Below are 57,671 nucleotides of genomic sequence, written 5' to 3'. Positions count from 1 at the left end.
CTTTTGTGAATTTGTCAGTGATTAAACATTTTTATGTCGACCGCAAAGCCCCTCTTGATAGCACCAAATTGCTGACCTGCTTAGTTATGCCATCCATTGGTGTCATACTCACTTTATGGTTATGGACAAGTCTAGATGCAGAAGCCTTCACTGTTGGCTTATGCTGGCTAGCCGCAGGGGCAGGTTACCTCACGCTTCTGACTCATGGTTTTACTCGTCGTCCTCCGGCTATTTCTGACGCCGAAACCGAGATGATTATTAATTAATTTTTACTATTCGACTTAATGATTACGGGGAAGCTAAGCCTTCCCCGTTATTTTTTTAATTCTGGCTCCTAACGAGCCCTTGATACAGACGGTTTACGATGAATAATAAAATTGCTGATGTTATTTATTTCAACGGTTATATCTATACCGCAGACGGTCAAGATAGCGTTGTTGACGCTATTGCCTTAAAAGAAGGTTATATTCTTGGGACGGGGACATCAGATGAATTACATCAATATGTAGGACCGGAAACGGAAAGTATCGATCTTGAAGGTAAGATGATGATGCCGGGGATCATTGATGGACATATGCACCCATTTTGGGGTGGGATTCAGCTGTTCGGTTGTCACCTAAATTATGAATCCCTGACTATCGACCAAATTTTACAGCGCGTGCAAGATCACCTCGATAAAGATCCTCGTACCGGCGAAAATGACTGGCTAAAAGTCACTGCATGGTTACGCCAAGGCATGTTACCAGCAGGTATTGATATGTACCGTGAAGATATGGACAAGCTCAATACAAAGCGCCCAGTGGTACTATTTTCCAATGACTGCCATACCTTATTAGCCAATAGCCGTGCCTTAGAATTATTTGGCATCACTAAAGAAACCCCCGATCCAGCAGATGGCAAAATCGGTAAATATGAAAATGGTGAACTTAACGGTATTTTGGAAGATGCTCCTGCAATGCGTGCTGCCGATAGCATCCCTTCAATTCGTGCAGATCAGGCTGTCGAAGTCGCCGAATTAGTCCAAAAAGTTCTCAATCAACAAGGCGTTACCATGGTGATGGATGCGCGAGTTTCTGAACAGCAACTTGAAGCTTTCGCACAGTTACAGCAACGTGGCGATCTCACTTTACGCTTTCAAGCTGCCCGTGAAATTACTCCAGATAATACGCCAAATGTCGCTGCTGTTGCAGCAGCAGTCGATGAAGCCGTCGCATTTGCGAAGAAATGGCACCAAGCACAATGGACTCCTGAACCGGGAATTGGTCTGCGTAATATCAAAATGTTCGTGGACGGCGTGCTGCAATATCCAACCATGACCGCATCATTATTACAGCCATACCGTGTGAATAAAGGGACAGATAGCGCACCTAATTGGGTAGAAACTGATAACTACGGTGACCTGTATTTTACGGCTGAAATTCTTGATGAACTTCTCGAAAAAATTGCAGCTGCGGGCTACGATCCTCACTTACATACCGTAGGTGAAGGCGCGGTTTCCATCGTCTTAGATGCCATTGAAAAAATGCGTGCCGCCCATCCTGAAAAAGATATCCGCCCAGGATTAGCACATAATGAATTAGTTGATGCAAAAGATTATGAGCGCTTTGCGCGTTTAAAAACGATTGCTTGCCTCTCATTCCAATGGGCTGCACCAACACCAGAGTTAGCAATTTTTGAAAAAAATATGCTGGGTGAAACCCGCTTTGAACAACTTGAGCCTATCGCAAAATTCATTGATGCGGGTGCCGTTGTTGCTTTTGGTAGCGACTGGCCAATTGATGATTTCGATGAATGGTATGATTTGAAAGTCGCAGCAACCCGCCGTGGACGTGATATTAACGGGCAACCAGCCCCAAGACTGGATAACGACCGTGATATGACCGTGATCGAGGTTCTACGTTCAGCGACCATTGATTCAGCCTATGCGCAACATCGTGAAGATGTTTTAGGATCGCTTGAGGCGGGTAAATTCGCGGATATGATCGTGCTGGATCGCAATGTATTTACCATCCCTACAGATGATATTGAAAATGTGAAAGTGCTGCGCACTATTGTGGGCGGAAAAACCGTTCATATCGCTGCATAGTTTTTTTAATTAGTTAAAATAGTAAAAGTGCCCCAATTATATTGGGGCACTTTAGTTTGGGTGCTTGATATCCCAACCGGTAATAAGAAAGAAGAAAGAGTGGGAAATTAACTGTCATTAAACTGAATTAATTTAGGTTAAATCAACTTAATTTCCCTACTCGATGATTAATTGATTTCGTAATCCAATTTCACCTGAACAACTGTATTGTCATTATCAATATGCAAATAGCTTAATCTATCCTTTATTAAAAATGAGCAACCCAATATTGTTACGCAAATAGAAACTACCGCTATCATTGCGTACTTTGTCATTTCTCCTTGACCTCTTTTTTATTAAGAGGCACACTCCCGATTGTGTGGTTGGGAGTGCAGCCTCGTTGGTGAATATCACTAACGGGGCTTTTTCTTTCCCAGACCAAAAATAAATGCTTGAACTGAGTAAGATCAAGCACCCAGCAAAAGAGTAGCAAAGTTAAAATAGTGAAAATATACCTATTTACGCTTATCTTAATGAAATATTTTTATAATATTCAAATCTAGAATTAAATATAAATTTGAGTTTTTCATTATTATTTATCATGAAAATAATTAATTTCTCATTTATTAATTACTTTAGGATAAAGATTGATTTTACACTTTTTTTCCCTTCCCTCTTGCAAAAGAAAAATGTTCTCGTTACTATCCGCCGCGTTTTCATTCATTCAATTCACTGCAAGGAGGTTCATCATGACAACAATTAATCAAACTCTTTGCGGGCAGAACCAGAAATAGTCTTAGACGTTAAAAATCGTTTTAAACGTTAGTTCAGCTATCTTCTCAAAATTTGCCTGCTAATCACCTTATTTTTCACATTAAAAATGAGTTAATAGCTTATGGGCAATACCCTTCATTCTGTGGGCGAACATATCCGTTATATCGCGACAGAATCTACATGGATTGAAAGTAAAGCAATCCAGCAATTACAAATAACCGCTAATTTACCCAACATGGTTTCTGTGGTCGGCATGCCTGACTTACACCCTGGGCGTGGCTACCCAATTGGTGCTGCATTTTTCTCCGCTAAACGCTTCTATCCGGCGTTGGTGGGTAACGATATCGGCTGTGGCATGAGCCTGTTCCAAACCGATATTAAGCGTGCCAAAGTTAACTTGGATAAGCTGGAAAAACAGCTATCTGAAATGACGGATCATGCACCATTGGAGTGGCTAGATGAGCACGTTCCTGAGTTCATGAAGTCCCATGATTTTATGGCATCCCTCAGTTCCATTGGGGGCGGTAACCACTTCGCGGAATTCCAATCCGTCGATAAAATCGTAAACCAAGCGCTGTTTGAGCAAAGCGGTCTTGATAAACAAAAATTATTGTTGCTCGTACACAGTGGCTCGCGTGGTTTAGGGCAATCTATTCTACGTCAACATGTTGAAAAACATAGTCATAATGGGCTGGATGAGCAATCTGATGATGCTGAAATTTACCTCAACGCACACCAAGACGCACTACAGTTCGCACAAATCAACCGCCAATTAATTGGACTGCGGATGATGCAACAAGTTAAGACATCTGGAGAGCAGCGTTTCAGTCTCAATCATAATCTTGTAGAGCCATGTCGTATCGACGGTATTGACGGCTGGCTACACCGCAAAGGCGCCACGCCATCAGATAGAGGTTTCGTGGTTATCCCCGGTTCTCGCGGCGATCACAGCTATTTAGTCGCACCGATTGCCAGTGATTTAAGCTTAAATTCCCTTGCCCATGGCGCAGGGCGAAAATGGATGCGAACGGAATGCAAAGGTCGTTTATCTCATCGTTATACGCCGTTACAGCTATCTCGCACCGCCTTGGGCAGTCGCGTTATTTGTGCAAACAAACAATTGATTTATGAAGAAGCACCGCAATCCTATAAATCCATTGAGACCGTTATCGAAAGCATGGTAAACGTCGGCATCATTCAGGTTATTGCCCGCTTAGCGCCGGTGATCACCTATAAAACGAGCGGAGATTGCTAATGACATTATTACAATTTTCCTCAGCTCAAGGGCCGGATGAATGTTGCATCGCCGTGGAAAAAGCTTTTTCCTGCTTTTTAAAAGAGGCCGCTTTGTTAGATGTTCAAATTGATGTGTTGGAGTCTTTTCCCTCAAAACAGGGGTTAAAGTCCGTGTTAGTCTCCTTAGAGGGGAAACAGAGCGAGCAACTGGTCAACGTGTGGAGTGGAACCGTTCAATGGCAATGCCAAAGCCCCTTACGACCACGTCATAAACGCAAAAACTGGTTTATCAGCGTGATTGCGTTTTCGCCTATCCAGCCTTTAGAAGAGAGTGAAATCGAATATGAATTTACGAAATCTCAAGGTGCCGGTGGCCAGCATGTGAATAAAACTTGTTCTGCGGTACGTGCCAAGCATGTCTCAACAGGGATTAGTGTGAAAGTCCAATCAGAGCGTAGCCAACATGCAAATAAGAGGCTAGCGAAAGAGTTAATCCATTGGAAGCTCAGTGAATTTCAATCTCAACAGAGAACGGATCTCGATAAACAACGTCATCATTCTCACTATCAGATTGAGCGTGGAAATGCATCAATAACGTTTGTTGGGAATGAGTTTAAACGAGTTAACTAAGTTATGGGGAACCACAATATATCTGTGGTTCTCCAATTAATTACCTAGCAGCAGTACTGAGTACCAAGATAATAACTTTAAAATAACGGAATTAATTTAAAAAAAACAAACTCATAGTTCATATACAACTTTTAGTTTTATTATTGGGATTATTAATTACAGCCCGCCCCTTTGCAGAGGCGGCATAGACGAGAAAGGGTTACAGTATTTTTTCGGTTAGAAACCAACCGGCAATACTTTCACGCTTTTGTTGGGTAGGCAGAACTTCATGGGGTAAATCTTCTGATAAGAAAAACACCATACGACCCGCTAATGGTTCTAGCTTAAATAGCGCTTTATCTTGTAAATCATACATCACTAGCTCACCACCATCACCCAGTTGCCATGACTCATTCATATAGAGTACCGTGGTGATTTTACGACGCCCTTGCCCTTTAAAATTATCCACATGTTTCTTATAAAACCCGCCATTTGGATATCGACAAAAATGAGTCTCAAAATCACGCAATCCTAAAAATAACTGATAATTCAGCTCCTGACGCAGGCTTTCCATTTTATCCAGATAGCGAACAATTGGTGCCCCCATATTCGATTCGAGCCAAACAGTTTGGTCTCCACGTATCCCTTTATTGTCTTGTAATGTATTTTGATAGCCAATGCGTGCATCTTGCAACGTTTCAGGAATACATTTTTTAATAGCCTGTACGTCTGATAAATCAAGAAAATCATCCCACACATACCAACCTTGCGAGGCAAGTGAATCAATAAGTTTATCGATGGACATGATGAATCTAAGAGTGGTTATTAGGTAATATTTTATACTTTATTATCAGAAAAAATTAAAATTAAAAACGTGAATCTTGATGATTCAACAAATATATCGATAATTAATACTAAAAATAAGCTTTGATAAAATAATATTTATCACTTTGATATAAAAGTAAATATATACCATTATAGATATTAAAAGGGCTCACCATAGCAGGAGAGCCACCTAGTCCAATCTACAAAATTATAGGGTTAGTGTGTTACTCCACACATAGCTGTTCTACCGAAACACATTTGCATATGACTGTTTGGCTTTTGATCCTGTATCATAGTGTCTATACTTGCAGATGAACTACTTTCATCATTAGGTTTGAATCCTGCAATTTGTTCACTGATCAATAAATCTTCACTATGGGTAATATTCATTGATGCCAACTTTTCACTATTCAACACATTTTGCATTTTTTTAATATAATCATTGATTATCTCTTTTTTTAACTCTGTAATTTCAGATAATTTATTATTCATATGCTCAGACTCATTGTTTAGCTTAACAAGATTCCTTTTTATTGCGTTCGGCAATGTATATTTATACGACATTTTTTGTGACACTTTTGAGGCTAAAATTCGTTCCTTTCTTGCATCTAAAGCAATGTCATATTGACTTTCATTAATACTTAAGTCAAATGCATTATCTTGGCTATTAAAATCTTGATTATTTTTCCTATTATTAAATAATGCCTTATCTTTGAAGATGGCACTTTTCATTTCTGAAATAGAATTTAATGTAAGATCGTATTTTTCTTTAGACAAATAGAATTTCGTATCTACAATAAACATTTTCATTTGATAGGCATTTATTATCTCATCTGATGAGATAGAAGTATCAAATTGATATTTAGATATTTCCCTTCCCATCTGTTTATCTAAGGAAGACCTTAATTTATTAATCTTATCAATCCTATTTTCGACTGATTTTAATAGACCACTTAATCTTTCATATTTTGAATAATTCAAATCAAAATCAATTTTCATGTATAAAAATCCCTTTAAAATAAAAAGAGCATGAATTTTATTTTAATACTTTAAAAATAACCAATTTATATTTAATATATTAAATAATAAAAATATAAATTAAATGAACATTAGTTTTAGTCACAATAATTTAATTGAAATTTTTATTTATATGAAAGGATGAAGCAGAAATTAAACATTATTTCTGCTTCATTTTACTCACAATAGCTAGATATTTTCTAGCCGTGCATAAGATGCCACCAGCCATTTAATCCCTTGCCCTTGAAAAGCAATTTGTAGACGACAATGCTCTCCACTACCTTCAAGATTGATAATGGTGCCTTCCCCGAATTTAGGGTGCATCACTCGCTGCCCTAATGCATAGCCAGAATCATTTTGGCTAATTGGCGTACCTAAACGTTGATGGCTAACAGGACGAGAAATTGTGGCTCTTAAGCGAACTTCTTCCACGCACTCCGTCGGCAGCTCACCAATAAACCGTGAAGGACGATGGTAAACTTCTTTACCATATAAGCGGCGGCTTTCTGCGTAAGTGATGGTCAGTTTTTCCATCGCACGGGTAATTCCCACATAAGCAAGGCGACGCTCTTCTTCAAGGCGACCACTTTCATCCATCGACATTTGGCTTGGGAACATGCCTTCTTCCACGCCCACCATAAATACAACAGGGAATTCCAGCCCTTTTGCTGAGTGAAGCGTCATTAGCTGTACGGCATCTTGGCTCACATCCGCCTGACTTTCACCAGATTCCAACGCAGCGTGAGATAAAAATGCCTGTAGTGGCATTAAGTCTTGGTCTTCATCTTGATAACTAAAATCACGGGTGGCGTTAACCAGCTCTTCCAAGTTTTCGATACGCGCTTGGGCTTTTTCCCCTTTTTCTTGCTCATACATCGCTCGCAGGCCTGAGTCCTTAATCACGCGATCAGCCTGAACATGCAGCGGCATATCTTGGGTTTCTTTAGCGAGGGCGTCGATTAATTCAAGGAAACGTTCAATAGAACTTGCAGCTCTTCCGCCGAGGACTTGCTCACGAAGTAAATACTCACAAGCTTCCCAGAGGGTTAACTGCTGGTCCCGTGCCGTTTGGCGAACCGTATCTAGCGTACGCTCACCAATTCCACGAGTTGGAGTATTCACAACGCGCTCGAAAGAGGCATCATCGTTACGGTTAGCAATTAATCTTAAATAAGATAATGCATCCTTAATTTCTTGGCGTTCAAAGAACCGTTGGCCACCATAAATCCGGTATGCCATAGCACTTTGAATTAACGCCTCTTCCAGCACACGGGATTGGGCGTTACTGCGATAAAGAATGGCGCAATCTTGCAATGCACCACCGTTTTCATGCCACTGCTTGATGCGCCCAACCACATAGCGAGCTTCATCTAATTCATTAAATGCACAATAGAGCGAAATTGGCTCACCATCACCGTCTTCCGTCCATAAATTCTTACCTAGACGGTCGCTGTTATTGGCGATCAGTGTGTTTGCTGCTTTCAAAATATTATTGGTAGAACGGTAATTTTGCTCAAGACGGATCGTTTCTGCGCCGGGGAAATCATTCAAGAAACGCTGAATATTTTCCACTTGAGCGCCTCGCCAACCATAAATAGATTGGTCATCATCCCCAACAATCATCACTTTACCCGTATCACCTGCCAATATGCGGATCCAAGCATATTGGATGCTATTGGTATCTTGAAACTCATCCACTAAGATATTGGTAAAACGTTCACGATAATGTTGTAGAACATGAGGCTTATTCAACCAGAGTTCATGTGCTCTTAGCAGTAATTCAGCAAAATCTACAAGCCCTGCACGGTCGCAAGCTTCTTGATAAGCTTGATACACTTTCTGCCAAGTTGCCTCAACTGGATTACCGTAACTTTCAATATGTTGAGGTCGTAATCCTTCATCTTTCTTACCGTTGATGTACCACATCCCTTGGCGGGGTGGCCATTGTTTTTCATCCAGATTCATGGCTTTGAGCAAACGGCGGATCAAGCGATATTGGTCATCACTGTCCAAAATTTGGAAGTCTTGTGGAAGATTCGCATCTAAATAATGCTGACGTAGCAGACGGTGAGCTAAACCATGGAAAGTACCAATCCACATCCCACCTTCACTAGTTCCGATTAAATGGTTGATACGATGACGCATTTCTGCGGCAGCTTTATTGGTAAATGTGACGGCCATAATCGAAAATGGAGATGCATTTTCCACCGACATTAGCCAAGCAATACGGTGTACTAATACGCGCGTTTTACCACTACCCGCACCCGCAAGTACCAGTAAATTAGTGCGCGGAGCAGCAACCGCTTCACGCTGTTTGTCATTAAGACCTTCGAGCAGATATGAGACGTCCATAGTTACCATCAAAGCAAAACAGTGGCTTACACCACTGTGAGGTTGCTGACAAAGAGGGATAAAAGCGTGTTTTTTCCCTCTTTGTGTTATCAGTCGAAAATCAATAAATTGATTTTCCTCGTTTATTTTCACACCCAAAAAGATCTGTTTCCAAGCCCTATAGGTCTGGAAACGATCTGACAGTGGCTTACACCACTGTGTTTTTATACAGAAAAAGGATTATACCAATGACAAGAGAGAAACCAACTTAGAAATTTCAACATGAGGTAATAAACGAACCTCTTTTTCTTCCATCAGAGTCTTATCACCAGTATTAATCCAGCATGCTTGCATCCCGCTATTAATTGCACCTTCAACATCTGTCAGTAAATTATCACCCACATGTAAAATGGCATTAGGCTCAAGATTTAAGCGTTGAGCAGCAAGGTGATACATATCGCAGAAAGGTTTTGAGCGCCCATCAGGACCCGCTTTTAACACAAATTCAAAATAGTCGCCCAATCCACAAGCTTGGGGTTCTGCATTTCCATTAGTGATCGCTACTAAAGGTAGCTTTTGTGCTAACTGAGCCAATATTTGATGCGTAGATTCAGGGACATGGATTTGATTACGCCAATAATTAAAATGCGCCATAATGTCATCCGCCCCTTTTAAAGCATCCTCTCTGCTATAACCATAATGGCACAGCATCATCTTAGCGGATAACCAACGCCAGCGCGTAATATCATGGCAAATACTGGGTTCTTGTTCTTCCACTAAATAGCGAAATGCATAAATGTCATCATTAGTGAAATGATGAAAGCGTGGGTCATATTCGCGAATAAAGCGTAAAACTTCAGCTTCTGTTTTATCAATCACCGGATGGTTATCGTATAAAGTGTCATCCAAATCAAAAGTGATGGCTTTTATGGGTGATAAAGGACGGTAAAAATGCATTACGATTTCTCCCTCTTTGCTCGCGGATGAGCCACATCATAAACACTGGCAAGATGTTGGAAATCAAGATGGGTATATATCTGCGTCGTGGAGAGGTTAGCATGACCTAATAGCTCCTGTACCCCACGTAAATTACCACTTGATTCGAGAATATGAGTAGCAAAAGAGTGGCGCAATTTATGGGGGTTAATATGGCTATTCACCCCTTGCTTAATTCCCCACTGTTCAAAACGCTTTTGCACGTTACGGTTAGAAATTCGTTTACCACTTTGTGTCGAAATAAAAACAGCACCGTCTTCAGGATCATAAAGTTCACGCATCTCTAACCAGCGCTTTAACCAGTTGACCGCCGTTTTTCCCATGGGGATCCGACGTTCTTTACTGCCTTTACCCATGACCCAAACCTCACCAGAATTCAGATCCAGATGCTTCACATCCAGCCCAACAAGTTCGGAAAGACGTAACCCCGCACCATACATCACCTCTAACATGGTTCTATCACGAACGACGAGAGGGTCACCGCTATCCATATTCAGCAATTGGGACACTTCGTCCACATCCATATTTTTGGGGAGACGCTTTTTGCCTTTCGGTGCATGAATAGTTTTAACGGGATTTGCGGGGAGTTCACCTTGCTCTACCATCCAATCGCAAAAACTACGCAGTGCAGACAAGCGAAGTGCCATACTTGCCGCTTGCAAACCTGTACGGCGACTTTTTGCGGCGACATTACGTCCGATCGCAATATCTAATTGTTGCCACTGGCTGACTTTAAGCTCATCAAGGATTTGGCAGACTGCGCTCAACTGTCGGCGATAATTAGTGATAGTCACAGGGCTTAGTCTACGTTCAACACGTAAATAACGTAAAAAGGCTTCCACTTGGGTCATCAGCCCTTCAGGCTGAGACTCTACAGACGTTCTATCCACTGGCATAATAACCTCGGTAGAATTTGAGCCACTTTCTCCAGCATCACTGTTCCCATTCCTTGTTGATAATGATCACGGTCACGGCTCGTGAAAATCACCATGCCAGACTCTCCGTGATGACCAAACAGTGAAATAGCGACCGACCCTACATTATGGGCATCTGGGAGTAATAACTGGATTTCTGGACCGTTTAAGCGCCCAAGATAATTAAGATTGCTACCAAACCGTTGAATTCTGACTGGCTCAAATACCCGTCGAGTTATCATCAAATCACATGCATCTAATGGGGCTGATAACCGCCAGCAATCGTTAAATAAGCGCACGGTTGCACCTGACAGCCCTAGTTTCTTCGCCCAACGATTTAACGAAAATAGCATTTCTCGCAAGCTACTTGCAGATGACATTTCAATGACTAAATAGAGAAGTTCATCGAACAGTTGTCCATTTTCATGGGCTTGTTCCACCATAAAACGGATATCTTGTTCAAGATTTTTGATTTTTTGACGCTGTGTACTCATCACCAATTCAGGTAGCGAAATGGCTTCCTGAACGGCATGAGGAACCTTGAGTTGTTCAGCAAGAGCCGCATTGCGGATGAAGAAATAAGGGTTTTGTTTTAAATATTGCACCACATCCTGCTCATCTATTCCATGAGCGATGTCTGGTACGCTTTCACTCTTCTCCATTATTTCCCTCTTTACTCAATCAAGATTAAATTTGGATCACTCCATCATAAACATGGGTTGCAGGACCAGTCATATATAACGGCGTACCAGGGCCATCCCAACTAATATCGAGAGAACCACCCGGCAAGTCGACACGAACTCGTTTCGATAGTAAACCTTGCCCAATACCGACTGCTACCGCAGCACACGCACCACTACCGCAGGCTTGTGTTTCCCCAGCGCCACGCTCATACACACGTAAACGAATATGTTCAGCACTAACGATTTCCATAAAACCGATATTTGCGCGCTCTGGGAATCTTTCGTGGCTTTCAAGTGCAGGACCTAATACCTCAACTTCTGCGGTCTGTACACTTTCCACTTGGACAACGCAATGGGGATTTCCCATTGAGACAACACCGCATAACACTGTACGTTCTTGCGCACGAATAATATAGGTCTTTTCTTCTTTTACCGCGCGAAATGGGACTTTTTGAGGCTCAAATTCTGGCTCCCCCATATTGACACACACATCATCATTTTCATTAATAGTGAGGGTCATTCGTCCAGATTGCGTGCTAACTTTAATTTTTTGTTTGTTCGTTAACCCTTTCAGGCGAACAAAGCGAGCGAAACAACGCGCACCATTTCCACACTGTGCAACTTCACTTCCATCAGCGTTAAAAATACGATAATGAAAGTCGAGATCCGGGTCATAAGGCGCTTCGACTAATAAAAGCTGGTCAAAACCGACTCCAGTATGCCTATCAGCAAGACGGCAAATCAGTTCTGGTGAGAAATAGACATTCTGAGTAACGCCATCGACCACCATAAAATCATTGCCTAAACCATGCATTTTTGAGAACTGCATTTCACGTTCCATAACAGCGGCTTACTGTTTATTCGTAGCCGCAGCAGGCTCTTGGGTCGAGCTGCTTGGCGCTTTAGCTTGAGGTGCTGATTTTGCTGGAGTCTCAACGCTTTCTTCAGGCGGAAAATACAGAGGGCCCTTTAAGCCACAGCCAGTTAGGGTGAATAAAACGATCAGTGCACTAAGCCCAAATAAACTTTTTTTCATTGTGTTTCGCCTGTAAGACTAAATTTTGAGATCTGATATTTCACACAGTAACAGGTGTCGCTTTTCAAATCACGCCTGTTTATCAAACATATTAATATTATATACGTTAAATAATTCAAATGGCATCTCGGCATTCGAGAATGACGAGTTTGACCCTTGAACCTATTCAACCCTATAATTTCGGCTAAATAAAAATATAAACAGGAAACAGACTATGAACGATAGTGAATTTCATCAGTTAGCAGAGCAATTACTGAGTTCAATTGAAGAGCATATTGATAATTATGATGGCGATGCCGATATTGATAGCGAAATCAATGGTGGCGTTATGACGCTAAGCTTCGAAGATGGCAGTAAAATTATCATCAACAAACAAGAAGCTTTTCACCAAATCTGGTTAGCGACTAAACAAGGCGGCTATCACTATAATTATCAAGATGGTAAGTGGATTTGCGACCGTTCTGGTCAAGAATTTCTATCGATGCTAGGTAATGCGATTACCTTCCAAAGCCACACTCCATTTTCTTTTTAATTGCACAGACAGAGGCTAATTAATCCGCTCTGTCTGCGGTTAAAATAATAGAAAATTAGTAATATTGTGCGTGCTGAGGCTGAGTTTGATTCTGTTGAGGCGCATGATCTATCTCATGTTCATCTTCTGGCGTAAATGGCCATGTGGCGCCCGAAAAAGCCGTTACTTGGCTTTTGCCATCCTGGACGACAATTTGGTAAAACTGAGGTAGATTGAAGTTGATAAAATTCGCCCCATAAGTAAAACGGTCATGGGAAGACGAGTAGAATTTGCTGACATCGCGAACTAAATCTTCTTTTGAGCCTTCACAATGGGAATAAATCTCCACGCGATTGGCCTCATCCAGTACATAAATATTAAAGCCGGTATTATCAGGGGTATTTTCAAAGAAAAATTGGACAATACCTTCACTGGCATAACCATCCACAACCGCAGGTAGAGAGTTATCCCCTTTGGCTTGTAACTTCACTGGCCAGCCATGCAATTTGTTATGGGAAATAGCACCATAGAATTCCACTGCATTTTCCAATTTTTGCACAGAGACATTCAAACGCTCAAAGAATAGCCCCCATGTTTGCCCAGCAATTCGTAATGCTTTGAAGCGACCAGGCTCATTACGGTTACTGGATAAACGCAATTCAACACACTCAGAAACTAATTGTTGTACACGAGTACGAATCAACCCACGCAAATGCTCGCTATAGCAGAAGACTTCTACGGCTTCTGGTGGCGCTGCATCCTGATGCATTTTGCCTAAAATCGTTTTAAGCGCTTCGAGCATGCACTGTTCACCACTGAAATGCAGGGTACGCACTTCATTCCATGAATTGCGGTACAACAAGTCAATGCTACCAATTAAGCAATTTTGAGATTCACCAAAACTAAAAATATCCAGCTTTCTGAAATCCACATGTACTACTTGCTCAGAATAAACCTGTGTAGGATCTTTTTCTAAGTTAACAATAATGGCTAAATGGCGGATTTCACAAGGGCTATACAGCGCTTTAGGGGTCGGTGCTGGCAATCTAATTGGGAAGTGACTAGAAACGTCATGCATTAACTCAAGTAGCTTACGTTCATCACACTGCGATTTACCATGGTGCATATACACTTGGGTATTTTCAGTCAGTAACCCATTAAAATACGCCCACGCCACCAGTTTATTCAGATAACGGTTATATTCTAATGGTTGATGCCCAATAATCGCATCGACCTGTGGAGCTTGATTGTATAAGTACCATCCACTACGATTTGCACGCCCTTCGGGTACATAAATAAACGTCAGGTGCTGTTCACTAAGATCTGGAGAAATTTGAGGATTCACCAGTGTTACTTTACCTGGCAGTGCTTCAAATGCAGCATATAACTTACGGGTTAATACCCCAATATCCTGAGGGCTAGCACTAACACTTAAATTATTACGGCGAGCAAAGCGGATCAAGTTACGATAGCTTTGCATCATGGTATCGAGTAGCTCATTGTGCGCTTCACGAACACGCTCAATTTTCCATTGATTACGGCTGTCTAATACCGCTAAACGCTCTGCACTCCATCCCCACGATTCCACTAATTGGGAAAGCACATCACGACGCCAGCCTGAGCATTGATCTCCGTCATCTTCAGAAAGTTTTTCGCAGACTTTCAGATAAAAGCAGCGGCGAATTAAATCTAAACGCGTTAAATCGTTAATTTCCGTTAGATAACGAGTCACACGCTCTAACATCAAACAATAGGAATCTAGCCCATAACAGACAATTTCACCGGCATGTAAGTGGCGCTTGAACTCCATTGCCAATAATTTACCGTTGGGATAATCCCATGAGTAAGACTCTAAAAGGATACTTTTTAATACCGCTTTATAGGGGGAATCGACACTTTTATACAGTTGCCATAAACTCGCACCAAAGTACTCAGCCGCAGAAAGCTCACCCAAACCACCTAAATCTAGCCACTCATTAGGCGTGAGAACCCCTTGCGCATACAATCCCATGACATATTCATCGTAGTGAGGCTCTTCTTCAACAGGAACCATCGTCCATAACAGACGTTTTCCCGCCATACGAACAGCGGTACGATAAAACTCATCCAATAACAGGATATGCTGGGTTGAACCGCAATCTTCACCACCAATATGCCCGCTGGCATTATGGCGAAAACGGTTTTCATCGATTAAAAAGACTGTAACATCAATCCCTAAAGATGCAGCCCACTGCTCGATAAGCGTACATTTTTTCTGTAGAAGGCGTTTTTCATCATGGTCTAACCACGATGGATGGCAAACCCAAACATCGATATCAGAACAGTGACTTTGCCCTATAGATGAAGTGCTCCCCATAGAATAAATGCCTGTAATAGGCAGTTCACCGTTGGCTTGGTTGTCTATTGGGAGGAAGCGTTCGAATTGTTCCAGCCATTTAAGCTGATCGGAATCTGGAGAGAAAAAACACACGCCATGAGGGACATTGCCTTCAATATAACCTGGCATCATTGGATGATGATAATGAAACAAAACAGGCAATAGGCTATAAACCTTCGAAAAGGTTTCGCTCATAGATGCCGTCGCGCGCTCCAACCGAAGCTGGTTTATCGCATCAAGTCTTTGTTTTAAAGTTTCAATATAGAGGTACAAAGGTTACGCCTGACTGAATGAATGTAATGACATACCTGGGATTTTTCCCAGCACCCAACAGATAGAGAAAAACTTAAATTACTTTTCAAATGAATTGTCGGAAACGTGATCAATTTAACACCTTGCAGCAAAAGGGTAAAGTAGATCACATTATTTTTCCCGCTGATTTTTAGTACAAATAATTTTTCAACATATTGTATAAAAAGACTTTTTATTTTTGTAATGGTGAAATATCCCTTGTTTTTCAATGGAATAATATCATCCTTTGATATTGTACAATTCAAAATCAATTTTATAGGGCATTAAGTTCAATGCGCACAGGGTCTACGCTTGCACGCTTCAACAAAACGTTGAGAAAATTCGGACTGGTAAGACCTAATAAATAGCACAAATAGCTAAATGAATTTGCTAGATAGATCCTTTTTTTATCTGTTTTTTCCTTTTTCGAGTATCGAAATCCCCCTTTTAAAGAAAATTTAACTCGCCACGCACATCAAAGAATGATGCCCTAAAAATGCTTATCCAGTGAGCAACTGGAAAAATGACCGCTAACATGTTAAAACTAACGCCAAATATATGGTTAATCTGCGGCAATATTCGCCAGAGAAAACAGTGAAATGACTTCAACAAATATCGTACGTATCGCGACACGCAAGAGCCCTCTCGCCTTATGGCAAGCCTATTTTGTGAAAGCAAAATTAGAGCAGCTGCATCCTAATTTACAGGTTGAGCTTGTGCCGATGGTCACCAAAGGCGATATCATTTTAGATACTCCACTAGCCAAAGTGGGTGGAAAAGGCTTATTTGTCAAAGAATTAGAGCTTGCATTATTAGAAGGTCGTGCTGATATTGCCGTACATTCCATGAAGGATGTGCCTGTTGAATTTCCTGAGGGTTTAGGCTTAGTAACCATTTGTGAGCGAGAAGATCCTCGGGATGCTTTCGTATCAAATCACTACGCCAATATTGACGAATTACCCGCCGGTAGCATTGTGGGTACTTCGAGCCTACGCCGCCAGTGCCAACTGAAAGAACTACGCCCAGATTTAGTCATTCGTGACTTACGAGGTAATGTCGGCACTCGCCTATCAAAATTGGATAACGGCGAATATGACGCAATTATCTTGGCCGTTGCAGGGTTAAAACGCTTAGAGCTTGACGAACGAATTAAAACCGCCTTAGAACCAGAGCTGTCTCTTCCTGCAGTCGGTCAGGGTGCTGTCGGTATCGAATGCCGTCTTGATGACCAGCGTACTCGCGATTTGCTCGCTAAACTTAATCATGATGAAACATCTATTTGTGTTTTAGCGGAACGCGCAATGAATATGCGCCTAGAAGGCGGCTGCCAAGTTCCCATCGGTAGCTATGCCATTTGGCAAGATAACAAAATTTGGTTACGTGCATTAGTCGGCGCGCCAGATGGTAGCACCGTAATACGAGGCGAACGTCTCGTCGAACCTGAACACGCGACTCAAGCGGGCATCGCCTTAGCCGAAGAATTACTGGATAAAGGTGCCCGTGAAATTCTTGCAGAAGTCTATAAAGGGAATCCACCTGCATGAGAGTCCTTGTTACTCGCCCCGAGCCATCCGGTTCGGAGCTAATAACAGCAATCAATGCAACAGGGAACGAAGCCTATGCCTCCCCTCTGATTAAAATCGGTGCGGGTGCAGAGTTAAATTTACTATCACAGCATCTTGATGGATTATCAGAAAATGACCTCGTTTTTCTTTTATCCAAAAATGCAGTCTGGTATGCGAATTTAAGATTGCAACAAACAGGACGGAACTGGTCAGATAAGTTATCCTATTATGGTATAGGTCGCTCAACAGGGCACTATTTTCAGCAAATTACAGGTAAACCAATCCGCTGGGCTGAAAGTGGAGAAACCAGTGAAGTGTTACTGACACATCCTGATCTCCAATGTTTAGCAGGAAAACGCGCTTTGCTACTGCGCGGGAATGGGGGACGAGAACTGCTCGCCTCAACATTAAAAGCCAGAGGTGCTGAAGTCGATTATTGCGAATGTTATGCAAGACACCCAGTGCAATACGACAAGATAGAATTCAACCAAAAATGGTTTCACGCTGATATCACTGACATCGTGATTACCAGTGGTCAAATGTTAGCTTTACTTAACGAATTACTCGCTGAAAACATGAAACAATGGTGGTTTTCCCGCCGACTGCTGGTTGTCAGCGAACGAATTGCAGAGCAGGCTCGCCAAAATGGCTGGCGCAGAGTTTGCGTATCCAATAGCGCAGATAATTCTGCTTTGCTTGAAGCATTAATTTCAACCGACATGGGATGCTAATTTATGACGGAACAAGACAAAACAGCCGACAAGGTTAACGATGAAGAAGTGAGCACGGAGAAACAGGATACTCACCAAACCTCCACATCCTCAAAGCAAAAACGTTCTGGTCTTGCAGTCAGTGCGATCGCCATTGCGATCCTCGTCGTTATAGGCGGCGGAATGTACTATTTTACTCAACAAAGTAATTCGCAATTAGTCCATGATAATAACCAACTCAAGCAGCAAATTAGTGAGTTAATCGAACAGCAAAATGCAGACCGGCAGCGTGTCGATGCGCTGATTTCAACAAATACAGAATTGAAAAATCATGCGCGCGACTATGAAGAGCAACTCAATCGTCGGATGCAAGAACTGCAAGCCCACGTGACTTCCCTCTCCAGTTCTGATGTCAAAAATTGGCTGATCGCGCAAGCAGATTTCATGGTAAAAATGGCCGGTCGTAAACTGTGGAATGACCATGATCCTGTAACCGCAGCGGTGCTATTAAAAAGTGCCGATACCAGCCTTGCAGAAATGAATGACCCAAGTTTGCTGGATGTTCGTAAAGCCATTTCTAGTGATATGGCTCGCTTAGCTGCCATCAACCAAATCGATTACGATGGGATTATCCTACGTTTAAATCAACTCAGTAATGAGGTGGATAATCTGCGTCTTGCCGATCTCAATAATGGTGATGCCCCAGAAGAAGCGAATACGGATATCAGTGAAGATATTTCAGATTGGCAACAAAATTTAGCACGCAGCTGGAAAAGTTTTACCAGTGACTTTATTACCGTACGTGCCCGTGATGGTTCTGAAGCTCCATTACTCGCGCCCAACCAAGATATTTATCTGCGTGAAAATATCCGCTCTCAGCTATTAATTGCGGCTCAAGCCGTACCTCGCTACCAAGAAGAAACGTACAAACAATCTCTTGAACAAGCATCTACATGGGTACGCGCTTACTTTGATGTCGAAGCACCTGCAACCAAAGCATTTTTAACGGAATTGGATGACCTAATCAATCAACCAATAGATGTAGACATGCCTGAATCATTAGAGAGCCAAGCGAAACTCGAAAAACTGATGCAAACCCGTGTACGCAATTTACTCTCACAGTCGGATAATCCTGCGGGTGAAGCTGTCGATGCCGCAGCGCAAGCAGTAAAAAAAGAGAGTGACATCGCCGCTGATGCCGCCATTCCAGCTGACGCTCAAACTCACACCGAAACACCGGAAGTTGCCGCAGCAGCGCCAGTTACTGACGCGGCGAAATCCCCTGAGAATAAGGGGTAATTATGATTAAAGTATTTATTCTCTTTATCGTCTTAATTGCGGGAGTTATCTTAGGTCCACTACTTGCTGGGCATCAGGGTTACGTATTTATTCGCACTGACGATTACGACATCACAACCAGTGTGACTAGCCTAGTCCTCTGTTTTATCCTGCTACAGTTTGTGCTGCTATTCCTTGGATGGTGTTACCGCCGTTTTATGAGTACAACATCCCGCACTAAAGGTTGGTTAACTGGCCATAAATACCATAAAGCACATACTCAAACCCAAAAAGCATTATTGAAGCTTGCTGAAGGGGACTTAGAGCAAGTTGAGAAATTAATGAGTAAGCACGCTGACTATTCTCAACAGCCCGTAATTAACTACCTGATGGCCGCAGAAGCAGCTCAACAGCGGGGTGACAGCTACCGCACTCACCAATACTTAGATCGTGCTGCGGAAGCGGCAGGCCGAGACCAACTGCCCGTGGATATTAGCCGAGTACGAATTCAGCTTGCTGAAGGTGAAATTTATGCGGCACGTAATGGTATCGACCGACTCCTTGAGCAAGCACCACGCCACCCTGCCATTTTACGTTTAGCAGAACAAGCCTACTTAAGTTCAGGTGCCTATCAAGCGTTAATAGAATTACTGCCTATTATGGCAAAAGTTCAGTTACACAGTGAAGATGAACTAGAGTCATTAAAACTTAAAGCTTACAAAGGGTTAATGAACCAATTTATGGCTGAAAGTGGCAGTGATGGCTTGAAAAAATGGTGGAAAAATCAGCCACGGAAAGTGCGCCATGAAATTCCTCTGCAAGCTTTTTTAGCGGAACATTTAATTGAATGTGGCGATACAGTTAGCGCAGAAAAAATAATCGTAGATGGCTTGAAGCAGCAATATGATGAGCGTCTGTTGCTGTTGGTTCCAAAACTCAACAGTGAACAACCAGAAGTCATAGAAAAAATATTGCTGGGCTTAGTTAAGCATGCTGGAGCCACTGCACTATTAAATAGCACGTTAGGACAGATTGCCCTACAACATGCTCAGTGGGAAAAAGCAGAAAGCTACTTTAAAGCTGCATTAGCACAGCGCTTCGATGCATACGATGCTGCATGGCTGGCAGATGCCTATGATAAACTTCATAAACCAAATGAAGCTGCGAAAATCCGTCAGGAAGCGCTCACCCACTCATTAAAAAGTGATCGAACCAAATCCTAGCATCCCACATAACTCTATTTTCGCACCAAGCTCCTCCTAATAAGAGGAGCTTTTTTATCGCTTATGTTCCATTCTTCACACTTAGCTATCTTGATTAGATAATTAAAATAAGCATCTTTTTATTAGTACGCTCTATGATAATTAAGTAATCATTCAATAGTCGCAGCAAACCATTTATTGCTATGTTATAAAAGAGATACATCGTGTATAAATGATCGTATACATTTCCGCTTTGAATAAATTCAGGATAGAGACATGAATGTAGTTAAAACTCTCTGGCATTGGATTGTGGCGAGCCAAAATCGCTTACAGATCTTTTTTGACCTGCTGCTACTGATTTTGTCCCCATTTATTTTTATTTCGATAATTGGCTTCAATACCGCAGATCTCAACAAAGATATCTTTATTATTACCTTCATTATTATCGCCTATACCTACGTGACCCGCTGGATCAGTAAATGGTTAAGCAAAGAGAAGAGCGCGTAATATTAGAATGGTGAATCTTCCCTAACCAATTTAAAAATTGTTAGGGAAGTCAATCCGTACTGAAAGCAAAAAAAAACACCTGCCGAAGCAGGTGTAAATATACAATCAGGTCTACAGACGGATGGTGCCTCACTCAACGTTTCGCCCGTTCGCTGATGGTAAGAGGATTAGCTCTTGATCATCTAAATTGGACAATAGGCACCGTATAATCGGCTTTGCGTCATCCCTTGGTTTATGAAGCTAGGCTGTCATAATAAGTGGGATGAGCATCTACAAAGTTAATAATGCAGAATGCATGCCAACTTCATTAAAATTCATAATTTTTCTTTTTTTCATCCGTATCTCTGTAGTTTTAAACATAATTTTTCTTTTATACTCTTTATGATTTTTTAATACCCATTTCATACCCTCCCCCCTTCAGTTCGATTCAGCTATTCCGTCTCAATTTAGAGACAGCTTATAATAACTATCATTTTATTTATATAAATCAATGGGTAATATGTCTCTTTTTGGAGACAACAAAAGGTGGGTTTGTATCAGATCTGAGACAATATTTTTTTCATATATAAATCAATATATTATCTATACACATGAATAGTAATGATTCTTGTTAAACTGTAATCCATTGGGGTCACTGTAGACATGAAAAAAAATCAAATAATAAATTAAAAAGGGATAAATAAAAAACTAGAAGGGAAAAGGAAAAGGAAAAGGAAAATTTTTGGCGTATAAAACAAAAACCCCGCTCAATTGAGCGGGGTTCTCTAAATTGGTCGGCGAGAGAGGATTCGAACCTCCGACCCACTGGTCCCAAACCAGTTGCGCTACCAAGCTGCGCTACTCGCCGAAATTTTACTGCACTAGGCAGTGACTCCATACATTCTTTTCGTGGTGCGAAAGGGGGGACTTGAACCCCCACGTCCATAGGACACTAACACCTGAAGCTAGCGCGTCTACCAATTCCGCCACCCTCGCAATATCACAAAAAAAATGGGGTGGCTAATGGGACTCGAACCCACGACAACTGGAATCACAATCCAGGGCTCTACCAACTGAGCTATAGCCACCATAACTTCACTTATTTCAAAGCGTTGTCATAGTACAACATGCAACTTCATTTTGCCACCGTAGCTTGTCACCATTTGATGGTGCGCCCGACAGGATTCGAACCTGAGACCTCTGCCTCCGGAGGGCAGCGCTCTATCCAGCTGAGCTACGGGCGCTTAACGCCGTTGCGGGAGAGGATAGTACGGATTTATCCTCCTGCTGTCTAGTCCTTTTTGCAATAAAAATATCGATTGCTTGCCTTTTATTCATTTTGTCGAGAAAGAGAGCATTTTTTCTCTCTTCCCCTCCAAATAACCCATTTTTGTGAATAAAATGTTTTACGACTGCTGACTATTTGTTCGATTTAAAAACCGAATTAAAAAATACAGCACCGAAACCGTTAATAAAAAGATAGCGCCCACAATTAGCGATAAACGAGTTTCTGGATTAATTGCCATTCCGACTAATACACAGCCTAAAAATAGCAATGTCGCATAGTTAACCCATGGGAATAGAATCGATTTAAAGGTATGCCCCGCCATGTGCTGTTGGTTTTGTTTACGAAAACGTAGCTGGCTGGTCAGTATGACCAACCAAGGAACCATTCCTGGCAACACACTGGCACTATACACATACACAAACACTTTCTCTGGATTCGGAATCAGGTAATTCAAACTAGAGCCTGCAACCAAACATAAGATGGTGAAACCGACACAGCGGGCAGGAACCCCACTTTTCGTCAATTTCAGCAGCGAACTCGGTAACTGCTTATTCTGTGCCAACGCATACAGCATTCTCCCACCGCTATACATGCCGCTATTACAGCCCGAAAGTGCCGCAGTCAGCACTACAAAGTTAATCACCGCTGCCGCAGAGACAATCCCCACCTTAGCAAACGTCATCACAAATGGGCTACCTTGCTGCCCGACTTCTGTCCACGGAAACAAAGTCACCACAATAAAAATTGCGCCGACATAAAAAATCAAAATACGCCACAGAATATTATTGATGGCTTTTTTCAATGTGACTTGCGGATTTTTAGCTTCACCCGCAGTAATCCCCACCAGCTCGACACCTTGATACGACGCCACCACAATACACAGCGCAAACAAGAAACCTTGCCACCCCCCAGCGAAGAAACCGCCATGTTCTGTAAGGTTGCCTAAGCCAATCGGCTGAAAATTATTACCCAGACCAAAGAAAATCAACCCAAGCCCAATCAGTATCATCACCACGATGGTCGTCACTTTGATCATGGCAAACCAAAATTCCAGCTCCCCATAGAGCCTAACCGCTGCTAAATTAGCTAAAGCCACTAATACGACGGCGACCATGGCAAATATCCATTGAGGGACATCAGGGAACCAATATTTGGCGTATTCCCCTATCGCGGTGATCTCTGAGATACCCACAGCCACCCACATAAACCAGTAGCCCCAAGCCGTTAAGCAACCCCAAAATGGACTTAAATATTTATACCCAAATGAAGCAAATGAGCCAGTGACGGGCTCAAGAAACAACATTTCCCCCATCGAACGCATAATAAAAAAGACAAATAGCCCAGCAATAATATAGGCTAACAAAACCGATGGGCCAGCCCATTTCAACGTACTTGCAGAGCCCATAAACAGCCCTACACCAATCGTTCCACCAAGTGCAATTAACTCAATATGACGAGCCTCAAGCCCCCGTTGCAAGCCTTGCTGCGGCTTCTCCATAAATTCCCCTGTCATTAATAGTGATTCAATATCCGTAGCTTTAATGGCAATTGCCTTATTAGAAATCGCTACTTACAATCGAAAATGTCATAAAAACACATGATCGCCCCAAGATACCGTGAGATCTCTTAGGCTGCATCTATTTTTGAAGGATTATAGAAATATTTGAAAAAAGAGACCAGCAATTACGCCAGTCTCATTTATTGGAGGGCTAGTACAGCTTACCGCCAGAAGGTTTTTATAGCTTACCGCCATAGTAATAGCCCAAGAATTTGAGCAATTTAAACTGGCGTTTAATTCGGGTTGGTTGGGATAGAAGACGATACAGCCACTCTAGCCCTAAATTTTGCCATACCTTTGGTGCTCGCTTAACATGCCCAGTAAAGACATCGTAAGTCCCGCCGACGCCCATATATAAGGCGTCTGGATGCACTTTGCGACAATCACGCATAAAGATTTCTTGCTTAGGCGATCCCATGGCAACCGTGACAATTTTTGCGCCACTCCCACGGATACGTTCAAATAATGCATCCCGATCTTCCGCAGTGAAATAGCCATCTTGGGAACCCACAATATTCACGTTCCACTGAGAACGTAATTTACTGGTTGTTTGTTCCAAAATATCCGGTTTACCACCCACTAAAAAAACGGGCGTGCCCTCTTTTCCTGCGCGCTCCATTAAGCCTTCCCATAGGTCAGCTCCAGCAACACGAGAGACTTCTGCTTGCGGGTATTTACGGCGAATAGCCCGTACAATGCTGATCCCATCTGCATACAGATATTCAGCCTGACCCAATAAGGTATTCAAAGCGGAATCTTGTTCAGCAATCATCACTTTTTCAGCGTTGATCGCCACTAATGTACCGGTCTTGGTCTCACCGCCAGCAAACAGATAATCTAAAAAATGGGCCATGTTTTTGAAGCCCCAAATATTATGACCTCTGATGCTATATTGAGGAATTGATGACTGTTCCATGCTGCTCCTTTAACGGCTTTCCCGTTGCCCACTTCGTAGATAAGAAGAGGCTTTAATACGAATAAGACCCGCACTTTCAAATAACCAGTACAGTAATTTTGCTAATACCAGACAGAGTCCGAATACTAAACAGAAAAAGACCACTCGCGACACAAAGGAATCGACACCTTCGCGCGCTAAAACAATCATATTGAAAATCGCACCAAAGCAAAATGCCTGCATAATCGCTGCTTTATAACGATTTGGCTCTTTCAAACTCATGCCATAAATCCAGTCAAACCACTTGATAATCAGCCCAACCACAATGGCGCCGAGAGGAATAAATAACAATCCGCCCATCACGACCAATGACCCAATTAAAGTGGGCGAAATAGCTAAGCCTGAGTGATTATTCAGAACTTCCCACGTAAAGTAGTTCGCTGAGTTCAGCACGGTATCAGGACGTTCTGGCCATACCCATGATGGAATAAATACATAGAAATCCCGAACAATGGGCGCTAAACCTTGGAATTCCATCTGGTCATAATAACTGAGTAATAACGCTAAGTTTTCCCACGGTGAGAACGTATCGCGAGTTAGGTAAAGGAAGGTGTAAAATGCCTCCGCCCCGCTCACATCCAGCCCATAACGTTTTAGGGCTAACCAGAACATGCCCACAATACTTGCAACCCCCGCAGCCGCCAGCATCCATAACGTAATCCAGCCTCTCACAATTCCAATAAACAGGAACAAGGCAAATGCCAGAATGATGTTAGCGCGCGTTCCACCCACAATCACATAGGTTAAGAAGCCAAATGCTACCGTACTGATCAGGAAGAAAAACCAGCGTTTTTGCGTCGGATTTAAGAAATAAACAATCAACATGGCAGGGATAAAAAAGTAGAAAAAGCGTTTTAGTGCAACACCAGAAACCTGACTAGAAAATATCTGACTGTAAGACTTCAGCTTAAATAGCAAGAAGCCATTTTCCATGAAGAAAATGCCGACCGTGACAACCGCGACCGAGATTAATAATAGGCAGGTTAAGTTGGTTTCAACTTTATTCATGCTAAATAGCGCACGCCGCTGGGTATCTACCTGTTTTGTTAGCCTTGTTTTGTATGCCACATAATAAATTGCATAAAAACTCGTCGACGCTAACATCGCATACATTAAATAATCAGCGGAAACCACTGCAACATCAAACTGGAACACTAAGGCGCAAGTTAACGGAAAACCGAAGTAAAACGTCAACAAATACAACATTGAGAAGAAAATATTAAAGTTAAAACGCACGCGTAAAAATTCTTTATACAGCAGCGTGCCAATAAAAATAATTGATATCAGGTAAATCAGCGCTAAGCCACCTAATTCTAAAAGTGTCATGCTCGCTCCTCCGCAACGCTGAGGATCTGTTTCCAGCCTTCAGTAAAGTTAGGAGCAAAAAATTCAATCTGTTGTTTATCCAACATGTTCATTTGGCGCTGGGCTTCCGATACCAAAGGCAGAGTCAGTTCATCACCATAGAAAAAGACCGGAACATTCTGGGCAGTAAGGTCTTGCCAGAAAGTATTTTGTCGGCTGATAACAAATGGAATACCGAATTGAATCAGTAAACACACCGTTCCCACCCCTTGTTGGCGATTAAAAATGAAATAGCCGAGGTCACAGGTTTTCAGCAAATTCAAATAATCGCTAAATTCCATACGTTGCTTCAAGATCTCAACCTGTCCCGCTGCAAACTGGCTGTTTGCTGCCTGCTCCACTTGATCAATATAACTTTGATTGTTTGCAGGGTATCCCATTGGGACGATAATCTTAACCTGACCCCCAAACTGCTGTTTAATCGCGCCCAGTGCCTCTATATGACGATTTGAACGATCACCTGAGTTACCGAGAAGAATGGTGAGTTGCTCATCTTCTCTAGGCTCACGCTCGCTTACCGTCAATGTAGGATCCATTCTGGTTGGAAAATAGAGTACAGATGCAGGCACATTGGGGTTGAACTGGTGGAAATAGCACAAATCTCCCCGCGTAGCACAGACATGCCCCACCTTTTTCTGCGCTAAACGACGCAGAATATAAAACAGTTTAAATTTCAGAGAGCTCGATTCTTCATACAGGTCTGCCCCCCAAATATGCCACCAAAATTGGTGAGATTTTATTTGGCCAAACAATAATGCAAGCCAGATTGGGGCGTTAAATTGTCCATGGAAGAAAAAACGTGCACGGCGATCCGCTTTCGCACGACGGATCACCTCATTTGCGATTGTTTTTTTGCTATTAAAAACTTCAATTTCCAGCTCAGGATAAGCATCAGCAAGCTGCGCATCTTGGCTAACCACCATAAAATGCGGTTTTTGTGACGGTGCTGTTTCTTGGCAAATAACGCGATTAAAAAACGTTAAAACCGTCTGATTATGATGCGGGAGATCAGATCCCAGTACATGTATTAAGGTTGTCATGCTCGCCTACGGTAGATCAAAAATACGCAACAACAGAGAGTAAAATATACGATATATGTCGCCATATAGGCTTGTGTGGCTCCGACTGCGCCATGTTCAGGAATAAGCCAATGAGCAAAGCCCGTTAATAACACAAATTGACTGATTTCCGTTAGAACATAAAAACGTAGTGCGGCTTTTGCAATGACTAAATAGCCAAATACATAAGCGCCCACTTTCAATACATCACCCACCAGCTGCCAAGCAAACAGGCTTCTCATCCCAGTAAATTCTTCAGAAAATAGTAACCAAATAGCAAAGTCTCGTAGCAACCAAACCGTGAAACTCACCGCGGCAACTACAGGTAAAACAAATTTCAGTGCTTTAATGATCTCTGCGGAGATTTCACTCTTATGCTGTAAACGGGATAATGTTGGCAACAAATACACTGAAAATGTTGCCGTAATAAACTGTAAATAGGCATCTGAAATTGTCGTCACACCCGTCCACAAACCGACTTCATCCCAACTGTATTTTTGGGCGAGCAAGTTACGCATCATGATATAAGCAACAGGCAAGGTCACCGCCGTTAACATCGCCATGATCGTGAATTTGCCTAAATTGCTGGCAATCGCTTTGTCCCATGCAGGTTTTAGCGATGACAACGCAAATTGTTTGCGCTTAAATACCATTCCAGCTGCAGGAAGTACCACTAATGCAGGGACCAGAGCCAGACCCGCTAATGCCCCTTCATAGCCACCCACTCGATAGCATAAATAATAGGCGACAACGCCAATTATGCTACCAAAAATGATAGCTAAGGCATTGCCTGGTGCATCTCGATAACCTTTGAGAATTGCCAAAAAATAGTTCGCATACGCGATACCCATTTGAATCAAGGCAACCATGCGGATCACTGAACTGTATTGCGCAGTATCAAATAACGCAGCACTTATTGGTGCACTGCATAGTAAAAAGATAATAGCTAATAGTGTCGAAAACCCGAGGATAATCGTCGAAGAGGTACCAAGCACTGCACGTAATTTTTGCGGATCTTGGTGATGTTCTGCCACATATTTAGTGACACCATTAAAGATCCCTGCGCCAGAGAGCACCCCTAGCACAGTAATTAATTGGCGGAAGTTACCCGCTAGTCCCACACCGCTGGGGCCAAAAGAGACTGCAAATAATTTAACAATTAACAGGCCCACCCCGATTTTTATCAGGGTAGACCCAGCAGTCCAAACCGATGCTTTAGCTAATGACATTAGGCAAAGAACGCTTTGATTTTCTCGATAACACTTTGTTGTTCGTCATCCGTCATGTTGTAGAACATCGGTAAACGAACCAAACGGTCACTTTCAACTGTCGTGTATTTATCTTCACCGTGGAAATAACCAAATTCCATACCCGCAGGGCTGGTATGCAGTGGTACATAATGGAAAACCGTCAGAATGCCATGAGCTTTCATATAGTCATTAAATGCTGTGCGTTCTTCTACATTTTTGAGTTTGATATAGAACATATGCGCATTATGTTTTAACCCTTCAGGCACGGTTGCTAACACTAAACGTTTCGCAGCGACTAATGGCTGTAATGCTTGATAATAGCGATCCCACAACAGTAAACGGCGATCGTTAATTTTGTCAGCCTGTTCTAGCTGAGCCCACAAATACGCGGCTTGTAAGTCAGATAACAGATAGCTTGAACCAATGTCGCGCCATGTGTATTTATCTACTTGCCCACGGAAAAATTGACTACGGTTAGTACCTTTTTCTCGGATCACTTCTGCACGGTTAATCAATGATTTGTCATTAATTAATGTCGCTCCACCTTCGCCACCAGAAGAGTAGTTTTTGGTTTCGTGGAAGCTATAGCATCCGATATGCCCAATCGTTCCAAGCGCTTTGCCTTTGTAAGTCGACATCACACCTTGTGCAGCATCTTCAATTACAAATAAATTGTGTTTTTTCGCGATCGCCATGATGGTGTCCATTTCGCAAGCTACGCCAGCATAATGAACAGGTACAATGGCACGAGTGCGATCTGTAATTGCCGATTCAATTTTAGTTTCATCGATGTTCATGGTATCTGGGCGGATATCCACGAAGACAATTTTTGCGCCACGTAAAACAAATGCGTTTGATGTAGAAACGAAGGTAAAGCTTGGCATGATGACTTCATCACCCGGCTTGATATCAATCAGAATAGCAGCCATTTCTAACGAAGCGGTACAAGACGGCGTTAACTGAACTTTCGGGCAGTTAAAACGTTTCTCCATCCACTCTTCACAAAGTTTTGTGAAACCACCATCCCCGCAAAGTTTGCCACTTGCCATGGCTTGTTTCATATACTCAACTTCAGTACCTACAACGGGTGGTTTATTAAATGGAATCATGTTGTCCCCTGTATAACCAATATGCTGTGCTGGCAATCGCCGCACCGCTACGTGAATAAAGATTTAATGCCGCAACATTACTCATTTGAGTGGCAACATTTAACTGTCTTTTTTGGTGTTGCACACACCACTGATAAGCCGCTGACATTAACTTTCGACCAATACCGCGCCCTTGTGCATTTGGCATTGATGCCAACAGCCCGACTCTTGCAGTATCTGCATCAAGGCTGCGTAGGCTAACAAAACCTAAAATTGCACCCGCACTATCTTTAACCAGTAAACAGGTATGGTCGAATGTGCCTAAAACGGCTTTTTCAATCCATAATCCATAAAACCGGCCGCTATCACCTTCATGATACCAAGGCGTTCTAAAACGGCTGTTGCTAAACACTGACTCCGCTGTTGTGCGCAGTTGAACAATGTCGCTGACTTGTGCAGCAACGACATGATCCGTCTCGGCCAATGCCGTATTTAGATAAGCATTTTCTGTGCCAATCGTTAAAGCAAAGTCAATTTCACCCTCGACAAAGCTGAATCCCATTCCCGCTAAATCATCAATTAATGCAGTTTCAGATGCAGAAACTTTTGCCTGCACAATGTCATACTTATCCATTTGATAAGCGAGGATGGTTTCGGCATCAGTCTGCGTAAAATTCAGCTTTGCCGTTGAGTGTCTGAAAAAATCAGACTCCCAATCGAGTGGCTCAATACTGGCGCGGACGGACACGGAGTAAATCCTCTAAGTATTTGCCATAGCCTGTTTTATTCAGTTTAGCTGCCGCTTCTTTCACTTGTTCATCGCTCAACCAGCCATTGCGCCATGCAATTTCTTCTAAGCATGCCACTTTGAAGCCTTGACGTTTTTCCACAGTTTGCACAAATGTACCGGCTTCAATCAGGCTGTCGTGAGTCCCAGTATCTAACCAAGCAAAGCCACGGCCCAATAGCTCAACATTTAGCTCGCCGCGCTCTAAATACATTTGGTTGATAGAGGTAATTTCCAGTTCACCACGTTCTGATGGCTTGACTTGCTTTGCAAAATCAACCACTTGGTTATCGTAGAAATATAATCCCGTTACCGCCCAATTAGATTTTGGCTGTTTGGGTTTCTCTTCAATAGACAGTGCTTTAAAATCGTCATCGAACGCCACAACACCGAAACGTTCAGGGTCCATAACTTGATAGCCGAACACAGTCGCGCCTTTTTGACGTGCTGCCACAGACATCAGTTTTGGGCTAAATGAATGGCCAAAGAAGATATTATCGCCGAGCACTAAGCAACAAGCATCACCATTGATAAACTCTTCACCAATAATGAAAGCTTGAGCCAATCCATCTGGGGATGGTTGCTCGGCATAACTCAGTTCAATACCAAACTCATGACCATCACCCAATAAACGCTTAAACATCGGTAAGTCATCAGGTGTAGAAATCACGAGGATTTCACGGATCCCTGCCAGCATGAGTACGGACAGCGGATAATAAATCATTGGCTTATCGTAGATAGGCAGCAGCTGTTTTGAGATGCCGCGAGTGATTGGGTGTAAACGTGTTCCCGAACCACCAGCCAAAATAATACCTTTCATACGACCTCCTAGCGGCCTAAGCCCAAGCGCTCACCGGCATAAGAGCCATCTTGAACACGGCGCCACCAAGTTTCATTATTCAAATACCATTGCACGGTTTTACGAATGCCGGATTCAAAAGTTTCTTGTGGTGTCCACCCTAATTCACGCTCAATTTTTGCAGCATCAATGGCATAACGCATGTCATGACCCGGTCGGTCTTTCACGTAAGTGATCAAGTCACGATAGTGAGCAACGCCTTGAGGTTTCTGTGGATACAGTTCTTCCAACAGCTCACAAATCGTTTCAACGACTTCAATATTGCGGCGCTCGTTGTGCCCGCCAATATTATAAGTAGAGCCCGGTTGTGCCTGAGTTGCCACTAAATGCAAGGCACGCGCATGGTCTTCAACAAATAGCCAGTCACGGATCTGCTCACCTTTGCCATACACTGGCAATGGCTTACCCGAAATCGCGTTCAGAATAATCAGAGGGATCAGCTTCTCAGGGAAGTGATACGGCCCATAGTTATTCGAGCAGTTAGTGATCATGGTTGGTAAACCATACGTTCTCTGCCATGCACGAACTAAGTGGTCGCTAGATGCTTTTGACGCGGAATATGGGCTGCTTGGTGCATACGGTGTCGTTTCAGTAAAGAAACCGTCGGGACCGTCTAAATCGCCATACACTTCATCAGTAGAAATATGGTGGAAACGGAAAGCTAATTTTTTACTTTCATCAAGAGCAGACCAATAGTGGCGAGCAGCCTCTAACAGGGTGTAAGTGCCCACTATGTTAGTTTCGATAAATTCGGCTGGACCATCAATTGAACGGTCTACATGGCTTTCTGCCGCCAAATGCATGACGACATCGGGTTGATATTCAGCAAACACACGATCTAGCGCCGTGCGGTCACAAATATTAACGTGTTCAAAAGCATAGCGTTCATTGTTCGCCACTTCAGCGAGTGATTCCAAATTGCCAGCATAGGTCAAACAATCCACCACAACTGCACTATCATTTGTGTTTTCAATCACATGACGAACAACAGCGGAGCCGATAAAACCGGCCCCACCAGTAATTAAAATACGTTTCAACGCCATACTCCTTTCGTATCCACCACCCATTTTTGTGGGATTGCTGAACCTTGGATACCTTTAAACAGGTTATGGTCAACCAGCATTAAAACCACATCCGCTTCGCTAACTGCTTGTTCAATAGACACTAGCTCAGCGATACCTTTCAAGGATGTTGGTAGTTCATGGATATGAGGCTCAACAGCAAATGTTTTACCTGGGTTCCACTCTGCAACCATTTTAGTGATGTGCATTGCAGGGCTTTCACGTAAGTCATCGATATTTGGTTTGAAAGATAAACCGAAACAGGCGATTTTGATTTCGTTCGCTTTTTTACCTGTTTCAACTAAGCAATCAGCAACCGCAGCTTTGACTTGGTCAACAACCCAAATTGGTTTGCCATCGTTAACTAAACGCGCAGTGTGGATTAAGCGAGATTGTTTTGGACTTTGTGCTACGATAAACCATGGGTCAACAGCGATACAGTGGCCACCAACACCGGGTCCCGGTTGCAGAATATTCACACGTGGGTGACGATTCGCAAGGCTAATCAGTTCCCATACATTGATATCTTGGTCTGCACAAATCAATGACAATTCGTTAGCAAATGCGATGTTAACATCACGGAAACTGTTTTCTGTTAACTTACACATTTCTGCGGTTCTAGAGTTAGTGATTACACACTCACCTTCTAGGAAAATATTATACAGCTCACTAGCACGCAGAGAGGATTTTGGCGTCATTCCACCAACAACACGGTCATTTTTAATCAGCTCAATCATGACTTGACCCGGCAGTACGCGCTCAGGGCAGTAAGCAACATCGATATCCGCATCTTCACCCACTTGGTGAGGAAACGTTAAGTCTGGACGTGCGGCAGCTAACCACTGTGCCATTTGTTCAGTCGTACCCACTGGAGAGGTAGACTCAAGGATCACTAAGTCACCTTTTTTCAGTACTGGCGCAATAGATTCCGCAGCGGCTTTTACATAGACCAAATCAGGCTCATGTTCACCTTTGAATGGTGTTGGAACTGCAATCAGAAATGCATCCGCGGGTTGTGGTTTAGTGAAGGCTTTTAAGTGACCTTCTTCAACCGCTTTTTTTACCACAACATCCAGCTCAGGTTCCACGATGTGGATTTTACCTTGATTGATAGTATCAACCGCATGTTGGTTAACATCTACGCCGACAACTTGCTTTTTACGAGATGCGAAGGCTGCCGCTGTTGGTAAACCGATGTAACCAAGGCCAATAACAGAAATAGTTTCAAAACTCATAATTTCACCTGATTGCTTTTTAATGCTGCAAGAATACGCTGACAAGCATGACCATCACCATAAGGGTTATGTGCGCGGCTCATTTCATGATATTCCGCTTCATCTGTCAGTAACCGATTAACTTCATTTACAATGGTTTGTGTATCTGTACCAACTAAACGTACTGTTCCTGCATCCACAGCTTCAGGACGTTCAGTGGTATCTCTCATGACTAAAACAGGCTTGCCTAGTGATGGAGCTTCCTCTTGAATACCGCCAGAATCCGTTAAAATGAGATATGCATGGTTCATCAAATAAACGAATGGCAAATACTCTTGAGGACTAATGAGAATAATATTATCAATATTATGTAGAATTCTTTGTACTGGCTCACTCACATTTGGATTCAGATGAACAGGGTAAACCACTTGGACATCAGGATGTGTTTGAGCAATTTCAGCTAACGCATGACAAATACGTTCAAAACCACCACCAAAGCTTTCACGACGATGCCCTGTGACAAGAACCATCTTTTTGTTTGGGTCGATAAATGGGTAATTTTCGGCTAATTGCGCCATCATGTCTGATTTACCCATCACTTTTTCTTTGACCCACAACAACGCATCAATGACTGTATTGCCAGTCACAAAAATATGGCTATCTGGAATGGATTCGTTGAGCAGATTTTGACGAGAATTTTCTGTCGGTGCGAAATGATATTGAGCAAGATGCCCGGCAATCTTACGGTTACCTTCTTCTGGCCATGGCGAGTACAGATTTCCCGTGCGTAACCCTGCTTCTACGTGCCCAACAGGAATACGGTGGTAGAACGCCGCAAGACTGGTTGCCATCGTTGTGGCGGTATCCCCATGAACGAGGACAACATCGGGCTGAAAATCGGCAAATACCGCTTTTAATCCTTCAAGGATACGGCATGTAATATCAGTTAAATCCTGGCCTTGTTTCATAATATTGAGATCATAATCAGGCGTGATCTCAAATAAGTTCAGTACTTGATCTAGCATTTCACGATGCTGAGCGGTAACACAAACTTTAGCTTCAAAATCTGCATCACCCGCAAGAGCATGAACCAATGGCGCCATTTTAATGGCTTCTGGCCGTGTGCCGAATACAGTCAATACTTTCACAGTGACTCTCTTATCTTTATCTTCGCAGTTTACTGCTTTTTTTGTTTTATGACTTGACCTAGCCACTAACGCTTAGCGCCAGTGGCTAGTGCTACATCATGAAGGGCGACGGCGAGACAGTACCACTCCGGCACCTACTAACATCCCTATGGCTCCCCACAGAACAGCAATAAAGGCTCTGCGTGGACTATCACGTTTGATTGGATCTTCAGGAGTTCGCAGGAAGCGATAAGCCTGAAAATTTTCTTGAAGAACGGGTTCAACATTCAGTGTCGATAACATCGCGACATTCTGATCATAATCGGAATCATAATCAGGACCGGTTGCTTTCAGTGTTTCAATCTGTGCTTGTAATAATGGAACACCTAACATAAACATTTTTGAGTCCGGAATTTCATCCACTGGCGCGGTCATTTGATTACGTGAAATACCTTGTTTTTCAGCAACTTTTAACGCTTGTTCAAGGACATTTAAACGACGGTCATATGCCGCGGTTGCTACCATACCTTCACGCTTAACTAAGGCTTTCATTGATTGAGTCTTCGTTGCCCAAGTCCCTTTCAATTCATCATTCAGATTAGTCGTTGCGCGTTTGTTGGCAAACTCAATATATTCACGTAATAGCTGGTTAGCATCAGTTGCTGTTTCAGCCACTAACTTCACGTTATCGGTTGGATTTTTTAACTCATCCGCTGGCGTATATTCGATATTGTTAATTAATTCATCAAGTAATGCCGCGTCAGCTTTTGGATCATTTTCCAGACGTTGCTTGTAATACTCTGTTCCTAACCAAAATTGGCGACGAGTATCATAAGCACCTAATTGCTTGGTAAACTCTTCATAAGCTTCTTTCGCAATTGTGGGTAACTGGCCTTCTTGTCCCATAACATTAATACGGGAATCAAGATTACGCAGGAATTGTTGCTGAGAGTAGTAACTTCCCAGATTATTCACCGTGGGTAAATCTGTGATCGCAGTAGTACTCCACTTAGGCTGCATAAAATAAGATGCGCCTAAAGCGATGGCTGCAAAAATGACTGCACATGCCACGATCCAAACTTTACCTTTCCATAATGAGAGGCATAACGCTCGGATATCCAACTCCCCTTCAACCGGAGATTGGTGCTGGCTAGGTTGTGTTTCTGAGTTATTCACTGCGCAGAACCTCTATGTTCGTTTGTCGTTACCGGACCGCACTCTTGCGCACACGACGTCTAATTCGTTTGATAAAACGGGCGACTTTCCATGCACGTTTGATGCAATAGCCATACATCATAAATACAAGCAAAAACAATGCCAACATTACCCACTCAGGGACAAATGTTAAGCGTTCGCCAATGATACCAATGCTCGCAAGTACTGCTGCGGCCAATGTGATGATTACAAATGCCCCTTTTGGGGAAAAGCCTGAACGCATAATCAGGTGATGAATATGCTGACGATCCGGTGAAAATGGACTCATTCCTTTACGAATACGGCGATACATAATTGCCACCATATCCATTAATGGAATCGCAATAATCCATAATGCAGTCACAGGGTTAATGGGATGCACTTTTTCTTGCGTTGATGCTACGAGAATCCAAATAATCGTAAAACCAATCAGTGTGCTTCCCGCATCTCCCATAAATACTTTAAAGCGACGACCTAACACGCCTAAGTTAAGGAGAATATAAGGTAGGATAGCCGCTATAAAGGCAAAACACCAAAATGCGAGAGCATAGTTGCCATTTTGATAAAGTAGAAATCCAAGGGCACCAAATGAAACTGAGGATAAACCACCTAACAGGCCATCAATACCATCGACCATGTTAAATGCATTAATCGCAGCCCATACCGCAAATAGCGTCACAATATAGCCAAATGGTCCAAGCACCAGCTCCCATGGTCCAAATGCATGACCCAGTGATTTCAGCGAAAGTCCCGCTGCGGTCATCATCACAACCGCGACAATAGCTTGAACTCCAGCCCTTAATTTTACGCTGATATCAAATCTATCATCGAGGGCACCCACGAAGACTAATAAGCCTGCACAAGCGATATATAACCATTTATGTGGAATGTATTCCTCTGTGATCGCAAATGCGAAACAGACTCCAAAGAAAACAGAGATTCCTCCAACTAGAGGAACCAATCCTACGTGTTTTTTCCTAAAGTTAGGTTTATCGACTAAACCAACTTTTGTCGCAACAATCCGCGCGACAAAAATAAAGGCTAAAGTAAATAAAAAAACGTAGAAGAGATTACTGGCAAAGTGTGTACTGTCCACTGTTCAACTCTCTTATTATTTCTATCTGACTTTTAAAAACTACAATTCTTGGTTGTGATGAAAAACCTAAAGTACCGCATTATCATCTGTGCAGAAATTCACACGTTCAAACGAGTCTTCACTGTTGATGGTACCCATAAAATATGCTGATAAATAAAGTACGGTATATATAGCTTCATTTAGTTGATCCTATCCGCCCAATACTATCCTTTAATCTTGCAAGATGCATGCCATAAAAGACAATCTTCGACCGATTGATTTTTCGATTTCTTACCCATTTAAGTTGAAAAATATCTCGCATAAAATCATAGAGGTAAAAAAATATCAAAATTCGATATGGATGTACTTAAATATTAAAAAATAATATCAATACGTTACATTAAAGTATAACAGGAAGAGCATCAGCAATTGATAGTCTTTAAGTATAAAAAAGAATGTAGAAAATACCACCTTCAGATTAATAATCTAGCGTTCATTTATTATTTTTTTTTACTTAAAAAATAGAGTAATTAATACTCCATTTTCTCTGAAGCGGAGATTATTATTTCACTTATACCGTGTGGAATTAGATAAAAAAATAGGCGCCCTAATAAGAGCGCCTATTCGATGTACAGATAATCCTAACGATTAAGCTCTTTTCATGAAATCAAAGAATTCTTCGTTGGTTTTTGTCATGGCCAGTTTACTGATGAGGAATTCCATTGCATCGATCTCACCCATTGGGTGAATAATCTTACGTAGGATCCACATTTTCTGTAGCTCATCTTGGGATGTCAGTAATTCTTCTTTACGTGTACCAGAACGATTGTAATCAATCGCAGGGAAGACACGTTTTTCAGCAATTTTACGGGACAGGTGTAATTCCATGTTACCTGTTCCTTTAAATTCTTCGTAAATCACTTCATCCATTTTCGAACCAGTATCAACTAATGCAGTTGCAATGATAGTCAGGCTTCCACCTTCCTCAACATTACGTGCCGCACCGAAGAAACGTTTTGGACGATGTAATGCGTTCGCATCAACACCACCAGTCAAAACTTTACCGGAAGAAGGAACGACTGTGTTATATGCACGAGCAAGACGAGTGATAGAGTCGAGCAAAATAATAACGTCTTTTTTATGTTCAACAAGACGCTTGGCTTTCTCAATAACCATCTCAGCTACTTGAACGTGACGTGCAGCTGGCTCATCAAATGTCGAAGCAATAACTTCACCTTTAACTAAGCGCTGCATCTCGGTCACTTCTTCTGGACGTTCGTCAATCAGTAGGACCATCAATACGCAGTCTGGGTAGTTATGTGCAATGTTAGCCGCAATATTTTGCAGCAACATTGTTTTACCCGCTTTAGGTGGCGCGACAATCAGTCCACGCTGCCCACGACCAATCGGTGCCGCTAAATCCAAAACTCGTGCAGTCAAATCTTCAGTCGAGCCGTTACCGCGCTCCATGCGAAGACGATTATTTGCATGTAATGGCGTTAAGTTTTCAAAAAGGATTTTGTTACGGGCGTTTTCAGGTTTATCAAAGTTAACTTCATTAACTTTTAACAGGGCAAAATAACGTTCACCTTCTTTAGGAGGACGAATTTTTCCTGAAATAGTGTCGCCAGTGCGTAGGTTAAAACGGCGAATTTGGCTAGGAGATACGTAAATGTCATCCGGACCTGCGAGGTAGGAACTGTCACCTGAACGGAGGAAACCAAATCCATCCTGTAAGATTTCTAGTACGCCATCGCCGAAAATATCTTCCCCACTTTTAGCATGCTGCTTCAAAATGGAAAAAATAATATCCTGCTTTCTCATACGGGCTAAATTCTCTAGCCCCATGTTTTCGCCTAACGTAATCAGTTCTGATACTGGCGTATTTTTTAATTCGGTAAGATTCATAATGGTGGGTTCTTTAACTCGGGGTAATTCTCGAACTATGAACGTAAATTGGAGGCAACTTATATAGTAACAATAATGACCTATTAAGTGCCAGTTTAACTTTATAGTGCCCTGTTGGAAGCTATCAACTAACAACAATGCATAAAAATTTGTGCTCGCTACAACTAATATTGCAATGAATAAGGTTGTGACTAACAGGTGCGTTTTTAATCATCAAGATGACATTTCGCATATTATTAGAAACGTAATCAATATTAGCAATAGTTTTTTGTACATTTAGGACAACATCTTATCCTAGTACCACCCATTTTATTCACTCAGAGCTTAACATCACAGTTATGCAACGATGGATTCATCAACTTTAGATTAATAATAAGCAACGTTAACATTGTTACTAAACAGAACTGTAAGCTAGACGTATCAGAAAAGAGCAAAGGAAAACAAGGTAATTCTTATGGGCGCTATACGAGGAATGCTGTTAACTTATCATGCTTAAATGGGGACGTCTAGCGGCTCTCTACATAAAATAAATACACCGCTAAACGTTTTCGCTTATATAAAGCTATAACTTACAGATTTTCGTCTAAAAATTCTTTCAGTTGAGTTTTAGATAATGCGCCAACTTTAGTTGCAGCAACACTGCCATTTTTGAATAATAGAAGTGTTGGGATACCGCGAATACCAAATTTTGGAGCCGTTGCTGGGTTATCATCAATATTCAGTTTTGCGATGGTCACTTTGCCTGTATATTCTTCAGCAACTTCATCAAGAATAGGCGCGATCATTTTACAAGGACCACACCATGCAGCCCAGAAATCGACAAGAACAGGTGAATTTGCATTTAGAACGTCAGATGCAAAACTTGCATCTGTAATATGTTTAATTTTGTCGCTCATGTTGTACTCCAAAGGATCATTTTTACCGACATAGTGTAGCATTAATTGGCATCAGTATGCTTTATTTCAAAAGATACACTTTCGTAAACCAACCGTTAACTGATATTCTAACATACTATGAGTAAAGCACACTTGACAGAACAGAAGTTTTCCGACTTCGCATTGCACCCAAAAGTCATTGAAGCACTTAATAAAAAAGGCTTCAACTTTTGCACGCCTATCCAGGCGGCTACCCTGCCTTTCACTGTCGAAGGCAAAGATGTTGCGGGGCAAGCGCAAACAGGTACAGGTAAAACGTTAGCATTCCTAACGTCTACATTTCATTTTCTTTTAACTCACCCTGCTATGGATGGGAAAAAAACCAATCAGCCTCGTGCGCTGATTATGGCTCCCACTCGCGAACTAGCAGTGCAAATTTACTCAGATTCTAAAGAGCTGGCAGAGTACACTGGTTTGAAAATGGGTCTAGCCTATGGTGGTGATGGCTATGACGAGCAGCTCAAAGTCTTGCAAAACGGTGTTGATATCCTCGTCGGTACAACAGGTCGTTTAATTGACTATGCAAAACAAGGTCACGTTGATTTAACCGCTATCCAAGTCGTCGTATTAGATGAAGCTGACCGTATGTATGACCTCGGATTTATCAAAGACATCCGCTGGATCTTCCGTCGTATGCCTTCCGCAGCCGATAGACTCAACTTACTGTTCTCTGCAACATTATCTTACCGCGTAAGAGAATTAGCTTTCGAGCAAATGAATAACCCGGAATATATTGAAGTTGAGCCACTGCAAAAAACCGGTCACCGTATTAAGGAAGAGTTATTTTACCCTTCTAACGAAGAAAAAATGCGTTTACTGCAAACGTTACTCGAAGAAGAGTGGCCTGAACGCTGTATTATTTTCGCCAATACCAAACATCGCTGTGACGATATCTGGGCTCACTTAGCCGCGGATGGACACCGTGTTGGTTTATTGACTGGTGATGTAGCACAGAAAAAGCGCTTACGTATTTTAGAACAGTTTACCCAAGGCCATATTGATATCTTAGTGGCGACTGACGTGGCTGCCCGTGGATTACATATTCCATCTGTAACTCATGTCTTTAACTATGATTTACCCGATGACTGCGAAGACTATGTACACCGTATTGGGCGTACCGGTCGTGCCGGTGAGAGTGGAAACTCCATTAGCCTCGCGTGTGAAGAATACTCATTAAATTTGCCTGCAATTGAAGAATATATTCAGCATTCAATTCCAGTTAGCAAATATAACAGTGAAGCACTCTTGAGTGAGCTCCCAGCACCAAAACGTCGTCACCGTCCGCGCCCAACAGGTCCTCGTCGCAATTCCAATGCACCACGTCGACATAATGGCCCACGCCACAACCATAAACGCGCAGACTGAGTAAATAACTTATGCTGAAATCTTCTTCTCTGTATGCGGCTATCGACCTAGGTTCTAACAGCTTTCATATGCTGGTTGTACGTGAAACCGCAGGAAGCATTCAGATCATTTCTCGAGTCAAACGCAAAGTCCGACTTGCGGCAGGGTTAGATAAAGATAATATCTTATCCGAACAAGCGATGGAGCGAGGCTGGCAGTGTCTGCGCCTTTTTTCGGAACATCTGCAAGATATTCCGAACTCGCAAATTCGTGTTGTGGCAACCGCAACACTGCGTTTAGCCAAAAATGCTGATATTTTTATCGAGAAAGCCAGTGAGATCCTAGGAAATCCAGTCAAAGTTATCCAAGGAGAAGAAGAGGCCCGCCTGATTTATCAAGGTGTTGCTCACACTACCGGGGGCCCAGAACAGCGTTTAGTTGTCGATATTGGCGGAGGTAGTACCGAGTTAGTCACCGGAACCGGTGCCCAAGCTCAGCAGTTATATAGTCTTGAAATGGGGTGTGTCACTTGGCTCGAACGTTATTTCAGTGACAGAACCTTAACTGAAGAAAATTTTGCCCAAGCCGAAGCCGCAGCACAACAGGTTATCACCCCCATCGCGGATACACTCAAAGCCCATGGTTGGAAAATTTGTGTCGGCGCATCAGGAACTGTGCAAGCTATTCAGGAAATTATGATTGCCCAAGGGATGGATGAGCTAATCACCCTTGGAAAATTACAGCAACTGAAACATAAAGCTATTCAATGCCATAAATTGGAAGAGTTGGAAATTGATGGGCTAACTTTTGAGCGCGCTCTCGTATTCCCAAGCGGTTTATCCATTTTAATCGCCATCTTCAAAGCGTTAAATATTGAAAATATGACGCTAGCAGGTGGGGCTCTGCGTGAAGGTTTAGTCTACGGGATGCTGGAACTGCCTATCGAGCAAGATATTCGAGCTAGAACTTTGCGTAATATCCAACGCCGATTCCTTGTTGATATCGAACAAGCTAGCCGCGTTCGCCAGCTCGCTGAATATTTTTATCTACAAGTTGCTAAAGAGTGGGAACTCGATAACCGTTGTCGAGACCTTCTATCAAGTGCATGTGCTTTACATGAAATCGGGCTAAGTGTTGATTTCAGAAAAGCGCCCGAGCATGCAAGCTACTTAATTACCCATCTAGATTTACCTGGATATACACCAGCACAAAAACGCTTACTTGCTGCCCTTCTTAAAAATCAACAAGGCCAAATTGATTTAGCGTCTTTAAGCCAACAAAATGCATTACCAATGCAACAAACTTACTATTTATGTCGCTTGCTACGCTTGGCGATCATCTTCGCTAGCCGCCGACGCGATGATACTTTGCCTGCATTAAGGCTGAATGCGAATACGCAAAATTTAACCATTATGCTGCCATATCGCTGGTTAGAAGAGCACCCTCTACGTGCGGAAAATTTACAGCAAGAAATTCAATGGCAAAGTTACGTGAATTGGTCATTAGCATTAGAAGAACGTAATAGTTCCAACTAACTATTCTGAGTTCCCACTGTATCGTGGGAACTTATCTCATTACTTTTCAGTTTTTTTATTTAATCCTAATCGAGCCTTAATATCTGCTAGCGCAAATTGCCCTTTCTGCATACGTTCTTCCGCACTCACCACTTTTCGCTGCTGTTCCCACTCGATATCATCTTGAGGTAATTCAAGTAAAAAGCGGCTAAGTTCAGGGCGAATTAACTCCCCATACTGGCGACGCTCTCGGCTATGACTGAAGAATAATTCTCGTTGGGCTCGCGTGATCCCAACGTAAGCTAATCGACGTTCCTCATCAATATTATTTTCATCGATACTGCTTTGATGTGGTAATAACCCCTCTTCCATTCCCACAAGAAAAACATAAGGAAACTCAAGACCTTTTGAGGCATGCAGTGTCATTAATTGTACTTGGTCAGAATCTTCATCATCTTCACCACGCTCCATCATATCGCGCAAAGTAAAACGGGTAACAACCTGATTCAGCGTCATCGGCTCATTTAACTCATCGCCCTCAATCATTTCACTCATCCAAGTAAATAATTGGTTGACGTTTTTCATGCGCATTTCTGCTGCTTTGGTGCTTGGTGAGGTTTCATATAACCAACTTTCGTAATCCATTTCCCTCAATAAATCTCGTACAGCTATCAGAGGCTCTCGCTCTGAAACTCTCACAATATCGTCCATCCAACGAGTGAAACGCTGCAAGGCTTCTAACCCTTTCCCTGTTAACGTTTGTTCTAATCCCAAGTCAAAACTTGCTTGATATAAACTCTTTCCTCGTTGGTTAGCCCATTCACCTAATTTTTGAATAGTTTTAGGCCCAATTTCACGACGCGGCGTATTCACGATACGCAAAAATGCACTGTCATCTTCAGGGTTAGTAAGTACTCGCAAATACGCCAATAAATCTTTAATTTCAGGGCGGGAAAAAAATGAGGTTCCCCCTGAAATGCGGTAAGGAATCCGGTTTTGCATCAACATTTTTTCAAAAATACGCGATTGATGATTACCTCGATATAAAATAGCGTAATCTTTATACTGCGTTTTATTAATAAAGTGATGCGCTATCAATTCACCAATCACACGTTCTGCTTCATGGTCTTCATTATTTGCCGTAAGTACTTTTAGTGGCGCCCCATAACCCAATTCTGAAAACAGCTTTTTCTCAAAAACATGGGGGTTATTGGCAATCAAAATATTGGCAGCTTTCAAGATACGTTCCGATGAACGATAGTTTTGTTCTAGCTTAATCACATTCAATTTTGGAAAGTCTTGGTTAAGCAGAATTAAATTTTGTGGTCTAGCCCCACGCCATGAATAAATGGATTGGTCATCGTCACCCACCACCGTAAAGCGCGCTCTATTCCCAACCAGCAATTTAACCAATTGGTACTGGCTGGTATTGGTATCTTGATATTCATCCACCAGCAAATAACGGATTTTTTGTTGCCACCGCTCACGTACTTCTTCATTTTGAGATAAAAGCAGCGTTGGCTTACTAATCAAATCGTCAAAATCCAGTACGTTGCAGCTTTTTAAGTGTAATTCATAGCGACGATAGCATTCGGCAAAATGGTGTTCTTTTTCAGTTCTAGCTTGTCCAATGACTTGCTGTGAGGAGATCAGATCATTTTTCCAATTTGAGATCGTCGAGATCAGCTGCTTAAGAAGATCTTTATCTTCCTCAAGAAGATCAAATGTCAGTTCTTTCAATAATGCGATTTGGTCTTGATCATCAAACAGAGAGAAGTTGGACTTAATACCCAACGCTTTATACTCGCGTTTGATAATTTCCAAACCCAAAGTATGAAACGTGGAAATAATTAATCCTCGCGCCTCTTTTTTACCTAATGTTTGCCCAACACGCTCTTTCATTTCGCGTGCAGCTTTATTGGTAAATGTTACCGCCGCAATTTGTCGTGGTTGATAACCACAGTGGCGGATCAGGTGGGCTATTTTATTGGTAATAACCCGTGTTTTACCTGAACCGGCCCCCGCCAATACAAGGCACGGGCCATCCACATATTCAACAGCTTGCTGCTGGCTCGGATTTAATCGCATGGTTTCTCTACATCACTTAATTATTCAAAATGGAACTCGCTACAGATTGTAGCAGAAACCTAACCAACTCTTGAGCAACGATCCTTTCTATTTATAAAAAACAAAAAACCACATCATTCATCAGAACGATATGGCTTTACTCTGTTTTTTGCTTTGCTCTTTTTCTTTTATTACAACGATATATTTTTCTAAACTATTCGCGTTAGAGGAAGGCGGCAAAGGAGGTTATCCCAAGGAGCATACATTTAGTATGTAACTTGGGTAACCGAGTGTAGCCAACGCACCTATCACGCGAAGAGTGACGAAAAATTAGTGAGCGACGGCGATCTTCTTCATATCCGTCATATACCCACGTAAAGTCTTACCGATTTTTTCAATAGGATGGTTACGAATCGCTTCGTTGATATCACGCAGCTGCGCATTATCAGTGCCGTTATCAGCCACTGGTTTTGCTAAATCACCCGCTTGCAATTTGGTCATAAACTCTTTCAACATTGGTACTGCCGCAAATGAGAATAAATAGTTACCGTACTCAGCGGTATCAGAAATAACCACGTTCATCTCATATAAACGCTTACGGGCAATAGTATTCGCAATCAGTGGTAATTCATGCAGTGATTCATAATATGCAGACTCTTCAAGGATCCCTGCTTCTAACATGGTATCAAAAGCTAATTCAACACCCGCTTTAACCATCGCAACTAATAGAACACCATGGTCAAAGTACTCTTGCTCTGAAATTTTAGCCGTAGATTCTGGGTAATTCTCAAATGATGATTGACCCGTTTCTTCACGCCATGTCAGCAAGTTTTTATCATTATTTGCCCAGTCTGCCATCATCGTTGATGAGAACTCACCAGAAATAATGTCATCCATATGTTTTTGGAACAGTGGCGCTAAAATAGTTTTTAATTGTTCAGAAAGTGCATAAGCGCGTACTTTTGCTGGATTAGACAGACGGTCCATCATCAGGGTGATACCACCTTGCTTCAGCGCTTCAGTAATCGTTTCCCAACCAAATTGAATTAATTTTCCTGCATAGCCCGGTTCTACACCATCCGCGACCATTTTATCATAGCTCAGTAATGCGCCCGCTTGCAGCATACCGCACAGAATCGTTTGCTCGCCCATCAAGTCAGACTTAACTTCTGCAACAAATGACGATTCCAGAACCCCAGCACGGTGACCCCCTGTCGCTGCTGCCCACGCTTTCGCGATTGCCATACCTTCGCCTTTCGGATCATTTTCTGGATGAACCGCGATCAAGGTTGGAACACCAAAGCCACGCTTATACTCTTCACGAACTTCCGTTCCTGGGCATTTTGGTGCAACCATCACAACAGTGATGTCTTTACGGATTTCCTCTCCAACTTCAACAATGTTGAAGCCATGGGAATAGCCTAACGCAGCGCCTTGCTTCATCATTGGCTGAACAGCACGAACAACCGTAGAGTGTTGCTTGTCTGGCGTTAAGTTAATAACTAAATCAGCTTCAGGGATCAACTCTTCATAGGTACCAACTTTGAAACCATTTTCTGTTGCTTTACGCCATGATGCACGTTTTTCACTGATCGCTTCTGGACGCAGCGCATAAGCGATATCTAAACCAGAATCACGCATATTCAGACCTTGGTTCAGACCTTGAGCTCCACAACCGACGATGACGATTTTTTTACCTTTCAGATATCCTGCTTCATCCGCAAATTCATCGCGGTTCATAAAGCGGCATTTGCCTAATTGAGCTAACTGCTCACGCAAGTTCAATGTATTAAAATAATTCGCCATGGTCTTACTCCATTACTCGGTCAGTGTTCTGTTGTGTTTGTATTATCAGACAACCTCGTTGCCTGTTGCTCATTATTGAGCAGTTATGGATTTACTATATGCGATGATTCACATTGCTTAAATTGATATATTAACAATATAATGTTGCAATATTTGCAACGTGATAAATCATCCGATACGAGGGTCAAATGGATATCCGTGATCTACGATTATTTCTGCATTTAGCAGAAAGCTGCCACTTTGGGCGCACATCAAAAGCAATGCATGTCAGCCCTTCAACACTATCAAGGCAGATACAGCGTTTAGAGGACCAGCTTGGGCATCCCTTATTTATTCGAGATAATCGCTCCGTGAAACTCACCCAAGCAGGCGAGCATTTAAAACAGTTCGCTCAGCAAACACTATTGCAATATCAGCAGCTACAGTATGCCCTTAATCATCAAAGTCCATCATTGAGCGGTGAATTACGTCTGTTTTGTTCTGTCACGGCGGCGTACAGCCACCTACCCCAAGTGCTGGATAAATTTCGAGCCTTGCATCCATTGGTAGAAATTAAATTGACGACAGGTGATGCCGCCGATGCTGTCGAAAAAGTTGAAACCAAAGAGGCCGATTTAGGTATCGCAGGAAAACCCGAGCGCCTACCTGATAATGTGTGTTTTGCAAAGATTGGTGAAATTCCGTTAGTACTGATTGCCCCGTCATTGCCATGTGCAGTCAGAAGTATGGTGATTGAAGATAAACCTGATTGGTCTTCAGTTCCCTTTATATTGCCTGAGCATGGTCCTTCACGTAAGCGAATTGAACTCTGGTTTAAACGTCATCAAATTCATAATCCCGTGATTTATGCGACAGTATCGGGACACGAGGCGATTGTTTCTATGGTTGCCTTGGGCTGTGGAATTGCGTTGATCCCGAGTGTTGTCGTGGATAACAGCCCTGAACCTGTTCGTAGTCGCGTTTCCCAACTCGATAATATTTCGATGGTCGAACCCTTTGAACTCGGCGTTTGCCTGTTAAGCAAACGCCTAAGCGACCCTTTGGTGAAAGCATTCTGGGAATTGCTCCCAGAACATTCAGTCTAATGTCGTTTGTCTATCTTGTGGCGCTAAGAAAAAACGGAAGGATGGATTGCCTGTTTCATCGTGATATTCATAGCCTAATGCATCAAGATGACGATCAAAGCGTACTTCTGGGCCTGACAGTTCAAATGCCGCCAGCACACGCCCGTAGTCAGTACCATGGCTACGGTAATGGAACAGCGTAATATTCCAGTGGGTTCCCAAGGTTTCTAAAAATTTTAATAGTGCGCCCGGCGATTCAGGAAATTCAAAGCTATACAATTTTTCATCTAATGGCTTGGATGGGCGACCACCAATCATATAACGAACATGTAATTTTGCCATTTCATCATCGGAAAGGTCGGCAACTTCATAACCATTCCCTTGTAGCTCCTGAATGATATCAACGCGTTCACGCTCGCCGCCATTGAGCCGAACACCAACAAAAATACACGCGCGATCAGGATCTGCATCGGTGTAGCGATAATTAAATTCGGTAATAGAGCGGTTACCCAGTAGCTGGCAAAAACGTAAAAAGCTACCTTTCTGCTCAGGAATTGTTACCGCGAGTAATGCTTCTCGCTGCTCACCCAGCTCACAGCGCTCGGAAACATAGCGTAGCCCGTGGAAATTCATATTGGCGCCAGATAAGACATGCGCCAAACGTTCTCCACGAATGTTGTGTTGCTGAACATATTTTTTCAGACCCGCTAAGGCTAAAGCCCCCGATGGTTCTGCAATTGCTCTAACATCTTCAAAAATATCCTTCAATGCTGCACAAATTGCATCACTATCGACGGTGATCACATCATCAACATACTGCTGGCATAACCGAAAGGTTTCATCGCCGATACGCTTTACCGCTACGCCTTCAGCAAATAATCCCACACGAGGAAGATCAACGGGATGACCTGCTTCTAATGCCGCTTTTAAACAAGCCGCATCTTCCGCTTCTACACCAATGATCTGAATTTCAGGCATTAATTGTTTAATTAACACCGCGACACCAGCAATAAGCCCGCCACCGCCTACAGGAACAAAAATACGATCTAAATGTGCATCTTGTTGAAGTAACTCCAAAGCTATCGTGGCTTGCCCTGCGATCACAGATGGGTGATCAAATGGTGGAACAAAGGTATAGCCCTCTTTTTCTGCCATTGCGATAGCATAGGTTTTGGCTTCGTCAAAGTTTGCGCCATATAAAATAGCCTCCCCGCCAAAACTACGAACCGCATCAACTTTGATGTCTGCCGTTGCAACAGGCATAACAATTTTAGCTTTGACGCCAACACGACTCGCCGATAGAGCGACACCTTGCGCATGGTTACCCGCTGATGCAGTAACCACACCTTTCTTTTTTTGCTCTTCCGTCAGAGTTGCAATCATCGCATAGGCACCGCGCAGCTTAAAGCTATGAACCGGCTGCCTATCCTCTCTCTTCACTAAAATCGTATTACCCATACGAGATGAAAGCTTGCTCATTTCTTGAAGCGGCGTAACTTGCGCCACTTCATAAACGGGAGCACTGAGTGCTGCTTTTAAGTAATCAGCTCCAGAGGGCATTGTAGGTAACGGTTTTGCAGCTGCCACAATCAACCTCCTAGCTTAGATTTATCGCGTACTGCGCCTTTATCTGCGCTCGTTGCAAGGGAGGCATAAGCCCGTAAAGCAAATGAAACTTCACGTTGGCGATTTCGTGGTGTGTATGCTTTATCTCCACGCGCGAGTTCTGCTTCACGGCGTTTTGCCAATTCATCCTCACTAACATCCAGCACCATGGTGCGATTTGGAATGTTAATATCGATAATATCGCCATCTTGTACCAGCGCTAATAAACCGCCACTTGCCGCCTCTGGGGAGATATGTCCAATAGACAGACCAGAGCTTCCCCCTGAAAATCGTCCATCGGTTATCAAAGCACAGCTTTTTCCTAATCCCATGGATTTCAGATAAGAGGTTGGGTACAGCATCTCTTGCATACCAGGTCCACCTTTAGGACCTTCATAGCGAATAACAACCACATCCCCAGCCACCACTTTCCCACCCAAAACGGCTTCTACAGCATCGTCTTGGCTTTCGTACACTTTAGCTGGGCCACGGAAGATTAAACTACCTTCATCAACGCCTGCCGTTTTAACAATACAGCCATTCTCCGCGATATTACCCGACAGAACCGCCAAACCGCCATCCAAGCTATAAGCATGCTCGATACTACGGATACACCCATTTTCACGGTCAGTATCCAGTGATGGCCAACGGCAGCTTTGTGAAAATGCTTGGGTTGTACGAATACCTGCAGGACCCGCAGAAAACATTGATTTTACAGACTCATCTTTAGTCAGCATAACATCGTACTGAGCTAATGTTTCTTGGAAGGAAAGTCCTAGAATATTCGTCACATTCTCTTGCAGTAAACCAGCGCGACTTAGTTCACCCAAGATCCCAAGAACACCACCAGCACGATGGACATCTTCCATATGATATTTCTGGGTACTTGGAGCAACTTTACACAAGTGAGGTACTTGGCGAGATAAGCGATCAATATCATCCATCGTAAAGTCAATTTCTGCTTCTTGTGCCGCCGCAAGTAAATGTAAAACGGTGTTAGTTGAGCCACCCATCGCAATATCTAATGTCATCGCGTTTTCAAATGCAGCTTTATTCGCGATATTACGAGGTAATGCACTTTCATCATCTTGTTCGTAATAGCGCTTTGTCAGTTCAACAATACGTTTGCCTGCATTAACAAATAATGTTTTACGATCTGAATGAGTTGCCAGTAATGAGCCATTTCCCGGTTGAGAAAGCCCTAATGCCTCCGTTAAACAGTTCATGGAGTTCGCAGTGAACATACCGGAGCATGACCCGCATGTTGGGCACGCTGAACGCTCAATTTGCTCACTTTCTTCATCACTGACATTAGGATTCGCGCCTTGGATCATCGCATCCACAAGATCAAGTTTGATAATTTGGTCTGAAAGCTTGGTTTTTCCGGCTTCCATTGGACCGCCAGAAACAAAAATGACCGGGATATTCAGACGTAGAGACGCCATTAACATTCCGGGAGTAATTTTATCGCAGTTAGAAATGCACACCATTGCATCCGCACAATGGGCATTTACCATATATTCAACGGAGTCAGCAATTAATTCACGGGAAGGTAAGGAATACAACATTCCTCCATGCCCCATCGCAATCCCATCATCTACCGCGATAGTGTTAAACTCTTTCGCCACGCCGCCTGCTAGTTCGATTTGTTCTGCGACGAGTTTCCCTAAATCACGTAAATGTACGTGACCAGGAACAAACTGAGTGAATGAGTTAACAACCGCAATAATTGGTTTTCCAAAGTCAGCATCGGTCATACCTGTTGCACGCCATAAGGCGCGTGCTCCTGCCATATTACGACCATGGGTGGTTGTTGCTGAACGGTACTTAGGCATATCTTGACTCCCGTGTATTAAAACAGGCGGGGAACGACCGCCTGTAATCGATATAATTTAGTTATTGAGGGTTTACTGGATCTAACCAGCCCCATTTGTCTTCTGTTGTACCGTCAAACAAGCCAAAGAATGCTTGTTGAATTTTCTTAGTGATAGGGCCACAACGACCAATACCTACTTGGATACCATCAACACTACGTACTGGCGTGATCTCTGCTGCTGTACCCGTCATAAATACTTCATCCGCAAGATAGAGAGACTCTCGAGATAGCGTTTGTTCGCGAACTTCGATACCCATATCTTTTGCTAACGTTAGAATCGCATCACGCGTGATCCCAGGTAAAGCTGAGGATGTAAATGGCGGTGTATACAGAATGCCATCCTTCACTTCAAAAATATTTTCACCAGCCCCTTCAGATAGGTAACCATGTACATCTAATGCGATTCCCTCTTGGTAGCCATGGCGGCGAGCTTCACTACCAACCAATAATGACGATAGATAGTTACCACCGGCCTTAGCACCTGTAGGAATAGTATTTGGAGCTACACGATTCCATGAAGAAACCATGGCATCAATACCTTGGTCTAGAGCTTCTTCTCCTAAATAGGCGCCCCATGGAAACGCAGCTAAAATCACATCGGTACTATAACCATCTGGCGGGTTGACACCCATTCCCACATCACCAATAAAAACTAATGGACGAATATACGCACTGACTAAGTTATTTTTACGCAAAGTTGCACGGCAGGCTTCCATTAACTCATCAACACTATAGCTGACAGGCATACGGTAAATTTTTGCAGAGTCATGCAAACGTTGCATGTGCTCACGATGACGGAATACCACAGGTCCTTTGTGAGAGTCATAGCAACGAACGCCTTCAAATACTGAAGTTCCATAATGCAGGGCATGAGACATAACGTGAACTTTTGCATCTGCCCAAGGCGTCATTTCACCGTTAAACCAAATAAAGTCAGCTTTCTTAGTCATTTTAATTTATTCCTTACATTGCACTTTGTGTGCGTAATAGTCGTGATTCTTGTTGTCTTATTTCAACTGCAGTGATGTCAGATAGCTTAGTTAACTGCGCGCACAATTGTGCTAATGGTCGTTGGCTACTGACGGTCAATTCAATACTTACATTATCACCATCTGATAATTGATCCATATTCATGGAGTTAATTCGAAATCCACGATGGCGAGTGACTCGTAAAATACGCTCTAAAACCTCTGGACGAAAGCGAGCCAATATTGAGATTTGATGTTGCATCATAACGGTTTCTCCATCATTTTTTCATTGCTTGCCCCTGGTGGAACCAATGGCCAGACGTTTTCTAATTCATTAATTGATACCTGTAATAAAAATGCGCCTTCACTAGTCAGTAATTCATCAAGTGCGGCATCCACTTCAGATTTGCGGGTAATACGACGACCTTGAATACCAAAAGCGCCCGCTAATGCAACAAAATCTGGGTTATCAGTCAAAATAGTTTCGCTATAGCGCTGCTCAAAGAATAGTTCTTGCCACTGACGTACCATACCTAACCGCTGGTTATCTAATAATAAAATCTTCACAGGTAGCTGTTTACGTTTGATAGTACCCAGCTCTTGAACGTTCATCATGAAAGAACCATCACCAGAGACACATACCACGGTGTCATTAGGGCGAGCAACCTGAGCACCAATTGCAGCTGGAACACCAAACCCCATAGTTCCGAGACCACTGGACGTCAAAAAGTTTTCAGGCGCATCCACAGAGATGTGCTGAGCAGACCACATTTGATGTTGCCCAACATCCGTCGTCACTACCGTATTAGGTTTCATTTTTTCTGATAACTGCTTCAACAACAGAGGAGCATAGATTGGTTCCCCTGGATGATCATAGCGCCAGCCACACTCTTGCTTTAGTTGCTGAACTTCATGCTGCCAATTTGTAATGGATTTCTTCACCATCAATTTAGGTAATAACGCTTTAGCATCCCCTAATAGAGCAACATGAGTTTGACGTAATTTATCTAACTCTACATAGTCAATGTCGATATGAATGACTTTTGCATTCGGTGCAAAAGTATTTAATTTTCCGGTGACCCTATCATCAAAGCGAGCGCCAACTGCAATTAATAAATCACAACGTTGCACCGAGATATTAGCGGCTTTAGTTCCATGCATGCCAAGCATACCTAAGTAGTTTTTATCCGATGGCGAAACTGAACCCAATCCTTTTAACGTCACAACTGATGGAATGCCGGTGTATTCAATAAAAGCTCTCAGCTCATTCACTGCTCCAGACATTCCTACGCCCCCACCAACATATAACATGGGTTTTTCTGACTGTTCCAGTAATGCTCTTGCTTGTTGAATCTCATCTTGCGGAGTGACATCGTCTTGTTCAACAGGCATCAAATATGGCGCTAATTCTGCATGTTGTAGCTGAATATCTTTCGGAATATCAATCAGTACAGGTCCGGGACGTCCACTATTTGCGATTGCGAAAGCTTCAGCGAGAATACGCGGTAACTCTTCTATCGATTCCACTAAAAAACTGTGTTTTGTACAGGCGAGGGATAATCCTAAAACATCAATCTCCTGAAAAGCATCAGTACCAATAAACGCAGATGCGACTTGCCCCGTTATCGCGACTACAGGTACAGAGTCAAGTAAAGCGTCTGCTAAACCCGTGATAACATTGGTAGCTCCAGGTCCAGAAGTCGCGATACAAACACCCGTTTTACCCGTTGAACGAGCATAACCAATTGCTGCAATCACGGCCCCTTGTTCATGGCGACACAGTAAATGTTCAACGCCTCCATCATATAGGGCATCGTAAACCGGCATGATTGCCCCTCCGGGATATCCAAAAACAGTATCAACACCTTGTGTTCGTAATGCCTGAACTAACCATTGTGCTCCGTTCATGATTGTCTCCTGTCTGTCTATTATTTTATTTATTTGTATTTATTATGTTTTTATTTATTTGTTGGTTTGCTAAAGATTCAAGTGAAAAAAAACCCCGCGCCTTTCGGTGCGGGGTTCTCGTAAGATTTGGCTACTATTTCAGCCTTCGTCGTCCAAGTGCAGCCCCGCACGGTGGGATAATAATCACCACCACGCTAATAATTAGGCTAATCACTTGGATGAATTTGTTCATGAGTTTAATCTTTTCAACATTTATCGTTTGCTTTATTAAAGAGTTATCATTTTAAAATTGTTTTGACAACTCTTATTTAATTTTTTAAACATGATGTTTTTTATTTGATTAAAATTCAATTGGTTACAGACGACTTAGGACAATCAACTGAATTTAACACTAAAAATCAGTCATTATAATTATCTATTACAAGAGAGTCAGCGTTATTCACCAAATTAATCCAATGCAAATTAACCTCAATAAAATCTAAAACAGCTGCCAGTTATCCTAATTAATTTCAGAACAAAACTATTTCTATCACAAAATAAAATACCGCCACTATCCCTTGATTATTAGTATTCGAGCCTTTTCAAAGAAAAATGTAGTGATAAAGAAACCTGATGATTTAATTATCGAGCCTCTTCGCAAAAATAGAAGTAATCACAATAAAAATCACTTTTTTTAAACAGCATATAACTCTGTTAACCTAAAAGAGAAATTTATGGCTCTAGCAATTGTTTATACTCGCGCATCAATTGGCATGGATGCACCATTAGTCACGGTAGAAGCTCATATTAGTAACGGGCTTCCCGGATTAACCTTAGTAGGCTTACCTGAAACTGCCGTAAAGGAAGCAAGGGATCGCGTGAGAAGCGCAATAATCAATAGTGGTTTTGAATATCCAGTCAAAAAAATGACAATAAACTTAGCGCCAGCTGATCTACCTAAAGAAAGTGGGCGCTACGATCTGGCGATAGCTGTTGCCATTTTGGCGTCATCCGGACAAATTCCATATGACTTATTAGAACAGCACGAATTTCTTGGTGAACTCGCACTATCGGGAACCATACGTTATATCAACGGCGCCATTCCTGCGGCTCAAGCCGCAATAACCGAAAATAGACGCTTAATTTTACCTTTAGACAATCAACATCAACTCCGCTTACTACCAAGTGATAGTTCAAATTTTTCATCATCCTTACTCGAACTTTGCCAATATCTTCATGGAAAAAATACGCTTATTAGCAACCAACACATTACTAAGGCACCGCATCCTCCAGACCATGAAAATGATATCAGCGACATTATTGGTCAAGAGCATGGAAAACGTGCTTTGGAGATTTGTGCCGCTGGAGGACATAATCTTTTATTACTCGGTCCTCCGGGTACAGGCAAAACAATGTTAGCCAGCCGTCTTATCACTATTATCCCCTCTTTAACGCCCCAAGAAGCACTAGAGGTCGCAGCACTAAAAAGCCTAAGCCAAACAATAAGAATAGAGGAAAACTGGCCAGAAAGACCATTCAGAGCACCTCATCATAGTGCTTCAACGGCAGCATTAATTGGAGGGGGAACTCTACCAAAGCCAGGGGAAATATCCCTCGCTCATCATGGAATTCTATTTCTTGATGAATTACCTGAGTTTACACGAGCCGCTCTTGACTCATTAAGAGAGCCACTAGAATCTCATCAGGTTATAATTTCGCGAGCTAAAGCTAAAGTTTGCTTTCCTGCTAATTTCCAACTTATTGCTGCGTTAAATCCAAGTCCTACAGGACACTATCAAGGTGAAATGAACCGCTCATCGCCCACAAAGATCCTACGATATTTATCTCGTATTTCAGGGCCTTTTTTAGATAGATTTGATTTATCGATAGAAATTCCATTATTACCATTAGGTATGCTTAGTCATCAAAATAGCCAAGGAGAAACCAGCGAAAAAGTTCGTTCTAGAGTGATTAAGGCAAGAGAAAGGCAGTTTGAGCGGGCGGGAAAAATTAATAGTCAACTCTCATCAAGAGAAACAACAAAGATATGTCAGGTTAATAATGAGGATGCTTTATTCTTAGAGAATGCACTCAATAAATTAGGGCTATCTATTCGTGCTTGGCATCGAATCCTACGCGTTTCTCGAACAATTGCAGACCTAGACTCATCTTCAGATATTCAAAAAAAGCATTTACTAGAAGCATTGGGATATCGAGCTATGGATAAGTTATTGCTTCATTTGCAAAAACAAGTAAGCTGAAGGTATGTAGATGAAAATAATATTACACTAAAAAATAAAAGGGACCGAAGTCCCTTATTATTTTACCATTTAATGAACTTAATCATCTGAATCGGTATAGTCTTCCGATGGGTCTATCTGCGGTTTACCACCTGATAGGGTATGGAAGCGTTTTGGACGATTAATACGGCTAGAATATTTCGTCCATACCTTTTCTTCTAGGGTAACAGGTTCCCGTTCACCACGACAAACAGCAACGAATAACTCTTCTTCTTCTGTTTGTGGCGCGCGCTTACCTGTATCAAGCTCATTAAAAGCTTGGCCGTGACGTTCTAGCAACTGAGCTTCTTTTATGGTGAAGTCACCATGACGGGAAAAGCCACGTGGATAATGTTTATTGTCAAAAAAACGATTAGTCGTGATGAAGCTATCTGCCATCTGACACACTCCTAACTGATTACGGTCAACTCTATATGGCGCGGAGTATTAGACAGCATTGACAATCTGTAAAACAAAACATTTAAATCATCACGACAAAAATTATTGGAGATGTATGTGGACAGCGAGTTATTAAGAACTTTTTTAGAAGTCAGTAGAACCAGACACTTCGGCAGAGCCGCAGAATCTCTCTACTTAACGCAGTCTGCCGTTAGCTTTCGTATCAGACAGTTAGAGACTCAACTCGGTACCAATTTATTTACAAGACACCGTAATAATATTCGATTAACTCCAGCGGGTGAACGATTAGTTCCTTACGCTGAATCTCTAATGAATACTTGGTTACAAGCTAAAAAAGAAATTTCACATGCATCCCAACATACTGAATTATCTATTGGTGCAACGGCGTCATTATGGGAGGGCTACTTAACTGATTGGGTTGAAAACCTTTATAGTCAACATAATGAGTTACGCTTAGAAGCCCGAATCTCTACTCGCCAATCTCTTGTTAAACAACTTCATTCTAGAGAATTGGATCTACTTATTGCGATAGAACCTCCCAAAATGGATGAGTTTGAAAGCACTATTATTGGATCAGCTGAGATCCAGTTAATGGCTTCACAAAAGAATATATCTCTCACTCAATATAATTTTATCAAACTAGAATGGGGAGCTGATTTTCATCCTAAGAATGAACCAGCTATTGCTCAAGACGACTCACCTGTAATGATCACGACATCGGCTAATATTACACGCCAATTATTGTCTGTATCGCTTTCAGCTGCGTTTTTACCTTCTCATTGGCTTCAGCATTATCCTGGGCTAAAAGCGCTCTCAGAGAACGTTATTACTAAGCCTTTATACGCTATCTGGCTGAAAAAAAATGATCAACAAGCGCTAATTAACCAGCTAATTAAAACGCCAATTAACCATATTTAATCTTGCTGAAATCTGCAAAAATGAGTGATGGCTCCATCGCTCATTTTTCACTCCTGAAATAATGAATTAAAAATGAATAAGTTGATTTTGAAATAGATTTTTGGGTGGGTAGTTAGGGGGTTATAGCAAGAATTAACAAAATTTAGATAAAGAAAAACCCGATTAAAGTAATCGGGTTATCAATAGATACTTCTTTTATTATTACTTAATTGGTAACTGGCAGGGGCGGAGAGACTCGAACTCCCAACACCCGGTTTTGGAGACCGGTGCTCTACCAATTGAACTACGCCCCTAA

Annotated in this window: 48 protein-coding genes and 5 tRNA genes (1 of these 53 running past the window's edge); 15 read left to right on the top strand and 38 right to left on the bottom strand. The window is 42.4% G+C overall.

Annotated features, from left to right (window positions below; translation table 11 throughout):
• From PR761_RS10340 to prfH, 4 genes are all read left to right on the top strand, one after another.
• Positions 1 to 266 carry the final stretch of an APC family permease gene (locus tag PR761_RS10340; protein WP_154610757.1) on the top strand. Its footprint begins 1,108 nt before the window's first position, so 266 of the gene's 1,374 nt are visible here — the last part of the coding sequence; the start codon falls outside the window, past its left edge; it ends in the stop codon at positions 264 to 266.
• A 98-nt stretch (positions 267 to 364) separates the two neighbouring features.
• On the top strand, positions 365 to 2,086 hold the full coding sequence (locus tag PR761_RS10335; RefSeq protein WP_006814584.1) for an amidohydrolase: 1,722 nt from the start codon (positions 365 to 367) through the stop codon (positions 2,084 to 2,086).
• Between the two features lie 874 nt (positions 2,087 to 2,960).
• Positions 2,961 to 4,094 (top strand): RNA ligase RtcB family protein, encoded by a 1,134-nt coding sequence (locus tag PR761_RS10325; protein WP_154610755.1) that lies wholly within the window; start codon positions 2,961 to 2,963, stop codon positions 4,092 to 4,094.
• Positions 4,094 to 4,705, top strand: coding sequence for a peptide chain release factor H (gene prfH, locus PR761_RS10320; RefSeq protein WP_006814587.1), 612 nt, complete (start codon positions 4,094 to 4,096; stop codon positions 4,703 to 4,705). Before PR761_RS10325 ends, prfH begins: the two co-directional genes overlap by 1 nt.
• Positions 4,706 to 4,904: 199 nt before the next feature.
• Here the strand turns inward: prfH and PR761_RS10315 are convergent, their stop codons facing one another.
• From PR761_RS10315 to lptM, 8 genes are all read right to left on the bottom strand, one after another.
• A complete protein-coding gene (locus PR761_RS10315; RefSeq protein ID WP_154610754.1) occupies positions 4,905 to 5,489 on the bottom strand; it encodes a 2OG-Fe(II) oxygenase in 585 nt (194 codons plus the stop codon).
• A gap of 236 nt (positions 5,490 to 5,725) precedes the next feature.
• On the bottom strand, positions 5,726 to 6,508 hold the full coding sequence (locus PR761_RS10310) for a hypothetical protein (protein WP_154610752.1): 783 nt from the start codon (positions 6,506 to 6,508) through the stop codon (positions 5,726 to 5,728).
• Between the two features lie 207 nt (positions 6,509 to 6,715).
• Positions 6,716 to 8,878: a DNA helicase II gene (uvrD, locus tag PR761_RS10305; protein ID WP_039854886.1), complete on the bottom strand. Its 2,163-nt coding sequence runs from the start codon at positions 8,876 to 8,878 to the stop codon at positions 6,716 to 6,718.
• A gap of 219 nt (positions 8,879 to 9,097) precedes the next feature.
• Positions 9,098 to 9,814 carry a 5-amino-6-(5-phospho-D-ribitylamino)uracil phosphatase YigB gene (yigB, locus tag PR761_RS10300; RefSeq protein WP_006814591.1) on the bottom strand — a complete coding sequence of 239 codons (717 nt, stop codon included), beginning with the start codon at positions 9,812 to 9,814 and terminating at the stop codon, positions 9,098 to 9,100.
• Positions 9,814 to 10,749 carry a tyrosine recombinase XerC gene (gene xerC / locus PR761_RS10295; protein WP_006814592.1) on the bottom strand — a complete coding sequence of 312 codons (936 nt, stop codon included), beginning with the start codon at positions 10,747 to 10,749 and terminating at the stop codon, positions 9,814 to 9,816. Before xerC ends, yigB begins: the two co-directional genes overlap by 1 nt.
• A complete protein-coding gene (locus PR761_RS10290) occupies positions 10,725 to 11,429 on the bottom strand; it encodes a DUF484 domain-containing protein (protein WP_006814593.1) in 705 nt (234 codons plus the stop codon). Before PR761_RS10290 ends, xerC begins: the two co-directional genes overlap by 25 nt.
• 25 nt (positions 11,430 to 11,454) lie before the next feature.
• Positions 11,455 to 12,279 (bottom strand): diaminopimelate epimerase, encoded by an 825-nt coding sequence (gene dapF / locus PR761_RS10285; protein WP_039854887.1) that lies wholly within the window; start codon positions 12,277 to 12,279, stop codon positions 11,455 to 11,457.
• A 21-nt stretch (positions 12,280 to 12,300) separates the two neighbouring features.
• Positions 12,301 to 12,486, bottom strand: a complete 186-nt coding sequence (lptM, locus tag PR761_RS10280; protein ID WP_006814595.1) for an LPS translocon maturation chaperone LptM — start codon at positions 12,484 to 12,486, stop codon at positions 12,301 to 12,303.
• Between the two features lie 214 nt (positions 12,487 to 12,700).
• Between lptM and cyaY the strand changes: the two genes are divergently transcribed.
• Positions 12,701 to 13,018, top strand: a complete 318-nt coding sequence (gene cyaY / locus PR761_RS10275) for an iron donor protein CyaY (protein ID WP_006814596.1) — start codon at positions 12,701 to 12,703, stop codon at positions 13,016 to 13,018.
• Positions 13,019 to 13,073: 55 nt separating this feature from the next.
• Here cyaY and PR761_RS10270 read toward each other — a convergent pair whose 3' ends face one another.
• Positions 13,074 to 15,647, bottom strand: coding sequence for a class I adenylate cyclase (locus PR761_RS10270; RefSeq protein WP_115164777.1), 2,574 nt, complete (start codon positions 15,645 to 15,647; stop codon positions 13,074 to 13,076).
• Positions 15,648 to 16,264: 617 nt separating this feature from the next.
• Here PR761_RS10270 and hemC point away from each other — a divergent pair.
• The 5 genes from hemC to PR761_RS10245 all read left to right on the top strand — a co-directional run bounded on the left by hemC (position 16,265) and on the right by PR761_RS10245 (position 20,927).
• A complete protein-coding gene (gene hemC / locus PR761_RS10265) occupies positions 16,265 to 17,209 on the top strand; it encodes a hydroxymethylbilane synthase (protein WP_006814599.1) in 945 nt (314 codons plus the stop codon).
• Positions 17,206 to 17,961: a uroporphyrinogen-III synthase gene (locus PR761_RS10260; RefSeq protein ID WP_112837465.1), complete on the top strand. Its 756-nt coding sequence runs from the start codon at positions 17,206 to 17,208 to the stop codon at positions 17,959 to 17,961. The genes hemC and PR761_RS10260 overlap by 4 nt, the downstream gene beginning before the upstream one ends.
• Before the next feature lie 3 nt (positions 17,962 to 17,964).
• Positions 17,965 to 19,239, top strand: coding sequence for a uroporphyrinogen-III C-methyltransferase (gene hemX, locus PR761_RS10255; RefSeq protein ID WP_006814601.1), 1,275 nt, complete (start codon positions 17,965 to 17,967; stop codon positions 19,237 to 19,239).
• Between the two features lie 2 nt (positions 19,240 to 19,241).
• Positions 19,242 to 20,441, top strand: a complete 1,200-nt coding sequence (gene hemY / locus PR761_RS10250; RefSeq protein WP_112837466.1) for a protoheme IX biogenesis protein HemY — start codon at positions 19,242 to 19,244, stop codon at positions 20,439 to 20,441.
• A 255-nt stretch (positions 20,442 to 20,696) separates the two neighbouring features.
• A complete protein-coding gene (locus PR761_RS10245; RefSeq protein ID WP_006814603.1) occupies positions 20,697 to 20,927 on the top strand; it encodes a DUF4014 domain-containing protein in 231 nt (76 codons plus the stop codon).
• Between the two features lie 770 nt (positions 20,928 to 21,697).
• On the opposite strand, the gene PR761_RS10240 is transcribed toward PR761_RS10245, so the two are convergent.
• The 19 genes from PR761_RS10240 to trxA all read right to left on the bottom strand — a co-directional run bounded on the left by PR761_RS10240 (position 21,698) and on the right by trxA (position 39,589).
• Positions 21,698 to 21,774, bottom strand: a tRNA-Pro gene (locus PR761_RS10240).
• Positions 21,775 to 21,816: 42 nt separating this feature from the next.
• Positions 21,817 to 21,902 (bottom strand) — tRNA-Leu (locus tag PR761_RS10235).
• Between the two features lie 16 nt (positions 21,903 to 21,918).
• Positions 21,919 to 21,994: transfer RNA gene (locus PR761_RS10230), tRNA-His, on the bottom strand.
• 79 nt (positions 21,995 to 22,073) lie between these two features.
• Positions 22,074 to 22,150, bottom strand: a tRNA-Arg gene (locus PR761_RS10225).
• A gap of 162 nt (positions 22,151 to 22,312) precedes the next feature.
• Positions 22,313 to 23,692 (bottom strand): bifunctional threonine/serine APC transporter ThrP, encoded by a 1,380-nt coding sequence (thrP, locus tag PR761_RS10220; protein WP_039854890.1) that lies wholly within the window; start codon positions 23,690 to 23,692, stop codon positions 22,313 to 22,315.
• Positions 23,693 to 23,930: 238 nt separating this feature from the next.
• A complete protein-coding gene (gene wecG / locus PR761_RS10215) occupies positions 23,931 to 24,668 on the bottom strand; it encodes a lipopolysaccharide N-acetylmannosaminouronosyltransferase (protein WP_006814606.1) in 738 nt (245 codons plus the stop codon).
• 9 nt (positions 24,669 to 24,677) lie between these two features.
• A complete protein-coding gene (gene wzyE / locus PR761_RS10210) occupies positions 24,678 to 26,033 on the bottom strand; it encodes an ECA oligosaccharide polymerase (protein WP_039854996.1) in 1,356 nt (451 codons plus the stop codon).
• A complete protein-coding gene (locus PR761_RS10205) occupies positions 26,030 to 27,112 on the bottom strand; it encodes a TDP-N-acetylfucosamine:lipid II N-acetylfucosaminyltransferase (protein ID WP_112837468.1) in 1,083 nt (360 codons plus the stop codon). Before PR761_RS10205 ends, wzyE begins: the two co-directional genes overlap by 4 nt.
• Complete coding sequence (gene wzxE / locus PR761_RS10200; RefSeq protein WP_112837469.1) at positions 27,109 to 28,359, bottom strand: lipid III flippase WzxE; 1,251 nt, start codon at positions 28,357 to 28,359, stop codon at positions 27,109 to 27,111. The genes PR761_RS10205 and wzxE overlap by 4 nt, the downstream gene beginning before the upstream one ends.
• A complete protein-coding gene (rffA, locus tag PR761_RS10195) occupies positions 28,359 to 29,489 on the bottom strand; it encodes a dTDP-4-amino-4,6-dideoxygalactose transaminase (protein WP_006814610.1) in 1,131 nt (376 codons plus the stop codon). The genes wzxE and rffA overlap by 1 nt, the downstream gene beginning before the upstream one ends.
• Entirely contained in the window at positions 29,476 to 30,216 is a 741-nt protein-coding gene (gene rffC, locus PR761_RS10190) for a dTDP-4-amino-4,6-dideoxy-D-galactose acyltransferase (protein WP_006814611.1), read from the bottom strand. The genes rffA and rffC overlap by 14 nt, the downstream gene beginning before the upstream one ends.
• Positions 30,194 to 31,075 carry a glucose-1-phosphate thymidylyltransferase RfbA gene (gene rfbA, locus PR761_RS10185; RefSeq protein WP_006814612.1) on the bottom strand — a complete coding sequence of 294 codons (882 nt, stop codon included), beginning with the start codon at positions 31,073 to 31,075 and terminating at the stop codon, positions 30,194 to 30,196. Before rfbA ends, rffC begins: the two co-directional genes overlap by 23 nt.
• An 8-nt stretch (positions 31,076 to 31,083) precedes the next feature.
• A complete protein-coding gene (rffG, locus tag PR761_RS10180; RefSeq protein WP_174217582.1) occupies positions 31,084 to 32,157 on the bottom strand; it encodes a dTDP-glucose 4,6-dehydratase in 1,074 nt (357 codons plus the stop codon).
• Positions 32,148 to 33,410, bottom strand: coding sequence for a UDP-N-acetyl-D-mannosamine dehydrogenase (gene wecC, locus PR761_RS10175; protein ID WP_006814614.1), 1,263 nt, complete (start codon positions 33,408 to 33,410; stop codon positions 32,148 to 32,150). Before wecC ends, rffG begins: the two co-directional genes overlap by 10 nt.
• Positions 33,407 to 34,537: a non-hydrolyzing UDP-N-acetylglucosamine 2-epimerase gene (gene wecB / locus PR761_RS10170; protein WP_039854893.1), complete on the bottom strand. Its 1,131-nt coding sequence runs from the start codon at positions 34,535 to 34,537 to the stop codon at positions 33,407 to 33,409. The genes wecC and wecB overlap by 4 nt, the downstream gene beginning before the upstream one ends.
• Before the next feature lie 96 nt (positions 34,538 to 34,633).
• Positions 34,634 to 35,692, bottom strand: a complete 1,059-nt coding sequence (wzzE, locus tag PR761_RS10165; protein ID WP_006814616.1) for an ECA polysaccharide chain length modulation protein — start codon at positions 35,690 to 35,692, stop codon at positions 34,634 to 34,636.
• A gap of 28 nt (positions 35,693 to 35,720) precedes the next feature.
• Complete coding sequence (gene wecA / locus PR761_RS10160) at positions 35,721 to 36,806, bottom strand: UDP-N-acetylglucosamine--undecaprenyl-phosphate N-acetylglucosaminephosphotransferase (RefSeq protein ID WP_006814617.1); 1,086 nt, start codon at positions 36,804 to 36,806, stop codon at positions 35,721 to 35,723.
• Positions 36,807 to 37,433: 627 nt separating this feature from the next.
• Positions 37,434 to 38,693, bottom strand: a complete 1,260-nt coding sequence (gene rho, locus PR761_RS10155) for a transcription termination factor Rho (protein WP_006814618.1) — start codon at positions 38,691 to 38,693, stop codon at positions 37,434 to 37,436.
• 569 nt (positions 38,694 to 39,262) lie between these two features.
• Positions 39,263 to 39,589: a thioredoxin TrxA gene (gene trxA / locus PR761_RS10150; RefSeq protein ID WP_039854894.1), complete on the bottom strand. Its 327-nt coding sequence runs from the start codon at positions 39,587 to 39,589 to the stop codon at positions 39,263 to 39,265.
• 117 nt (positions 39,590 to 39,706) lie between these two features.
• On the opposite strand from trxA, the gene rhlB reads away from it, so the two are divergent.
• The gene (gene rhlB / locus PR761_RS10145) at positions 39,707 to 40,993 is read left to right on the top strand and encodes an ATP-dependent RNA helicase RhlB (protein WP_006814621.1); all 1,287 of its coding nucleotides are present in this window, start codon (positions 39,707 to 39,709) and stop codon (positions 40,991 to 40,993) included.
• Positions 40,994 to 41,004: 11 nt separating this feature from the next.
• A complete protein-coding gene (gene gppA, locus PR761_RS10140; protein ID WP_006814622.1) occupies positions 41,005 to 42,507 on the top strand; it encodes a guanosine-5'-triphosphate,3'-diphosphate diphosphatase in 1,503 nt (500 codons plus the stop codon).
• Between the two features lie 39 nt (positions 42,508 to 42,546).
• Here the strand turns inward: gppA and rep are convergent, their stop codons facing one another.
• Together rep and ilvC are read right to left on the bottom strand one after the other, a co-directional pair.
• Positions 42,547 to 44,574: a DNA helicase Rep gene (gene rep, locus PR761_RS10135; RefSeq protein ID WP_154610750.1), complete on the bottom strand. Its 2,028-nt coding sequence runs from the start codon at positions 44,572 to 44,574 to the stop codon at positions 42,547 to 42,549.
• A 309-nt stretch (positions 44,575 to 44,883) separates the two neighbouring features.
• Positions 44,884 to 46,359 carry a ketol-acid reductoisomerase gene (gene ilvC, locus PR761_RS10130; RefSeq protein ID WP_112837472.1) on the bottom strand — a complete coding sequence of 492 codons (1,476 nt, stop codon included), beginning with the start codon at positions 46,357 to 46,359 and terminating at the stop codon, positions 44,884 to 44,886.
• 188 nt (positions 46,360 to 46,547) lie between these two features.
• Here ilvC and ilvY point away from each other — a divergent pair, with 188 nt between their 5' ends.
• Complete coding sequence (gene ilvY, locus PR761_RS10125; protein WP_154610748.1) at positions 46,548 to 47,444, top strand: HTH-type transcriptional activator IlvY; 897 nt, start codon at positions 46,548 to 46,550, stop codon at positions 47,442 to 47,444.
• Here the strand turns inward: ilvY and ilvA are convergent.
• The 6 genes from ilvA to ilvL form a co-directional block, all read right to left on the bottom strand.
• Positions 47,436 to 49,010: a threonine ammonia-lyase, biosynthetic gene (ilvA, locus tag PR761_RS10120; RefSeq protein WP_039854897.1), complete on the bottom strand. Its 1,575-nt coding sequence runs from the start codon at positions 49,008 to 49,010 to the stop codon at positions 47,436 to 47,438. The two genes, ilvY and ilvA, sit on opposite strands and share 9 nt — an antisense overlap.
• Before the next feature lie 2 nt (positions 49,011 to 49,012).
• Positions 49,013 to 50,863, bottom strand: a complete 1,851-nt coding sequence (gene ilvD / locus PR761_RS10115; protein WP_039854898.1) for a dihydroxy-acid dehydratase — start codon at positions 50,861 to 50,863, stop codon at positions 49,013 to 49,015.
• Between the two features lie 61 nt (positions 50,864 to 50,924).
• The gene (locus PR761_RS10110) at positions 50,925 to 51,854 is read right to left on the bottom strand and encodes a branched-chain amino acid transaminase (RefSeq protein ID WP_006814628.1); all 930 of its coding nucleotides are present in this window, start codon (positions 51,852 to 51,854) and stop codon (positions 50,925 to 50,927) included.
• Between the two features lie 13 nt (positions 51,855 to 51,867).
• Positions 51,868 to 52,137, bottom strand: coding sequence for an acetolactate synthase 2 small subunit (gene ilvM, locus PR761_RS10105; RefSeq protein ID WP_006814629.1), 270 nt, complete (start codon positions 52,135 to 52,137; stop codon positions 51,868 to 51,870).
• Positions 52,134 to 53,780, bottom strand: a complete 1,647-nt coding sequence (gene ilvG / locus PR761_RS10100) for an acetolactate synthase 2 catalytic subunit (protein WP_006814630.1) — start codon at positions 53,778 to 53,780, stop codon at positions 52,134 to 52,136. Before ilvG ends, ilvM begins: the two co-directional genes overlap by 4 nt.
• Before the next feature lie 133 nt (positions 53,781 to 53,913).
• Positions 53,914 to 54,012: an ilv operon leader peptide gene (gene ilvL, locus PR761_RS10095; RefSeq protein WP_112837475.1), complete on the bottom strand. Its 99-nt coding sequence runs from the start codon at positions 54,010 to 54,012 to the stop codon at positions 53,914 to 53,916.
• A 481-nt stretch (positions 54,013 to 54,493) separates the two neighbouring features.
• On the opposite strand from ilvL, the gene PR761_RS10090 reads away from it, so the two are divergent.
• Positions 54,494 to 56,020, top strand: a complete 1,527-nt coding sequence (locus PR761_RS10090; protein ID WP_006814633.1) for a YifB family Mg chelatase-like AAA ATPase — start codon at positions 54,494 to 54,496, stop codon at positions 56,018 to 56,020.
• A 78-nt stretch (positions 56,021 to 56,098) separates the two neighbouring features.
• Here PR761_RS10090 and PR761_RS10085 read toward each other — a convergent pair whose 3' ends face one another.
• Complete coding sequence (locus tag PR761_RS10085; RefSeq protein ID WP_006814634.1) at positions 56,099 to 56,437, bottom strand: DUF413 domain-containing protein; 339 nt, start codon at positions 56,435 to 56,437, stop codon at positions 56,099 to 56,101.
• Positions 56,438 to 56,548: 111 nt separating this feature from the next.
• Here PR761_RS10085 and hdfR point away from each other — a divergent pair, with 111 nt between their 5' ends.
• The gene (gene hdfR, locus PR761_RS10080; RefSeq protein WP_006814635.1) at positions 56,549 to 57,376 is read left to right on the top strand and encodes an HTH-type transcriptional regulator HdfR; all 828 of its coding nucleotides are present in this window, start codon (positions 56,549 to 56,551) and stop codon (positions 57,374 to 57,376) included.
• A gap of 217 nt (positions 57,377 to 57,593) precedes the next feature.
• Here the strand turns inward: hdfR and PR761_RS10075 are convergent.
• A tRNA-Trp gene (locus PR761_RS10075) sits at positions 57,594 to 57,669 on the bottom strand.
• Positions 57,670 to 57,671 lie beyond the last annotated feature (2 nt).

Origin of the sequence: Providencia sp. PROV210 (assembly GCF_028479445.1) — a bacterium.
GTDB classification, from domain to species: domain Bacteria; phylum Pseudomonadota; class Gammaproteobacteria; order Enterobacterales; family Enterobacteriaceae; genus Providencia; species Providencia rustigianii.
Note: the sequence above shows the minus strand (reverse complement) of the source record. Positions and strands in the feature narration are given on the sequence as shown.

Coding starts and splice junctions, on each gene's coding strand:
- PR761_RS10205 (WP_112837468.1), bottom strand. CDS start 27,112: ATGACAACCTTAATACATGTACTGGGATCTGATCTCCCGCATCATAAT.
- rffA (WP_006814610.1), bottom strand. CDS start 29,489: ATGATTCCATTTAATAAACCACCCGTTGTAGGTACTGAAGTTGAGTAT.
- gppA (WP_006814622.1), top strand. CDS start 41,005: ATGCTGAAATCTTCTTCTCTGTATGCGGCTATCGACCTAGGTTCTAAC.
- xerC (WP_006814592.1), bottom strand. CDS start 10,749: ATGCCAGTGGATAGAACGTCTGTAGAGTCTCAGCCTGAAGGGCTGATG.
- yigB (WP_006814591.1), bottom strand. CDS start 9,814: ATGCATTTTTACCGTCCTTTATCACCCATAAAAGCCATCACTTTTGAT.
- rffG (WP_174217582.1), bottom strand. CDS start 32,157: ATGGCGTTGAAACGTATTTTAATTACTGGTGGGGCCGGTTTTATCGGC.
- wzxE (WP_112837469.1), bottom strand. CDS start 28,359: ATGTCATTAGCTAAAGCATCGGTTTGGACTGCTGGGTCTACCCTGATA.
- PR761_RS10260 (WP_112837465.1), top strand. CDS start 17,206: ATGAGAGTCCTTGTTACTCGCCCCGAGCCATCCGGTTCGGAGCTAATA.
- PR761_RS10315 (WP_154610754.1), bottom strand. CDS start 5,489: ATGTCCATCGATAAACTTATTGATTCACTTGCCTCGCAAGGTTGGTAT.
- PR761_RS10085 (WP_006814634.1), bottom strand. CDS start 56,437: ATGGCAGATAGCTTCATCACGACTAATCGTTTTTTTGACAATAAACAT.
- hemC (WP_006814599.1), top strand. CDS start 16,265: ATGACTTCAACAAATATCGTACGTATCGCGACACGCAAGAGCCCTCTC.
- ilvY (WP_154610748.1), top strand. CDS start 46,548: ATGGATATCCGTGATCTACGATTATTTCTGCATTTAGCAGAAAGCTGC.
- uvrD (WP_039854886.1), bottom strand. CDS start 8,878: ATGGACGTCTCATATCTGCTCGAAGGTCTTAATGACAAACAGCGTGAA.
- PR761_RS10310 (WP_154610752.1), bottom strand. CDS start 6,508: ATGAAAATTGATTTTGATTTGAATTATTCAAAATATGAAAGATTAAGT.
- rfbA (WP_006814612.1), bottom strand. CDS start 31,075: ATGAAAGGTATTATTTTGGCTGGTGGTTCGGGAACACGTTTACACCCA.
- prfH (WP_006814587.1), top strand. CDS start 4,094: ATGACATTATTACAATTTTCCTCAGCTCAAGGGCCGGATGAATGTTGC.
- dapF (WP_039854887.1), bottom strand. CDS start 12,279: ATGCAGTTCTCAAAAATGCATGGTTTAGGCAATGATTTTATGGTGGTC.
- wecG (WP_006814606.1), bottom strand. CDS start 24,668: ATGGAACAGTCATCAATTCCTCAATATAGCATCAGAGGTCATAATATT.
- hdfR (WP_006814635.1), top strand. CDS start 56,549: ATGTATGTGGACAGCGAGTTATTAAGAACTTTTTTAGAAGTCAGTAGA.
- wecC (WP_006814614.1), bottom strand. CDS start 33,410: ATGAGTTTTGAAACTATTTCTGTTATTGGCCTTGGTTACATCGGTTTA.
- ilvG (WP_006814630.1), bottom strand. CDS start 53,780: ATGAACGGAGCACAATGGTTAGTTCAGGCATTACGAACACAAGGTGTT.
- PR761_RS10245 (WP_006814603.1), top strand. CDS start 20,697: ATGAATGTAGTTAAAACTCTCTGGCATTGGATTGTGGCGAGCCAAAAT.
- trxA (WP_039854894.1), bottom strand. CDS start 39,589: ATGAGCGACAAAATTAAACATATTACAGATGCAAGTTTTGCATCTGAC.
- thrP (WP_039854890.1), bottom strand. CDS start 23,692: ATGGAGAAGCCGCAGCAAGGCTTGCAACGGGGGCTTGAGGCTCGTCAT.
- ilvM (WP_006814629.1), bottom strand. CDS start 52,137: ATGATGCAACATCAAATCTCAATATTGGCTCGCTTTCGTCCAGAGGTT.
- PR761_RS10110 (WP_006814628.1), bottom strand. CDS start 51,854: ATGACTAAGAAAGCTGACTTTATTTGGTTTAACGGTGAAATGACGCCT.
- PR761_RS10325 (WP_154610755.1), top strand. CDS start 2,961: ATGGGCAATACCCTTCATTCTGTGGGCGAACATATCCGTTATATCGCG.
- PR761_RS10335 (WP_006814584.1), top strand. CDS start 365: ATGAATAATAAAATTGCTGATGTTATTTATTTCAACGGTTATATCTAT.
- ilvD (WP_039854898.1), bottom strand. CDS start 50,863: ATGCCTAAGTACCGTTCAGCAACAACCACCCATGGTCGTAATATGGCA.
- rho (WP_006814618.1), bottom strand. CDS start 38,693: ATGAATCTTACCGAATTAAAAAATACGCCAGTATCAGAACTGATTACG.
- ilvL (WP_112837475.1), bottom strand. CDS start 54,012: ATGAACAAATTCATCCAAGTGATTAGCCTAATTATTAGCGTGGTGGTG.
- PR761_RS10090 (WP_006814633.1), top strand. CDS start 54,494: ATGGCTCTAGCAATTGTTTATACTCGCGCATCAATTGGCATGGATGCA.
- lptM (WP_006814595.1), bottom strand. CDS start 12,486: ATGAAAAAAAGTTTATTTGGGCTTAGTGCACTGATCGTTTTATTCACC.
- hemY (WP_112837466.1), top strand. CDS start 19,242: ATGATTAAAGTATTTATTCTCTTTATCGTCTTAATTGCGGGAGTTATC.
- wzyE (WP_039854996.1), bottom strand. CDS start 26,033: ATGACACTTTTAGAATTAGGTGGCTTAGCGCTGATTTACCTGATATCA.
- rhlB (WP_006814621.1), top strand. CDS start 39,707: ATGAGTAAAGCACACTTGACAGAACAGAAGTTTTCCGACTTCGCATTG.
- rep (WP_154610750.1), bottom strand. CDS start 44,574: ATGCGATTAAATCCGAGCCAGCAGCAAGCTGTTGAATATGTGGATGGC.
- ilvC (WP_112837472.1), bottom strand. CDS start 46,359: ATGGCGAATTATTTTAATACATTGAACTTGCGTGAGCAGTTAGCTCAA.
- PR761_RS10290 (WP_006814593.1), bottom strand. CDS start 11,429: ATGGAGAAGAGTGAAAGCGTACCAGACATCGCTCATGGAATAGATGAG.
- cyaY (WP_006814596.1), top strand. CDS start 12,701: ATGAACGATAGTGAATTTCATCAGTTAGCAGAGCAATTACTGAGTTCA.
- hemX (WP_006814601.1), top strand. CDS start 17,965: ATGACGGAACAAGACAAAACAGCCGACAAGGTTAACGATGAAGAAGTG.